Here is a 57671-nt window from a genome sequence, read left to right as displayed (position 1 = left end):
ACGACCGCGCCGAGCGCGCCGAGCGCCAGCTCGTCCCACAGGAACCAGAAGCGGTCCTGTCCCGGGGTACCGAAGAGATAGAGCACGATGTCGTCGTTGATGCTGATCCGGCCGAAGTCCATCGCCACCGTCGTGGTGGTCTTGCCCTCCACGCCGTTGACGTCGTCGATGCCGACGCCCGCGTTGGTGAGCACCTCCTCGGTCTGGAGGGGACGGATCTCACTGACCGCGCTGACGAGCGTGGTCTTGCCGACGCCGAACCCCCCGGCGATGAGGATCTTCACCGCCAGCGGGATGTGCCCGTCAGAGCGATCGGAGACCATTGACAACCGCCTTGAGAATGCGATCGTCGGGCCGCTGCGGCCCGACGGATTGGTCGTACACAGGTTCGTGCATTTCGATGAGGCCCTGCTGGAGCAGGTCGCCCAGCAGCACGCGCACCACGCCGAGCGCGAGATCGAGGTGTGAGGCGAGCTCCGCGACCGTGATCGGCACGCGGGTGCGGGCCAGGATCGCATAATGCTCGGGCTGCAGGTGCCGCGGGCCCGTCCCGCCGTCGGCGTTGACGACGAACGCGACCAGGTCGAAGCCGCCGACGGCGGGCTTGGCCCGCCCGCCGGTCACCGCGTACGGGCGCACCACCGGCCCGGCGTCGGAGTCGAGCCAGTCGTGCTCACCCCGCGACATCGGACGGAGCGCCCGTTCGTGACGGTGCGGTGAGGTACTGCCCGACCCGGGTCACCAGCATCGCCATCTCGTAGGCGATCACGCCGATGTCGGAGTCCGCCGTGCTCAGCACCGCCAGGCAGGCGCCCTGCCCGGCGGCCGTGACGAACAGGAACGCGTCGTCCATCTCCACGATCGTCTGCCGGACGGTGCCGCCGTTGAAGTGCCGGCCGGCGCTGCGGGCCAGGCTCTGAAACCCGGACGCGACCGCCGACAGGTGCTCGGCGTCGTCCCGGCCGAGGTGGCTGGACGCGCCCATGAGCAGCCCGTCGGCGGAGAGCACCACGGCATGCTGCGCCGACTCGACCCGATCGACGAGGTCGTCGAGGAGCCAGTCGAGCTTGCCGGTGCGACTCGTCGATTGTGCCACCTATGCGTCCCTTTCCAGTGTGGGTTGATCGTCGGTGAGCGCCGCCTCCCGGCGCCCCCGGGTGAACCCCGCCTGTAGCGACGTCATCATCGCGCGGGTCTGCTCGGGCGACCTGCCACCGGTCCCGGCGGCCGCGAACTGCGACGCCGGCACGCCGTCGACCGTGTGCTCGTCGTCAGGTCGCTCCCGGAGCTGCGGGGCCAGGCTCGCCTGCCGGCGCCGCTTGGGGAGTCCGTCGTCGGTGAGATCGACGGGTTGCTCTGGTGGTGTCTGCCGCGTCGGTACCGCCTGAGCCGGCACGACCGGCGGCGGCATCTCGGCGTCGGCGTCGCGCCCGCGGACGGGCAGGGGCACGTGCGTGGCGGCCGTGCTCACCTGCGACGGGACGAGCTCCAGGACCTCCGCGGTGAGCCGCTCGTCCGGCCCGACCCGGCGCGTCTCGAACTCGGGCTGCGCCGCCACGTCGCCGGCCAGCTCACCGTCCAGGTCACCGGCCAGCTCGCCCGCCAGCTCCGACGCCGCCTCCGACGGGGTCGACGCGGTCAGCTCCGGGGTGGCGCCCGTGATCAGGTGGGGCGGGATCAGCACGACCGCGGTGACGCCCCCGTACGGCGACGACCGCAGCGTGACCCGGACGCCGTGACGGGCCGCGAGCAGCGCCACCACGAACAGGCCGAGCCGGGCGCTGTTGGCCGGGTCGAAGTCCGGCGGGTGCAGCAGCCGCTGGTTGGCCTCCTCGATGGCCTCCGGCGACATGCCCAGCCCGCGGTCCTCGATCTCGACCGCGAACCCGTTCGGCACGAGCTGCCCGCTGATCTGCACCCGGGTGTGCGGCGGCGAGTACGACGTCGCGTTCTCGATCACCTCGGCGAGCAGGTGAATGACGTCGGCGACGGCCCGCCCGACCAGCGACGCCTCGGGCAGCGTGAGGAAGCCGACCCGCGCGTAGTCCTCGACCTCCGACACCGCGCCGCGGACCACGTCGACCATCGGCACCGGGTTGCGCCAGCCGCGGCCGGGGGTCGCGCCGGCCAGGATGACCAGGTCCTCGGCGTGGCGGCGCATGCGGGTGGCGAGGTGGTCGACCCGGAACAGGTCCTCCAGCTCCTCCGGGTCGCCGGTCCGGCGCTCCATCCGGTCCAGCAGCGCGAGCTGGCGGTGCAGCAGCGTCTGGCTGCGGCGGGCGATGTTCAGGAAGACCTCGTTGAGCCCCCGGCGCAGCTGCGCCTCGTGCGCCGCGGACTCGATCGCGGTGCGCTGCACGGCGCTGAACGCGTTGCCCACCTTGCCGATCTCGTCGGTGCCGTACTCCAGCGGCGGCGCCGCCTCGGCCAGGTTGAACTCCTCGCCCCGGCGCAGCCGGCCGACGAGCTCCGGCAGCCGCTGGTCGGCGAGGATCTGGGCGTCCTGGCGCAGGCCGGTGAGCCGGTTGATCAGCGACCGGCCGATCCGGATCGACAGCACGACCGAGATCGCGATCGCGAGCAGACCCAGCACCGCGGCGAGCACCAGCCGGACGATGATCGCGACACCGACGGGCTCGGCCCGCTCCAGGATCGTGTCGCCGTACTGCAGGTCCAGCTGGCGCAGTTGCTCGGCGAGCTTGTCGTAGGCGTCGCGCCACACGGCGATGTCGACCGGGATGGCGACGTTCGGCCTGGCCTCAGCGATGATCTTGTCCTCGAAAGCGGTCAGCTTCTTGTGCGCGTCGCCCGCGACGATGTCCCGGTAGACCCGCTGCACCGTCTCGGGCAGCTCCGCGGACTGCTCCGCGTATTCGGCGCGCTTCGCGCCGATCGCCGCGATCAGGTCGGCGGCCTCGGTGCGGATGAACTTGCCCGCCGCGGCGGCGCCGTTGACCAGCGAGTCCTCCCGCGCGAGCAGCTCCCGGGCGCGGCTCATCGCGATGTTGGTCCGGGCGTCCTTGCTCAGCTGCGCGTCACTGACGCCGGGCAGTGCGTTGTACCAGCGGTAGATCGCGTCGATCGGCTCGTTGTAGACCTCCATCGCGCCGGTCCGGTCGATCTGCCCCAACGAGATCCCCGAGCGCCCCGACACGATCCCATCGAGCGCCACCATGATCTCCGTGAGGCGCCCTCTGGCGGCCTCCGGCATGGCGTCCTTGGTCTCCCCCTTGCCGGCGAGGGACCGGAAATGGCTGATGGCGGTGTCGGTCTTGCGCCGCTGCTCGGCCAGCAGCGCCGCCTCCGGCTTCCCCTCGGCCCGGCCGGACCCCAGGTACACCTGCGAGAGCTTCCGCTCCCGCTGCAGCTCGACGGTCATCGTCTCGGCCGGCTCGGCGGCCAGCTTGTAGTAGGTCTGCGCATCGAACAGCTCGACCACCGCGCTGGACGTCAGGCTGGTCGCGAAGACCCACAGCACGACGAGCGACAGCAGCGGCGGGAGCAGCAGGGTGACGATCTTGGCGCGGATCGACCACGTGCGGATTCTCCACGTGCGGGTCTTCATGTGGTCCTCGTGGGTCGCGTCGACAAGGGGGGTGGCGCGTCTCGGGCATGATACGGACAGACAGGCGAGGAAGTCACCAACAAGGTCGTCGCCGTCCCAAACCCGGCTCGCTCCGGATCTCCCTCCCCCGCCGGTGTGCATTCCCCGCCCCCGGGCAGGGCGCCCCGCATGCGGCGTGGACGGTGGGTTTTCGCGATCAGTGCCTGGGCCGTGTGCACGACGGCGCTCAGCGTCGTCGGCATCGACAAAGTGGAGGCCGTCCGCTCGTCCATGGTGGCCGCCACCAGCGGCGGCCGCCCTTCCGCCACCCCTTCCCCGTCCCCTTCTCCGTCGCCCGGCTCCACGCAGATCCTGCGCACCCCCGGCGGCACCGTCGCCGCCCACTGCAACGCCGGCCTGACCTGGGCCGACTACCTACGCCCGGCGACCGGCTTCCACGTCGAGGACGCCCAGCAGGGCCCGGCCGCCGAATACCGGGTGACCTTCAAGACGAACGGCCAGGAGGTCCGGGTCGTCGTCCGCTGCGACCCCAAGACCCTCCTCCCCACCACCGAGGTCACCCTCGGCTGAACCACCGCACCCCGCGGAACAGAACCCACGAATTGCGACATTGACCAACGTCTGCGCGGGCGGGCGAGGAGGGCGTACACGGAGCGGGGAAGTCGAGCGGCTCGGTGGTGGGTCAGGCTGGGGTGGGGTCCAGGGAGCCGAGCTGGGCGGCGGCGAAGGGGAGGTCGCGGTCGCGGATGGCGGCGCAGCGCTGGGCGGTGGCGGCGGCCTCCGGCAGGGCGGCGCCGGCGAGCTGGGCGAGGACGAAGCCGGCGACGTACGCGGACCGGTTGCGTGGTGTCGGGGCCGCCGAGGTGTGGACCGTGTCGGCGTCGTGGCTGTGCACGACCGCACCGTCGGCGTCGAGGGTGACGGCCACGACGGCGGCGGCGGTCGAGCGCAGGAGCATGCCGCGGGATGCGATGACGGCGGCGGTGGTCGTCCCGTCGACGACCCCACCGACGGTGTCGAGGGTGGGTGTGACGAGGTCAGGGCCGAGGTGGGCCCACGGCGCGAGGTCCAGCGCGTCGACGGCGAGGAGCGGCACGTCGAGGCGCCGGCTGGCCAGGAGCGCGCGGACGGCGGGGCCGAGGGTGCCGGCGCCGAGGTCGCAGACGACGACCGCCGCGGGGCGCTCGGCGAGGGACTCGCCGAGGCGGTGCAGAAGCGTCTCGGCGGCCCCGCCGGTGAGGGGGCTCGTGTCGCCGTCGTCGAACCGTGCCACCACCTGACCTGCGGCGACGACGCGGCGCTTGGTGAGCGTACGCCGGCCGACCGCGACGACCAGGCGGTCGGTGGCGCCGCCGTCCCACACCCTGGAGCGCAGCGTGGCGCCCGCGTCGTCGTCGCCGGTCACGCCGACGACGGTGGTCCTGGCGCCCAGGCCGGTGAACGCGCCCGCGACGGCCGCGGCACCGCCGGCGACCTCGCGGGTCGTCTCCAGCGTGATGACGGGGACGGGAGCCTCCCGGCTCATGCGGGTCGGGGTCCCGGTCAGCCAGCAGTCGAGCACGGCGTCGCCGACGACGAGCACGGGTCGGTCCTGCCAGCGGGCGGCGAGTTCGGCGAATCTCACGCCTCCATGCCTACCCGACTCGAATCGGAACATTCTGCAACATCACAACATCGCCTGCGACAATTGCAGGATCGAACGCGCAGACGTGGCGATGATCGGTGGGGGCATGGCCGGCCTGTCCCTCGCCGCGGAGCTCGCCGAGCTGGACAGCCGGATGGTCGCACGGGTGGAGGCGGCGGGTGGCCACCGCGAGCCGTTGCGGATCATGGTGCTCGAACGGGAGAACCAGTTCGGTTACCACACGACCGGGCGGTCCGTGGCCGCCTTCCTCGAGAGCTACGGCACGCCGGAGGTGCGGGCGCTGACCCGCGCGTCGCGGACGATCCTCGACGCGCTCGGCGCCGAGTCCGGCACGCCGCTGCTGCGGGCCAGGCCGCTGGTCTGGATCGCCGGCGAGGAGCAGCTCCCGGCGATGAACGCGCTGCTGACCGCCAACCCGGCGCTGCGCGGCACGGACGTCGCCGGGGCGCAGACGCTGTGCCCGGCGCTGCGCCCGTCGGCGGTCGCCAGGGCCGCGGTCGAGCGCACCGCGCAGGACATCGACGTCGACGCGCTGCATCAGCTGTACCGCAAGCGCGCCGCCGCCGCGGGAGTGGTGCTGCGCACCGCGATCGGCCTGGAGGCCGGCGAGTGGACCGGGCGCGGCTGGCGGCTCACCACCGACCGCGGCGAGCTGGAGGCCGAGCGGGTCGTCAACGCGGCCGGTGCCTGGGCGGACGCCGTCGCCGGGCGGCTCGGGGTCGCGGCCGCGGGGTTGAAGCCGCTGCGCCGTACCGTGGCGATCGTCTCCATCGAAGGGGTCGCGCCCGGCTGGCCGCTGGTGCACGACGTGGGCGACGAGTTCTACTTCCGCCCCGAGGGCGGCGGGCTGCTGGTGTCGCCGTGCGACGAGACGCCGTCGCCGCCGGTCGACGCGGTCGCCGCGCCGGAGGATGTCGCCCTCGGGGTCGAGCGGGTCGCCGCGGTCACCACCCTGGACCTGCGGCGGGTGCGGACGAGCTGGGCGGGGCTGCGGACGTTCGCGCCGGACCGCAACCCGGTCGTCGGGCCCGACCCGGTGCAGGACGGGTTCTACTGGTTCGCGGGGCAGGGCGGCTCCGGCATCCAGACCGCGCCGGCGCTGGCGCGGCTGGGCGCGGCGGAGCTGCTGGGCGAGCCGTTCGAGATCCCCGGCCTGCGGCGGGGCGCCCTGCACCCCCGTTAGGCGGGTTGTTGCAGCTGGTCCGGGCCCGTCGGCCGGACGCCCTTCAGCGTGGCGACCGTGGCCGGATCGCTCAGCAGCGCCCGCTCCGCGTCGTCGACGAACGCGAGGTCGGCCTCGACGTGCCGGGTCGCCGCCGACAGCAGCAGCCCGACGACCGGGTCGGCCGCCTTGCGCCGCAGGCCGTCGAGGTTGCGCAGCTCGCGCAGCAGGTACGTGCGCTGCTGGCCCAGCACGGTGCGCACCACCTCCCCGTCGCCGGAGCGGGCCGCGGCGGTCACCTTGAGGAAGAAGTCGTCGCGGAAGCCGCCGCTGCGCGGGCTCGCCTCGTCCAGCCAGCGCCGCAGCTCGCCGCGGCCGGCGTCGGTGATCTCGTAGACGACCCGGTCGGGCTTGACCGCCTGGGCGTGCCGCTCGGAGCTGACCATGCCGTCGCGGGAGAGCCGGTCCAGGATCTGGTACAGGTGCCCGATGTTCAGCGGGCCCCACTGCGGGCCGACCGCGGTCTCGAAGGCGCTCTTCAGCTCGTACCCGTAGCTGGGCCCGTGCGACAGCAGCGACAGCACCGCGTGATGGATCGGCATGTCCAGAGCCTACTCGCCCCTTGCATTGTCGCAATGCATTGCGACAGAGTAGGGCGATGACCGCACCGTCCACCGGCGCCACCCTCTCCACGGGCGCCGCGCTGTCCGTCGCCGGGTTGACCAAGCGCTTCCACACCGGGGAGCAGGACATCGTCGCCGCCGACGAGCTGACCCTGAGCGTGGAGCCCGGCAGCTTCACCGCGGTCGCCGGGCCGAGCGGGTCGGGCAAGTCGACGCTGCTGCACCTGGTCGGCGCGATCGAGAGCGCCGACGCCGGCACGATCGTCGTCGACGGCGTCGAGGTGACCGCGCTGCGGCGGCGCAAGCTCAGCGAATACCGGCGCACGGTCGGGTTCGTGTTCCAGCGGTACCACCTGCTGCCCGCGCTCACCGCGCTCGACAACGTCATCGCGCCGGTGCTGCCGTTCCGCGTCGGGTTCGACAAGCAGCAGCGCGCCCGCGAGCTGCTCGACGCGGTCGGCCTCGCCGGCCGGGAGCGGGCCCTGCCGGCGCAGCTGTCCGGCGGCCAGCAGCAGCGGGTGGCGATCGCCCGTGCCCTGATCGGGTCGCCGAAGCTGCTGCTCGCCGACGAGCCGACCGGCAACCTCGACTCCGCCAACGGCACGCAGATCCTGGACCTGCTGCTCGACCTGCGGGAGGAGCGCGGCATGACGGTGCTGCTCGCCACGCACGAGCAGCAGATCGCGGCGCGGTGCGACCGGCTGCTGCGGCTCGCCGACGGGCGGCTCACCGACGACATCGACCTGACCGCCGGCGAGGACCCGTCGTCGACCCTGGCCCGGGCCACGCAGCTCCGGCTTTAGTCTGATTTAGCCCCTTTGCGCGGGTACCATCGACCTAGCTGCTCGCGGGTTGGGGGTGGACATGCCGCAGCTCGACTTCGGCGTGCTCACGCAGCCCGAACGGCTTGCCGCGCTCCGGCGCGCCCAGACACTGCTGGCGTCGTCGTCCGCGCCGGTCGACGGCCTGGTCCGGCTCGCCGCACGCTCGGTCGTCGCCCCCGTCGGTCTGCTGACCCTCGTCGACGACGAGCGGATGCACATCATCGGCCGGCACGGCCTCCCGCCGGACCTCGACCGCGTCCACGCCGAGCCGGCGACCAGCTCGTTCTGCCAGTACGTGGTGACCGGGAACGCGCCGCTCGTCGTCAGCGACGCCCGGGACCACCCGGTGCTGCGCGACCTCGGCGCGGTGCTCGACCGGGGCGTCACGGCGTACCTCGGCCACCCCATCCACGACCTGCACGGCAACACGCTCGGGGCGATCTGCGTCACCGACTCCGTCCCCCGGCACTGGACCGACGACGACATCGCCGCCGTGTCGGAGTGCGCCGCGATGCTGGAGGTCATGCTCGGCGCCGAGACCAGCCGGCAGGACATCTCCATCGCCGCGGCCGAGACCGACGCGGTGCTGGAGACCGCGCTGGAGGCGTTCATCGCCATCGAGCTCACCGGCGAGATCACCCGCTGGAACAAGGCGGCCGAGCGCACCTTCGGCTGGTCCGCCGCGGAGGCGATCGGCAAGCAGGTGGACGAGCTGATCATCCCCGAGCGGTTCCGGGCGGCGCACCGCGCCGGGCTGACCAGGCTGGCGCGGGGCGGCGCACCGAAGCTGATCGGGCAGCGGCTGCAGCTGTACGCCACCAACCGGGCCGGCGACGAGTTCCCGGTCGAGCTGACCCTGAACGTCGTGGAGGGGCCGGCCGGGCGGCACGCGCACGCGTTCGTGTACGACATCAGCGAACGCGTCACCGCCGAGCGGCAGCTCGCCCGCGAGCGGCACTTCCTCAGCGCCCTGCTCGACAACCTCGACGCCGGCGTGGTCGCCTGCGACGAGCGCGGCCGGCTGATCCTGTTCAACCGCGCCATGCGGGAGATCACCGGCGGCGAGGCCGACCAGTCCACCGCCGCCACCTGGGTCGAGCAGTACCGGTCGCACGGCGTGCCCGGCGTCTCCGAGGACCTGCCCCTGGTCCGCGCGTTCCACGGCGAGCACGTCCGCGAGGCCGAGGTCGTCGTCCACATGCCCGGACGCCCCCGGCGCAGCTTCACCGCCAACGCCCAGCCGATCCGCGACACCGACGGCAACCGGCTCGGCGCCGTCGCCGCCCTGCACGAGGTCACCGACCGGCGCCGGGCGCAGCGGCTCATCGAGTGCGAGCTCGCCGTCTCCCGCATCCTGGAGCAGGCGCCCACGATCGAGGACGCCGGCCCGGAGCTGCTCGGCACCGTCGCGCGCACCCTGCAGTGGCCGCACAGCGAGCTGTGGCTGGTCGACAAGGTCGGCAACGTCCTGCGCAACGCCGCCATGTGGACCGAGCCCGGCTACGTCATCCCCGAACCCGGCCCCCTCGCCCCCGGCGTCGGCGTCTCCGGGGTCGCCTGGGAGACCGGCCAGCCCGCCTGGGTCCCCGACATCTCCGTCGTCGGCAGCCGCCTCAACGTGCCGTCGCTGGCCCGGCACGGCCTGCGGGTCGGCCTGGCCGTGCCGATCCGCGACGGCACCGGGGTCACCGGCACGCTCAGCTTCTTCGGCGACGCCGCCGAGGAGCCCGAGCAGTCCCTCATCGCGCTGCTGTCCGGGATCGCCGCGCACGTCGGGCAGTTCCTGGAGCGCCGCCGCGCCGAGGACCTGGCCCGCCAGCTGGCCCGCACGAAGGACGAGTTCATCTCCCTCGTCGGCCACGAGCTGCGCACCCCGCTCACGTCGATCTCCTCGTACACCGAGCTGCTCCTGCACGACAACGACGACGAGACGACCCGCTCGCAGTTCCTGTCGGTCATCGCCCGCAACGCTGAGAACCTCCGGGCGATCATCGACGACCTGCTGGACCTGGCCGGCCTGGAGAGCGGCTACGTCTCCCTCGTCGAGCGTCCCCTGGACTTCGCGGCCGTGGTCGGCGACTCCGCGCTCGCGGGCACCCGCGCGGCGCAGGAGAAGGACATCGACATGCGGGTCACGCTCCCCGACGGCCCGGCGCCCGTCGCCGGCGACCCGCCGCGGCTGCGCAAGGTCGTCGACCACCTCGTCACCAACGCGGTGAAGTTCACACCCGCGGGCGGCCGGGTCGAGATCGAGCTGACCCGCGACCGGGCCGGCGTCGACCTGCGGGTCACCGACACCGGCGTCGGCATCCCCGAGGAGGAGCGGTCCCGGCTCTTCGAGCGCTTCTTCCGCGGCTCCAACATCCGCAGCCTCGGCCTGCCCGGCACAGGCCTCGGCCTGGCCATCAGCCGCACCGTCATCGAACGCCACGGCGGCACGATCACCGTCACCGACCACGGCGACAAGCCCGGCACCACGTTCCTCGTCCGCCTGCCGTCGCTGTAGCCCGTGGCGGCCGCCCGCTCGCCCTCCCGGCCCGCGACCACCGTCGCGTTGCCGTCCCGGCGGGTGCCAGGTTGCCGTCCTTGCGGACCCGGGCACAATGGTTGCTGATGCAACTACGACGACTGACCTCCGTGTTCGTGGTGAGCGCCCTGCTGCTCGCCGGCTGCAGCGACCCCGCCCCGTCCTGGAAGGGCGGCGGCAGCGGCTCCAGCGCCGCGGCCGCCACCGTCAAGGTGACGGCCCCCACCGACGGCGCCAAGGACGTCTCGACCGCGACGTCCCTCGTGTACGAGGCCTCCTCCGACGCCACGGTCACGCTGCAGGACGCCTCGGGCGCCACCGTGTCCGGCGCCGCCCTGCCCGCTGGTGGCCAGGGTGCGCCCGCCACCGGCGCCTCGGGCTCCACCGGCGCCTCGGGCTCCACCGGCGCCTCGGGCTCCACCGGCGCCTCGGGCTCCACCGGCGCCTCGGGCTCCACCGGCGCCTCGGGCTCCACCGGCGCCTCGGGCTCCACCGGCGCCTCGGGCAAGGGGGTCGAGTGGATGCCGGACAAGCAGCTGAAGTACTCCACCGAGTACACGGCCACGATCACCGCCGGCAGCGCCAAGTCCACGGTGAAGTTCACCACCATGGCCAAGCCGTCCAGCCTCGCCCGCACCAGCAGCCAGATCGGCGACGGCCAGGTCGTCGGCGTCGGCATGATGATGATCCTGTCCTTCGGCGTCGAGATCCCGAAGGACAAGCGGGCCGGCATTGAGCGGCGGCTCCTCATGTCCTCCGACCCGCCGCAGGAGGGCAGCTGGAACTGGTACACCAGCAAGGAGATCCACTACCGCCCCAAAGAGTACTGGCAGGCGGGCACGAAGCTCTCCCTGCGCGCCCGCGTCGGCGGCGTCTCCTTCGGCGGCAAGTCCTACGGTGAGAAGGACATCACCGTCGACGCCACCGTGGGCAAGAAGCTCATCATGGAGGTCGACAACGCCACCAAGCAGATGACGATCACCGAGGACGGCGTCCTGCTCAAGACGATGCCCGTCTCCCTGGGCAAGCCGAGCAACCCCTCCGACAGCGGCAACTTCATCGTCATGGTGAAGAACGAGTGGGAGTGGTTCGACTCCTCCACCTACGGCGTCCCCGTCGACTCCCCCGACGGCTACCGCACGAAGGTCGAGTACCCCCAGCGGATCACCTGGAGCGGCCAGTACATCCACGCCGCCCCCTGGTCCGTCAAGGACCAAGGCAAGCGCAATGTCTCCCACGGCTGCGTCAACATCTCCCTCGACCTGGCAAAATGGCTGTACGGCGTGACCCACATCGGCGACCCCGTCATCGTCAAGGGCACCGAGGAGCGCGTGAAGTACGGCGACGGCTGGACCGACTGGGAACTGTCCTGGGACGAGTACAAGAAGGGCAGCGCCCTGTAAGACCCCACCCCACCGTGGCCGCCCGTTTTGGCTGGCAGGGTGGGGACCTGGTAACCTGATTCATCGCGCACGGTGACGCGTCCCTGTTGCTTGCGCCTAAACTTTTCCAACCCGAGCTAACAAGACGAGGTCTGTCGCGTGGCGAACATCAAGTCCCAGATCAAGCGCAACCGGCAGAACGAGAAGCGCCGCCTGCGCAACAAGTCGGTCAAGTCTTCCCTGAAGACCGCGATCCGCAAGTTCCACGAGGCCACCGCAGCCGGCGACACCGAGGCCGCCACCACCCTGCTCCGCGACGCCTCGCGCAAGCTGGACCAGGCTGCCAGCAAGGGTGTCATCCACAAGAACCAGGCGGCCAACCGCAAGTCGGCCATCACCAAGAAGCTGGGCTCGCTGGCCGCCTGACCGGCCCCAGCACTTCTTCTCAGCTCCGCGAAAGGCGCCGCCCCACCGAGGGCGGCGCTTTCGCTGTTCCCACTCCCCGCCGCGGACACCGGGGGCTGCCGCCGGCCCCGCTCCGCAAACATCCGGGTCCTGGTAGCGCTCCCCACCGCCCCGGGCATCGCTGTGCTGGAGGCGACCAGGGCCAGGCAGGCGTCCGCTTCCGGCACGCCGCCCGAACCCCGCTGGCAGTCCGCCAGGCCCGGTCCCGGTCGAAGCCAACCCTTCCGCCATCGCCAGGCCACGCCCCAGACGCCGCCACCAGGCCAATGCAGCACCCTCAGACGCCAAGAGCCGGAAGCGACCAGGGCGAGTGCCCCGAGCCGCCTCCGGCTCATCGTTCATGGCGTCCAGCGCCCGTCAGGCCCCTGTACTGGCCGGCCTGCTGTTCGGCTCAGGCGAAGCGGCCCTGGTTGAAGCCGCCGGTCCGCTGCCGGGTCAGGTCGTCGTCGGTCCGCCAGGGCCGCTCGGCGTGCCGCCCCGACTGGAACTGCCCGGACGGGAAGTGCCCCGTGTCGTCCGCCCTCCGACGCCCTCCCGGCTGGCGCTGCGCGTGGCGCCCACCGGCGGCATCCCGGTTGGCGGCGGTCCGGCCGTTGTCGACGGGTCGCACCGGCTCGTCGGTGTCGGGCTCGTCGGCCGGCTCGTACCCGTTCCACGCCGCCTGACCCGCCCCCCAACCGGTCTGCCCACCCCGGCTCGGCGCGGCACCCCACTGCGACTGGTCCGCCCAGCCGGTCTCGTCGTCCCACTCCGCCCACGGGTCGACCGGCTCACCGGGCACCACGTTTCCGTGCCCGTCGCCGCGCCCGCCCTGCTCGCCGCCGGTGTACCCCGAGCCCGCCTGCCCGGCATACCCCGCCTGCCCGTCGCCCGCGTAGCCCGCCTCACCGCTGCCCGCGTAGCCTGCCTGACCGGCCGCGTAGCCTGCCTCGGCGCTGCCCGCGTAGCCTGCCTGACCGGCCGCGTAGCCTGCCTCGGCGCTGCCCGCGTAGCCTGCCTGACCGGCCGCGTAGCCTGCCTGACCGGCCGCGTAGCCTGCCTGACCGGCCGCGTAGCCTGCCTCGGCGCTCGCCGCGTAGCCCTGCTGACCGGGCACGTAGCCAGGCCCGCCGTCGCCCGCGTGACCCTGCTGGCCGGTTGTGTAGCCGGCATCGCCGCTGGCCGCGTAGCCCTGCTGACCAGGCACGTAGCCCGCGTCGCCGCTGCCCGCCCGGCCGGACGCGTAGCCCGCTTCGCCGTTGCCCGCGTAACCCTGCTGGCCGGCGCCTGCGTAGTCCGCTTGGCCGTGGCCGCCCGCGTAGCTGGCCGATCCGCCGGCGACGGTGTAGCCGGCCCCCTGCTGCGCGTCGGCGTGACCGTCCGCGTACGCCTCCATCGCCGCCCGCGTGCCCGGGGCAGGCTGGTCGGTGCGTGCGGCGGCGGCGCGGCTGATCCACGCGGCGCGGTCGCCCCAGGCGGTCTCGTCGCCCCAGTTGGCCTGGCCGTCGCGGGCGCCTTGCCGGCCGGCCCACGCCGCCTCGTCGCCCCAGCCGGCCTCGGTGTCCTCGCCCCACGCCTGCTGGCCCTCGCCGGCGCCGCCGTGCCCGGCACGCGTCACCCGATCCTGGCCGGCGTCCTGGGCGACCTGCTCCCAGCCCGCGGGGGTGGCCCGGTCCCAGCGCTGACCCTCGTCGTCGTGCCCCCACTCCGGCGCGCCATGGCCGGTGTAGCCCTTCGGGTCGCCCTGCCAGCCCTGGGGACCGTGCTGCACGCCGCGCCAGCCTCGGCCGTCGGAAGCGTCCTGGCCCCCCTGCGAGCCGTGGCCGTCATTGCCGCTACGCCAGCCGTGGCCGTCGGAGGCGTCCCGGTCGCCCTGCGAGCCGTGACCGTCGTGGCCGTCGTGACCGCTACGCCAGCCGCGGCCGTCGGAAGCGTCCCGGCCGTCCTGCCAGTCGCGGCCGTCCTGACCGGCGCGCCAGCCACGGCCGTCCGAAGCGTCGTGGTCCGCCCGACCGTCGTGCTCCCAGGCGCCGCTGTCGTGGGCTCGGTCCTGGGTGGACCGGCCGGACACGTCCCAGGCCTCGGTCGCCTCGTCGTCGCGGCTGCGGCGCTGGCTGATCTGCGTGGCCTGGCCCCGGTCCTGGCCGGCACGGCCCGCGCGGTCCCAGTCCTGGCCGGTCTCGCCGGAGTGGTCCCAGTCCCGGCCGGTGCCGGAGTAGTCCCAGTGCTGCCCCGCGTGTGCGGGCTCGGCCGACTCGTCCCAGCCGCTGCGGGTCGGCCAGGTGGCGTCGCCGGTGGCCTGGTCCCAGCCCTCGTGCTCGCCGGTCCGGCCATGGCGGCCGTCGGACTCATCGGCGTGCACGCGCGACCGGCGGCCGTCCGAGGTCTGGTACGCCGAGTGGCTACCCGTGTCCGCCTCGTGGATGTCCTCGTGACCGCCCTGGCGGAACGCGGACCGGGCGCCGCCGCCCTCCCCCGTCCGGAACGCCGGGTGAACCCCGGTGTCCCCGTCGCGGACCACGACCTGCTGACCCGGGACGCCTTCGCGGAACGCCCGGCCAGAACCCGTGTCACCCTCCCGGAAGGCCCGACCGGAGCCGGTCGTGTCACCGTCCCGGAAAGCCCGGCCCGAGCCCGTCGTGTCACCGTCCCGGAAAGCCCGGCCCGAACCCGTCGTGTCACCGTCCCGGAAAGCCCGGCCCGAACCCGTCGTGTCCCCATCCCGGAAAGCCCGGCCCGAACCCGTCGTGTCCCCATCCCGGAAAGCCCGGCCCGAACCCGTCGTGTCCCCATCCCGGAACGCCCGGCCCGAACCCGTCGTGTCGGCGTCGTCGAACGCCGCGTGGGAGCCGGTGTCGGCGTCGCGGACGGCCTGACCGGAGGCGGCGTGGTGGCCGGCGGTCTCGGCGGTGGGCTGGGTGGGCGGGGCGTCGCTGGCCGGCGAGATGCCGTATTCGTTGCTCGTCTCCGGCTGGCGGGCGCCGCGCGGGCCGCCGTCGCGGGCCGGGACCGAGATCCGGATGACGCCGACCTTCTTGCGCTGCGCCGGCGGCTCGCCGGATGCCGGCCGGGTCGCGGTGCGCGTGGCACCCGCGCCGCCCTGGCGGACTCCGACCCCGCCGGAGCCGTTGCCCGCGGAAGCGGCCGCGGCGGCACCGGCGGACGAGCCGGCACCCCGGGCCCCGCCGGACGGATCCGAACCATCCGCCGGGCCGAAGCCCGCCGAACCCGAACCACCTGACGAGCCAGAGCCGGCCGAACCCGAACGGGAGCCGTAGACGCCGGAGCCGCCGACGCCTGCCGCGGCGAAGCCGGACCTGGCGACGCTGCCCGCGGCCGCGCGGCCCGAGCCGGCGGTCGAGACCCCGATCCCGGACGAGTCGCGCCCGGCGCCCGCGGCGCGGGCCGCCGCGCCGGAGCCGGTGCCGGTGCCCCGGGCCATCTCGGCGCGGTCCAGCGCGGTCGTGGTCCGCCGGGTGGCGGATGTCGGCTCATCGGTCTCGGTGGCCGGATCCACCCGAGTGGATGACGCCCGTTCGGATGAACCCCGGGCCGCGGAACGCGCCTGCGCCCGGACCCGCTTCGAGCCGCCGATGGCCAAGTCGTTGACCTTCACCATGATGGCGACGACAGCGGGGAGGACGGGGACCGCCCACCAGCTGGCCAGCTCGGCGAGTGCGAGCAGCACACCGCCCGCGATCATGCACTCGAACAGCATGAAACTGACGAATCCGCCGATATGCAGGTGGCGAAGCCGCAGCGCACGCACATACAGCGGCGCCTGTGAGGCGAACCCGTTGCTCGTCGTCATCGTCCTATTCCTCCAGCACGCGCCGCGACCACTGCGAACACAGCCCGCTCGAGCGCATAGGCGCGGTCGTCCGAGCCACCCTTTACGGCGGCATTGCACTCTGCCGCCACTCGCATGGCATCAACGAGCGCCTCGGCCGTCCAGCCACGGGCTTGGCGCTGTGCGCGTTCGACCTTCCACGGAGGCATTCCCAAATTTCCGGCGAGTTGATATGCGCTGCCCTTGCCCGCGGCGGCCACCCGGGCGACGGTGCGGACGCCGTCGGCGATGGCGTCGGCGATCGGCACGGGGTCCACGCCGACGTGCATCGCCCACCGCAGGGCCTCCAGCGCCGCGGCCGTGTCGCCGACCATGACGGCGTCGGCGACGGTGAACCCGGAGACCTCGGCGCGGCCGCGGTAATACTGCGCCACGGTGCTCACGTCGATCCGCCCGCCGGTGTCGGCGACCAGCTGCGAGCAGGCGGCGACCAGCTCGCGCAGATCGTTGCCGACGGCGCTGAGCAGGGCCTCTGCCGCGTCCTCGCCGATCTTGCCGCCCTGCCGGCGGATCTCGTTGCGCACGAAGTCGACCCGCTCGCGGTGCTTGCCGATCTTCGCGGCGGGCACGACGTCGGCGCCGGCGGACTTGAACCCGTCGGCGAGGGCCTTGCCCTTGGCGCCGCCGGCGTGGGTGACGACGAGGACGACGTCGTCCTCGGGGTCGGCGGCATAGGCGAGCAGCGCCGCGACGATGTCCTTCTTGGTGTCCTGGCCGCTGTCGACGACGAGGACCCGCCGCCCGCCGAACAGCGACGGGCTCAGCATTTCGGCCAGCTCACCGGCCGTCAGATCGGCCCCTGGACGGCGGTGGACCTCGGTGTCGGGGTCGTCCGCCCGGGCGGCGGCGATGGTGTCGGTGACGGCGCGGGAGACGAGCAGCTCCTCGTCGCCGATCACCAGGCGGAGGCGGGGCAGACCAGATCCAGACACGCGAGCCATCGTGTCACGACCCCCTGACAAAAGCGGACGAGCCGTGGGCCACGACCGCGAGCCGACCGGCGGCGTCCCGGACCACGGCGATGTCGCCTTCCTCGTCGGTACGGACGACCCGCGCACCCCCGCGGACCAGGCGGCTCAGGACGGCGGGGCTCGGGTGGCCGTAGTCGTTGCCGGCGCCGACGCTGACCAGGGCGACCCTCGGGGCGACCGCGTCGAGGAACGCCGGATCTTGATACGCCGAGCCGTGGTGGGCGACCTTCAACACGTCGGCGTGCAGGGGCGCGTCGAGCAGGCTCAGCTGCTCCTCCGTCTCGGCGTCGCCGGTGAGCAGGATCCGGATCCCGCCGACGGTGACCGCGACGACCAGCGAGTTGTTGTTGACGTCGGACCGGGTGCCGGTCACGGGGCGGGCCGGGCCGAGGACGGTGAGCCGCGCCGTGCCGGCGGTGAGGACGGTGCCGGCGGGCGCGTCGAGGGTGGCGACGCCGCGGGCGAGGACGGCCCGGCGGCCGCTCGCGGGCTCGGCGAAGGGCGGCACGAGCACCCGGTCGACGCGGCGGCGGCGCAGGACGCCGTCGAGGCCGCCGATGTGGTCGACGTGGAAGTGGCTGACGATCAGCAGCGGGACGCGGCGGACCCCGAGGTCGCGCAGGCAGCGGTCGACGGGGTCGGCCTGCGGTCCCGCGTCGACGACGACGGCGTCGCCGCCCCCGGCGGCCACGACGAGCGCGTCGCCCTGGCCGACGTCGCAGGCGACGACGACCCAGCCGGGCGGCGGCCAGCCGCCGGTGAGGATTCTGACGGGGACGGCGCCGAGCACGCCGGCGAGGGTGATGACGACGACGATCCGCCGCACCGCCCGGCGCCGGAACGCGAGGGTCAGCGCCGCGAGCAGCCCGCCGAGCAGGATCCCGCCGAACGCGCCGCCCGGCCACGGGAGCACACCGTCCGGGACGGCGGCGCCGTGGTGGGCGATCGCGACGAGCCAGCGGGCCGGCCAGGCGGCCACCCAGGCGGTGAACGCCGCGACGCCCGGCAGCACCGGCGACGTCACGGCGGTGATGATGCCGAGGATCGTGGCGGGGGCGACGGCGGGCGCGGCGAGCAGGTTGGCCGGCACGGTCGTCAGGCTGACGCCGCCGGAGATGCCGGCGATCACCGGCGCGCACGCCGCCTGCGCCGCGGCGGGCACGCAGACCGCCTCGGCCGCGAACGCCGGCCAGCCCTTGGCGCGCAGGGCCTCCGCCCAGCGCGGCGCGAGCAGGACCAGGCCGCCGGTGGCGAGGACGGACAGCGCGAAGCCGGCGTCGACGGCCAGCTCGGGGTCGACGACCACGAGCACGAGGACGCTGGTCGCGAGGGACGGCAGGACCGCCCGCGGGCGGCCGAGCGCGAGCGCGACCAGGGCGAGGCCGCCCATCGCCGCGGCCCGCAGCACGCTCGGCGACGGCCGGACCAGCACGACGAACCCCGCGAGGGCCAGCACGCAGATCAGCGCGGCAACCTTCGGGCCGGCGCGGCACCATCGGGCGAGCAGCAGCACCAGCCCGACCACGATCGCCAGGTTCGCGCCGGACACGGCGGTCAGGTGGGTCAGGCCGGTGGCGCGGAAGTCGTCGGCGAGCTGCTGGTCGAGCCGGCTGGTGTCGCCGACGACGAGCCCCGGCAGCAGGCCGCCCGGTTCCGCGGGCAGGGGCAGGCAGGCCCGCTGGAGGCCGGACCGCAGCGTGCCGGCGGCCCGCTGGATCGCCGGCGCCGGGGTGACGCGGGCCGGGGCGTCGGTGACGGAGATGATCGCGGCGCGCAGGTCGCCGCCGTCGGCCGGGGACAGCCGGCCGGTCGTCTCGACCCGCTGGCCCGGCAGCAGCCCCAGCCAGCCCTTGTCGGCGGCGAGGACCAGCACCCGTGCGCCCAGGTCCACGTTCGTGCCGTCGGCCGTGCGCAGCCAGGTCAGCCGGGCGGGCACGACGACCGTCGGCGACCGGCCCGCCGTGGAACGGCCGAGCCGCGGGTCGTCGGAGATCCGCAGGCCGAGCCGCACCGTCGTGTGCGCGGCCGCGAGGCCGGCGAGGGGCTCGGCGTCGCGCTCGCCGACCCGGGCGGCGGTGGTGACCGCGCCGCAGGCGACGCCGAGCAGCGCCGCGACGACCACCCACCGGGTCGGGCGCAGCGCCCGCACGGGAAGCCGCCCCCACAGCGCGGCGAGGGCCACCGCGCCGAGACCGACCGCCCAGCCGGCCCGCGCGGGGCAGAACAGGCAGCCCAGCGCGGTCAGCCAGCAACCGACCGCGGCGCCGGCCAGGCGCAGGTCGGTGCTCACACCGTCACCCGGTCCTTGAGCTGCGCGAACTTGGCGTCGCCGATGCCTTCGACCTGGCGCAGGTCGGTGACGGCGCGGAAGCCGCCGTGACGGTCGCGGTAGTCGATGATGCGCTGCGCGAGGACCTGGCCGATGCCGGGCAGCGTCTGGAGCTCCGCGACGGTGGCGGTGTTGAGGTTGACGGGGCCACCGCCGCCGGAGCCGCCGCCCGCACCGGGTGGCGCGGCACCGGGCGGCGCAGGGATCCCGACCGCGATCATCTCGCCGTCGACGACCTTGCGGGCGAGGTTGAGGCCGGTCGGCTCGGCGCCGGGCAGCAGGCCGCCGGCGGCGGTGATGGCGTCGGCGACGCGGGCCCCGGGTAGCAGGTCGACGAGGCCGGGGCGCTGCACCTTGCCGACGACCGAGACGACCAGCCGGGGCGGGGCGCTGGAGGCCGCGGCGGGCGGGGCGGCGGAGACGGAGGCGACCGGCGGCGCCGGGGTGACCTGCGGCCGGGAACGCCAGGCCAGGAACGCGGCCACGCAGACGACCAGCACGGCGACCACGACGAGGGCCCGCACTCCGCGCCGACCGGGGTCGACCGCCGACAGCCACGACCGCCCACCGGAGGCGTCCGGACCGGGACCGGGGTCCAGGCCAAGGTCAGGGCGAGGGTCCGGAGACCCGGCGGACCGAAACGACTCATCCCACGGATACGGATCGGGATCCGGCGGGAGGCCGACCACCCTCGCCAGCCGCCCCGCCGTCTCGCTGTCACCGTCTGCAGTACTGCGCCTCATGCCCGGTCACGCTAAGACCGGTCACGACCGCGCCACCCCCGCGAACGCACCGCCCTGTGGACAACCACGCCCTTGTGGACAACCGACACGAAGGGACAACCGACAGCGGCGGCTACACCGTGTGCACCACCACGGCCACCATCCCCGGCCCGACGTGGGCGCCGACTACCGCGCCCACCTCCGTCAGGTACACCCCCCGCAGCCGCTCCCCGAGCCGCTCCTTCAACGTCGTGAGCAGCGCATCGGCGCGCTCCGGCGCGGCCAGGTGGTGCACCGCCACGTCGACGACCGACGACCCCGCCGCCTCGTCGGCCATGTCGACCAGCCGGGCCAGCGCGCGGCTCGCCGTGCGGACCTTCTCCCGCACGACGACGCCTTGGTCGGTGGTGTGCAGGATCGGCTTCACCGACAGCGCGGTGCCGAGCAGCGCCGCCGCCGCCCCGATCCGCCCGCCCCGGCGCAGGAACTCCAGGGTGTCGACGTAGAAGAGCGTCGAGGTGCGGCCGACCGCGTCAAGGGCGGCCTGCCTCGCCTCCGACAGCGCGGCACCCGAAGAGGCCGCGGCCGCCGCGGCGAGGGCGGGAAAGCCCAGCCCCATCCCGGTGGACTGGGTGTCGACCACGGAGACGGCATCGCCGAACTCGGCCGCCGCGAGGCTGGCCGCGTCGTAGGTGCCGGAGAGCTTCGCCGACAGGTGCACGGACAGGACCGCGGTCGCCCCGGCGGCGAGCAGCCCCCGGTAGACGTCGGCGAACGCCTCCGGCGAGGGCCTGGAGGTGGTGACGGCGACCCGCCGGGCGTTGAGCGCCTCGGCGACGGTGGCGGAGTCGACATCGACGGTGTCGAGGCCGGGGACGCCGTTGACGACGACGGCCAGCGGCACGACGGTGAGCCGCCGCGCCGGGTCGGTGGCCAGCTCGGCCGGCAGGCAGGCGGTCGAGTCGGTGACAACGGCGACGGCGGAGGGTGCGCCGGTCATGCCGCCACCTCCGCTGCGCTCCGGCATCGGCCTGGCCGACGGACTGCGCTCATGATGCCGACGCTCCGCTCCGGTCCGGTCATGACGGCACGGTACCCGACCGTCCGCTCCGCTCCGGTCATGACGGCACGGTAGCCGATCAGCCGCCCTGGACCGAGCTCACCTGGAACGGGGTGCCCTGCTGGCACGTGCTCATCAGGTCCGGAGTGGGCCGCCCGGTGACGGTGACCTGCTTGCCGACCTGCAGCACGGCCCGGTCACCACCGATCAGCAGGTACGTCTTGTCGGGCGCGCGAAGCAGCAGGCAGCCCGACTCGACACCCTCGACGACCTGACCGGAGACGGTGATGGCGGCGGGAGCGGAGCCGGGGGCGGCCGACGACGGCGCGACCGACATGGACGACGGAGCGGGAGCGGAGACCGACGGAGGCTCCCCGGGAGAGGAGGTCGGAGACGCGGCACAGCCGCCGAGCGCGAGAGCTACGGCGGCCACCAGAAGCACAGAACGCACTGCCATGATCCCTTCGACGCTACCGGCGCCCGCCCGGTTCCGCGACAATCATGGCAGGTTGTGGCCAGCCAGCTGCCACCCCCGGGTCGCGTCGAACCGCAGGTCGGTCGAGTGGCAGTTGTGCAGCGCGCCCAGCGTCGCCGCCAACGCGTGCGGCCAGCCCAGCAGCGCGCACGTGCCGTGCCTGGCCACGGCGCCGTGCGTCGCGACCACGATCGTCGACCCGTCCGGCGCCGCCGCGACGATCTCCTGCAGCGCCTCGGTCATGCGCTTGCTGAGCGCGTCGACCTCCTCGACGCCGGCGTCGTCGACGGGCTCGCCCCGCCGCCACCGCTCGAACGCCTCCGGCCAGGTCGCGCCGATCTCGGCGTGCGTCAGCCCCTCCCACTCGCCGAAGCTGCGCTCGCGCAGGCGCGGGTCACGGGTGACCGGCACGTCCACGAGCGCGGTCAGGGCGTCCATGGTGGTGCTGGCGCGGCGCAGATCGCTGGAGACGAGCACGGCGGGCTCGAGCGCGGCCAGCCGCGGCGCGGCCGCGGCCGCCTGCGCCAGACCGGTCTCGGACAGCGGCGTGTCGATCTGCCCCTGCACCCGCCCACCGGCATTCCAGGAGGTCTGTCCGTGCCTCCAGAGAATCAGCCTGGTCACGCCGGCGCGGGCAGGTCGCGGTCGACGAACTCGATGACCGGGCAGTCCTTCCACAGCTTGTCGAGCTGGTAGAACTCGCGCTCCTCGCTGTGCTGCACGTGCACGACGATGTCGACATAGTCCAGCAGGACCCAGCGCCCGCCCCGGTTGCCCTCGCGACGCACCGGCTTCGCCTTCTCGGGCAGCTGCACCAGCTGCTCCTCGATGGCATCGACGATCGAGAGGACCTGCCGCTCGTTGGGCGCCGACGCGATCACGAACGCGTCGGTGATGGCCAACTGGTCGGCGACATCCAGGATGACGATGTCTTCAGCCTTCTTGTCGGCGGCCGCCTGTGCAGCGGTGAGCGCCAGCTCGATGGCACGCTCAGTCGCGGGCACCGGGCTCCCTTCGTCGGTCTCCCCCGGCCTGCTGTGCCGGGCTCGTTCTAGCCTCTCACGCCCGTACGACACTCTGCCCCTCAGATGTTGTCGACTTTTCGGTACAAACCGCGCTTAGCGATGTATTGCACCACTCCGTCGGGGACGAGATACCAGACCGGCTTGCCGGACGCGACCCGCCGCCGGCAGTCGGTGGACGAGATCGCCATCGCCGGCACCTGGACCAGGCTCACCGAGTCCGCCGGCAGGTGGGAGGCGTCGAGCTCGAACCCGGGCCGCGTGACGCCGACGAAGTGCGCGAGGTCGAAGAGGTCCCGCGCATCCTTCCACGACAGGATCTTCTTGAGCGCGTCGGCGCCGGTGATGAAGAACAGCTCCGCCGACGCGCCGTACTGCTCGCGCAGGTCACGCAGCGTGTCGACGGTGTACGTCGGCCCGCCGCGGTCCACGTCGACGCGGCTGACGGTGAACCGCGGGTTGGAGGCGGTCGCGATGACCGTCATCAGGTAGCGGTCCTCCGGCGAGCTGACCACCGACCCCGTTTTCTGCCAGGGGTCGCCGGTCGGCACGAACACCACCTGGTCCAGCCCGAACCGATCGGCCACCTCGCTCGCCGCGACCAGGTGGCCGTGGTGGATCGGGTCGAACGTCCCACCCATGATGCCCACGCGCATCCTGGCATCGTAGTGATCACCACGTCGCCCGGACGAGTGCTCCGTTTCCGTCGTCCCATGTTGTACGTGTAGCCTCAAGTTCCATGACGTTGTCGCACCCGAAGGGTGCCTTTGACAGCTCCCGCGCCGTGTGGCGCTCGGCCCCGGGCGAGAGCCACGGCAGCCGCGTGGAGGTCGCGTTCGTGGACGACCTGATCGGCCTGCGCAACGGCGCCGACCCGCACAGCCCGGTGCTCGTCTTCACCCAGGACGAGTGGGACGCCTTCGTGGCCGGCGCCAAAGACGGCGAGTTCGACGTCTGAAAAGCCGCACAGCGGCGACAGACGCAAAGCCGTAACGCCGCAGCCGCCGCAACAGCGACGGCCGCGGCGACGACCGACCGTCACGGATACAGCAGCGACCGGATCGGCGGCATCCGCTCCAGCTGCGGTGCCAGCGCCCGCAGCCGGAGCGCCAGCGTGACCGCCTCCAGCGTCACGTCGGCGTTCCCGGCGGACGGCACCGGCGCGCGGTGCAGGTCGAGCCAGGCGGACACGTCCGGCCAGTGGTAGACCGGCCGCCGCGGGTGCTCCCGGACCGGCGCCGGAAACCCGGCGTGCGTCCACCCCCGCACGACCTCGACCGGCCGCCGCACCCGGGCCGCGATCACCTCCAGGGTCACCAGCGGGTCGTCGGCGACCGCCCGCACGATGCCGACCCCCGCCGCGTCCAGGTCGCGGACCCCGGACACGACCGCGTCGACCAGCGTCGGCGCGACCCGGTCGAACGCCACCCAGGCGACCCCCTCGCCGGGCACCACCTCCACGCTCAGGTCGTCCGCCCTGTCGAACAACAGGTCGGCCCGCTCGTCGTCCAGCGGCCCGCTGGCGGTCAGGCGAAACTGGCGCAGCATGGTCACCGCCCGCACCGCGCGTGCCGCTGCACGAACGCGTCGATGCGCCGCGCCACCAGCTGCGCCGCCATCCCCGGCGGCACCTCACCGGGCACCCCCAGCCACCCCCGGCAGCCGGGACAGCTGAGCCGCAGCCAGTGCCGCTCCCCCGCCACGTCGATGTCCGCCCCTGTCATCTCGTGCATGTCGCGCCTCCCCGATCGAACCTCCGCTCCAGCCAACACCTGGATCCGCCGCTTGGGAGGGGCCAGAGAGGGGGCCACTGTGACCACGGCAAGTGCCATCGCGGGCTGCTATCGTGGTGACGTGCTGCACCGTGATTCGAGCTGGCGCGCCCGCTAGGGGCGGCCGCTGTTTCCTGCACACATCCCCATCGAGGCCGTCCGTTTCCGGGCGGCCTTTTGCGTGTCCCGGTGGCGGCGGGCCTCCAGACCCAGACCGAGGAGCCCCCCATGTCCCGCCGCATCTCAGGCTTCAAGCCCACCGGCCCGCTGCAGCTCGGCAACTACGTCGGCGCCATCAGACCCGTCGTCCGGGGCCAGCACGAGCAGGACACGGTGGCGTTCATCGCCGACCTGCACGCCCTGACCGTCCAGCACGACCCCGTCCTGCTGCAGAGCCGGTCCCGCGAGGTGGCCGGCCTGATGCTCGCCGCGGGCGTCGATCCCGATCGGACGCTGCTCTACCGCCAGTCCGACGTCGCCGCCCACCTGGAGCTGCACTACCTGCTCGAATGCGTCGCCAGCTACGGTGAGGCGCACCGGATGATCCAGTTCAAGGAGAAGGGCGGTGGTGGCGGCTCACGGCTGTCGCTGCTGACGTACCCGGTCCTGATGGCCGCCGACATCCTGGTGCACGACATCGACGAGGTACCGGTGGGCCGCGACCAGCGCCAGCACGTCGAGCTGACCCGCGACCTGGCGGAGCGGTTCAACGAGCGGTACGGCCGCACGTTCACCGTGCCGCGGGCGGTCCACCCGGCATTCGCCGCCCGGATCGCGGACCTCGCCGACCCGGCCCGCAAGATGGGCAAGACCAACGCCTCCACGGCGGGCGTGCTGTTCCTGCTCGACCCGCCGGACGTGCTGCGCCGCAAGGTGATGCGGGCGGTCACCGACGCCGGCACGGAGGTGGTGTACGACCCGGAGGGCAGTCCCGGCGTCGCCAACCTCCTCGACATCCTGGGCGCGCTGACCGACCGCGCGCCGGAGACCATCGACTTCCGGGGCAGCGGGTACGGCCGGCTCAAGACCCAGGTCGCCGACGCGGTGATCGCCACCCTGGAGCCGCTCCAGCGCCGCTACCAGGAGCTGACCGACGAGGAGATCGAGGCCGTCCTCGCCAAGGGCGCCGAGCAGGCCGCCCAGACCGCCGACGCGACCGTGCGCCGCGCCAAGGCGGCGATCGGCCTCACAGGTGGACGGCGCGCTCCCGCAGGTAGCCCAGCGACGCCGGTGACGGCCGGTCGACCGCGGTGAAGCGCGCCGGCCGGAAGTCGATCTCCTCGATCAGCAGGTCGGCCTCGATCATCAGCGCCCACGGCACGTAGAACACCCGCTCCCCCGGCAGCGCCACCCCGACGAAGTCGACGACCGGCAGCAGCGTCGGCGTGCCGACCGCCCAGACGGCGGTGGTGAACGTGGAGCCGTCGGGCCGGGCGGTCAGGGTGCAGTCGGACAGGCGCGGGTCGGCGAGGGTCCGCCGCTGGTGCTCGGCCACGTCGGTGGCCAGGCGGCGGCGGGCCTTCGCCGCGGCGTGGAACGCCGGGTGGCCCGGCGACGGGTCGAAGGGCACGACCCGTCCGTCGTCGTCGGTGGTGTACGCCATGGGCGACAGCGGCACCGGCGTGCGCGCGTACTCGTCGGCGGCCAGGTCGAACAGCTGCTCCACCAGGCGCGGCTCGTCGGCGCAGACCAGCAGCATCAGCGTGCTCGGCAGGAACGCGACGGCCCGCCCGCCGACCTGCTCGTCCAGGTCGGCCAGCCAGCCCTCCAGGAGCACCCAGGAGACCAGGTGGTCGCCGGAGTGGTCGGGCACGTGCAGCACCGACGGGCCGAAGAGCGCGGCGCTGGCCGGCAGTTCGGCGCGGGCGAGGGTGTGCTCGTGCGCGGCCGCGAAGATCTGCTCGGCGCTGACCCCCCAGCGGGCCGGGCTGTCCAGGTCGACCGGGATGTCCTCGACGAGCACGACCTCGTCGAGGTGCGGCAGCGCGGGCCGGCGCAGCGTGCGGGTGCCACGGGCGGCGTGCCGCAGGGCGAGGCGCAGCCGCGGCAGCGCCTCTTCGAACGTCGAAGGCTGGGCCGGCGGCGCGAGGCTGCTGGCCACGAAGTCCCGCACGAAGCGCTTCCGGTCGCCGGGTCTGCGTTGGTACTGGCTGAATGCCTTGGCCAGGAAGAGCCAGCTATACGCGTCCTGACCGCACTCGCACACGATCGCGAACTGGGTCGGGCGGAACTCGGCGTCCCGGACACCGAGCCTGCGCAACTCTGCCAGCACCTGGTCGGCGAAGCGCTCACGTGGCGATCGCGCAGGTCGGGTCAGCCGCTCGAGGATGCCCACCGACCGAACATTAGCCTCACGCGAGCCCCCGCGCGATGGCCTCGGCGGCCATTGCCGGTTTTTCGTAGCAGAGGCTGAGCGGACAGTAGACGGACGTAACCCGCAGATTCGTACAAACGGGTCGGCGGGTCAGAAGTCGTCCTGGTCGTCCTCGTCCGAGGGGGCGAGCTCCAGCGTCTCGTACGGCTGGCGGCGGGCACCCCGCATCGCCTTGCGCTCCGCGGCGCGGACCCGCTTGTTGGGCTCCTCCAGGCGGTAGTCGGTGCCCCGGTTGCCCGGCACGAAGTCGTCGGCGGTGTACGTGTTGGGCTGCCAGTCGAACTCGCGGGCGCCGATGCGGACCGGCGACCCGGGCTCCGCGCCGGCCTTCTTGAGCGCGTCCTCGACGCCGAGGCGGGCGAGCCGGTCGGCGAGGTAGCCGACGGCCTCGTCGTTGTCGAAGTTGGTCTGCCGGACCCAGCGCTCGGGCGCGCCGCCCCGGACCACGAAGACGCCCTCGTCGTCCTGGACGATGGTGAAGCCGCTGTCGTCGACGGCGGCGGGACGGATGACGATGCGGGTGCGCTCCGGCGGCGGGGCCAGCTTGCGCTGCTGCCCGACCAGCTCCGACATCGCGAAGATGAGCTCCTTGAGCCCCTCGTGGGTGACGGCGCTCACCGCATACACGGCGTAGCCGCGCTCCTCCAGGTCGGCGCGCATGATGTCGGCGAGGTCGCGCCCGTCCGGCACGTCGATCTTGTTCAGCGCGACGATCCGCGGCCGGTCCTCCAGGCCGCCATACGCCGCCAGCTCAGCCTCGATCGCGTCGATGTCGGACACCGGGTCGCGCTCGGTCTCCAGGGCGGCGGTGTCGACCACGTGGACCAGCACCGCGGTGCGCTCGATGTGCCGCAGGAACTGCATGCCGAGGCCCTTGCCGGTGGCGGCGCCGGGGATCAGGCCGGGCACGTCGGCGACGGTGAACGTGTTGTCGCCGGCCTGCACGACGCCCAGGTTGGGCACCAGGGTGGTGAACGGGTAGTCGGCGATCTTGGGCCGGGCCGCGGAGATGACCGAGATCAGCGACGACTTTCCGGCCGACGGGAAGCCGACCAGGCCGATGTCGGCGACGCTCTTGAGCTCCAGGACGACGTCGATCTCTTCGCCGGGCTCGCCGAGCTCCGCGAAGCCGGGCGCCTTGCGGCGGGTGTTGGCGAGGGCCGCGTTGCCGCGGCCGCCCCGCCCGCCGCGGGCCAGCTCGAACTCGGTGCCCTCGCCGATCAGGTCGGCGATGACCTCGCCGTCCATGCTGTGCACGACGGTGCCGTCGGGCACCCGCAGCACGAGCGTCTGCCCGTTGGCGCCGTCGCGATCGTTGCCCGCGCCGCCGGCGCCGTTGCCACCCTTCTGGTGCGGGTGGAAGTGGAAGTCGAGCAGCGTGTGCACGGCCGGGTCGACGACGAGCTTGACGCTGCCGCCGTGGCCACCGTCACCGCCGTCGGGGCCGCCGAACGGCTTGAACTTCTCGCGGTGGATGGACACGCAGCCGTGGCCACCGTCGCCCGCCCTCACGTGCAGCACGACGCGGTCAACGAACGTGGTCACGACCCGATCCCCTCAACCTCACAGATCGCCGGCGGCACGGCACTGCCGCACCCCGAGGACCTCACGAACACAAGAACGGCGGGCCGGGAGCGAATATGCCCCCGGCCCGCCGTCCGGAAAGAAACTTCAGCCTGCGGCTGGGGTGATGCTGACCGTCTTGCGGCCCCGCTTGGTGCCGAAGAGCACGTGGCCCGCGGCGAGCGCGAACAGCGTGTCGTCGCCACCGCGGCCCACCAGGTCACCCGGGTGGAACTTGGTGCCGCGCTGCCGGATGATGATCTCGCCGGCGTTGACCAGCTGACCGCCGAAACGCTTCACGCCGAGCCGCTGGGCAGCGGAGTCGCGCCCGTTCCGCGAGCTGGACGCACCTTTTTTATGTGCCATCGCGCTGCCCCTACTTCCCGGTGGAGATGCCGGTGACCTTCACCTGGGTCAGCGGCTGGCGGTGACCCTGGCGCTTGTGGTAGCCGGTCTTGTTCTTGAACTTGTGGATCCGGATCTTCGGACCCTTGGTGTGCGCGACGACCTCAGCGGTCACCGCAGCGCTGGCAAGCTTCGCCGCGTCGGTGATGAGATCTTCGCCGTCGACAAGCAGCACCGCCGCGAGCGACAGGGAGTCGCCAGGCTGGCCCGCGAGCTTCTCGACCTCGATCACATCGCCCTCGGCGACCTTGTACTGCTTGCCGCCGGTCTTGACGATCGCGTACATCGGACGCGGACTCCTGTCGTAGCTACTGGCGGTTGGTCATCCGCGTGACCCATACAAAGCACGCAAAGACCCGACGCACGAAAGTGCGCCTTAAGAAGAGTACGCCATCGGTGGCGTACCCCCCAAATCAGGGGCGGGTCCGCCTGCGCAGACCACCCCGGCGGGTCCGGCGGCGGGCACCGTTGCCGGCCGACTCGTCCTCGTCGTCGTCGATGTTGTCCGGGTCGTCCTCGGAGGCGATCGGCGTGAACTCCGCCTCCTCCTCGACGTCCTCCACCGTGTGCGGCACGTCCACCGAGTCGGTCTCTTCCTCGACGGACTCGGCGACCTCGGCCACCTCCGCGACCGCGGCGCCGCCCCGGCGGCCACGCCGGCGACCGGTGCGGGCCGGCTGGACGTCGGCCTCTTCCACGCCGCTGGTGACGGTCGCCGCGGCCACCTTCGTCGCACCGTGACCGTTGCTGCCGGCGCTGCCGCCGCCACCGCGCTTCTCGGGGATCGGCTCGGTGTGGATGATCAGGCCGCGGCCCTTGCACACCTCGCAGGTCTCGCTGAACGCCTCGAGCAGGCCCTGACCGACCCGCTTGCGGGTCATCTGCACCAGGCCGAGCGAGGTGATCTCGGTGACCTGGTGCTTGGTCCGGTCCCGGCCCAGGCACTCGGTCAGCCGGCGCAGCACCAGGTCGCGGTTGGACTCCAGGACCATGTCGATGAAGTCGATGACGATGATGCCGCCGAGGTCCCGCAGCCGCAGCTGGTGGACGATCTCCTCGGCCGCCTCGAGGTTGTTGCGGGTGACCGTCTCCTCGAGGTTGCCGCCGGCGCCCGTGTACTTGCCGGTGTTGACGTCGATGACGGTCATCGCCTCGGTGCGGTCGATGACGAGGCTGCCGCCGGAGGGCAGGAACACCCGCCGGTCGAGGGCCTTGATCAGCTGCTCGTCGATGCGGAGGTCCGCGAAGACGTCGTTGACGCCGGTGTACCGCTTGACCCGGTCGACCAGGTCCGGCGACACGTGCGACAGGTACGGCTCGACCGACTCGTAGGCGTCGTTGCCCTGGATGACCAGCTCGCCGAAGTCCTCGTTGAACAGGTCGCGGACGACCCGCACGACCAGCTCGGGCTCCTCGTAGAGCAGGGCCGGCGCGCTGCTGCTGCCGGACTTCTCCTGGATGGCCTCCCACTGCGCCTGCAGCCGCTTCACGTCGCGGGCCAGGTCGTCCTCGCTGGCGCCCTCGGCCGCGGTGCGCACGATGACCCCGGCGCCGTCGGGCACCAGGTTCTTCAGCACGTCGCGGAGGCGCTTGCGCTCGATGTCCGACAGCTTGCGGCTGATGCCGGACGCGTTGCCGTGCGGCACGTAGACGAGGTGCCGGCCGGACAGCGCGATGTGGCTGGTCAGCCGGGCGCCCTTGGTGCCGATCGGGTCCTTGGTCACCTGGACCAGCACCGAGTCACCCGACTTGAGGGCCTGCTCGATCGAGCGGGTGCGGCCCTCAAGGCCGGTCGCGTCCCAGTTGACCTCGCCGGCGTACAGCACCGCGTTGCGGCCCCGGCCGATGTCGACGAACGCCGCCTCCATGCTGGGCAGCACGTTCTGCACGCGGCCGAGGTAGACGTTGCCCACCATCGAGCTGGACGAGGCCCGGGTGACGTAGTGCTCGACGAGCACCTTGTCCTCCAGGACCGCGATCTGCGTGCGGTCGTTCTTCTGCCGGATGACCATCGTGCGGTCGACCGCCTCGCGGCGGGCCAGGAACTCCGACTCCGACAGGATCGGCGGGCGGGTCCGGCGCTGCTCGCGGCCGTCGCGGCGACGCTGGCGCTTCGCCTCCAGGCGGGTCGAGCCGGAGATCCCCTGCACCTCGTCGCGCTCGCGCTCGCGGGCGGCCGGGCGGGGCTCGCGGATCTTCACGACCACGTGCGGGTCGTCGGCGGGCTCGGTGTCGGCGGAGCCCTTGCGCCGGCGGCGGCGCCGGCGGCGGGTCATGCCCTCGCCGTCCTCGTCGCCCTCGTCGGACGCCTCGGCGTCCTCGTCGGCGGCCGCCTCCTCCTCGCCCTCGGCGTCGGTCTCGGCCTCGCCCTCGACCTCGTCCACGTCGTCGCCGAGCGTGCCACGGCCACGGCCACGGCCACGGCGGCCACGCCGCCGCCGGCGGCGGGTGCCGGGCTCGAACTCGTCCTCGTCCTCATCCTCGTCGACCTCGGCGTCGACCTCGTCGGTCTCCACCGGAGCCTCGACGGCGGCGGGCGCCTCCTCGGCGCCGCGGCGGCCCCGGCGCCGGCGGCTGCGGCCGACGGGCTCCTCGGGAGCCTCCTCGCCCAGGTCCTCGTAGTCGACGGCGGCGACGGCCGGCGCGGCGAACGGGTCGATGCCGGACGTGGCGCCGGACGCGGCACCGAACGCCGGGGCGGCCGGGCGGACCGGCTCCACCTCCTCGCTCGGCGGCATGAACAGCACCTGGATCGGCGCGGCCCGGCGCCCCCGGCGGGCGGGCGGCTCCTCGACCGGCGCGACGACCTCCTCGGCGGCGGTCTCCTCGACCGCCTCCTCGTCCTCGGTCTCGGCCGGAGCGGTCTCCTCCGGAGCCTCGGCGACCGGTGCCTCGGCGACCTCGGGGGTGACGGCCTCGGGCACCGGCAGCGGCTCGGGCTCCTCCACCGGCGCGGCCTTGACCGCCCGGCGGCGGGTGCGCTTGACCGGCGCGGCGACGGCCGGCTCACCAGCCTCAGGGGCCTGGTCGCCGGCGGCCGCTGGGCTGTCCGCAGCGGCGGCGGCCGGGGTGCCGGCGTCCAGCGGCAGCGCCTGCTGTCCAGACTCGCCCAAATCGTCCGATTCGGCGCTCGCTGTCGCCTTCACCGCTCTGCGGCGCGTCCGGCGGACCGGCGCGGCCTCCTCCGCCGGTGCCGCTTCCGGGGTCACCTCCGGAGTCGCCTCGGCAGCGGCCGCGTCTGGCTCAGCGGCGGGGGTGGCGGCCGCCTTGGTGGTCCGGCGCCGCGTGCGGCGGACGGGAGTGGTCTCTTCGGTGGTAGCGGCGTCTGCAACCGGCGCGTCGCCGGTTGCCTCGCCGCTTGCCGACTCGTTGTCGAACATGCGGACGTTCTCCAGTTCTGGCGCTCCCGGGCGCGTAGCAACGCAGCCACACGGGGGCACCGCATATATGTTGTGCCGGCGGAGGTATCCGCTCACACGGACGATCCGCCGAAAGTCTGCCAACCTCGCCGACTACTCCAGTGACGAAGCCCCGACGACGACCGCCGGCCGATCCGCGGCGAGCGGATCGACAAGCTCTCCCTGCGCGGTCAGCACTCCCTGAGCCAGTCGGGTCGCACGAGGCGGGACCGGAGGCTCCAGGTCGGCTACTACACGCAGACCGGACAGCACATCATCGGGTCGCACGGTCGGGGTTCCCTGCCGCACGACAAGGTCGAGTATCGCACACGGTGCCTCGGCGACCTCGGAAGGTACGTCACCGGGGGTCGAAGGGACGGAAAGTACGGCGAGCCGGACAACCGCGGCACGCGTGTCGAAGACCCGCTTGCCCTGCTTGGTGAGCCGCTCCACGAGCACCTCGGTGGCGCCCAGGAAGGCCTGGACCGCCGCCTCGGCCTCGGCCGGCGTGACGCCGGGCAGCTCGAGGTGCCAGGCCGACGCGTCGATGCGGTCGGCCAGGCTGCCGCCGCCGTTGAGCGGCGACTGGACGGCCTCGATCACGTCGAGGCCGGGCGAGAGGGCCGCGTCGAGGGCGGCCCGCAGGTCGCCCGGGTCCACGACGGCCCGCAGGCCGATCTCCAGGTATTCGGCCTCGCTGGCCACGCCGGTCGGAGCGGCGGAGGCGTAGGAGACCTTCGGGTGCGGGGTGAAGCCCTGCGAGTACGCGATCGGCACGTTGGCGCGCAGCAGCGCCCGCTCGAACGCCCGGGCGAAGTCGCGGTGCGAGGTGAAGCGCATCGGGCCCCGCTTCGAGTACCGCAGCCGGATCCGCTGCACGACGGGGTCCTGGCCGCCCTCAGGCTGTCGCTTAGCCATGACGGTGCACCGCCTCAGGCATCCGCAGTCCCGCGCCGACCGGGGTCAGCGGCAACAGCTTCTTGCCCGTGGGGCCGATCTGGATCTCGGTGTCCTGGCTCGGGCACACGCCGCAGTCGAAGCACGGCGTCCACCGGCAGTCGTCCTGCTCGAACCCGGTGAGCGAGTCCTGCCAGTCCTGCCAGAGCCAGTCCTTGTCCAGGCCGGAGTCGAGGTGGTCCCACGGCAGGACCTCGTGCTGGTCGCGCTCGCGGGTGGTGTACCAGTCCAGGTCCACACCGCGCTCGGGCAGCACCGCCGCGGCGGCGTCGACCCAGCGCTGGTAGGAGAAGTGCTCGGACCAGCCGTCGAAGCGGCCGCCGGACTCCCAGACCCGCCGGATGACCGCGCCGACCCGCCGGTCACCCCGGCTGAGCAGGCCCTCGATCAGGGAGGGCTGACCGTCGTGGTACCGGTAGCCGATCGCCTTGCCGAGGTTGCGGTCGGCGTTGATCGCGGTCTTCAGCGCCCGGAGCCGGTGGTCGATGACCTCCGGCGGCTCCATGCGCGCCCACTGGAACGGCGTGTGCGGCTTGGGGACGAACCCGCCGATCGACACCGTGCAGCGGATGTCCCGGGAGCCGGTGGCCTCCCGGCCGGCCCGGATGACGTCGTGCGCCAGCTTGGCGATCTGCAGCACGTCGTCGTCGGTCTCGGTCGGCAGCCCGCACATGAAGTACAGCTTCACCTGCCGCCAGCCGTTGCTGTACGCCGTGACGACGGTCCGGATCAGGTCCTCCTCGGTGACCATCTTGTTGATCACCTTGCGGATCCGCTCCGAGCCACCCTCGGGCGCGAAGGTCAGGCCGGTGCGCCGGCCGTTGCGGGCCAGCTCCTGGGCGAGCGTCACGTTGAACGCGTCGACCCGGGTCGAGGGCAGCGACAGGGAGACGTTGGTCCCCTCGTACTGCTGGGCGAGGCCGGAGCACATGTCGCCGATCTCGGAGTGGTCGGCGGAGGAGAGCGAGAGCAGGCCGACCTCGTGGAAGCCGGAGAACTCGAGCCCCTCCTTGACCATCTGCCCGACGGTCGTGATCGAGCGCTCGCGCACCGGGCGGGTGATCATCCCGGCCTGGCAGAAGCGGCAGCCCCGCGTGCACCCGCGGAAGATCTCGACGGCGTAGCGCTCGTGCACCGTCTCCGCGAGGGGCACCAGCGGGCGCTTGGGGTAGGGCCACGCGTCCAGGTCCATCGTGGTGCGCTTGTGCACCCGGAAGGGCACGTCGGCGCGGTTGGGCACGACCCGCTGGATGCGCCCGTCGGGCAGGTAGTCGACGTCGTAGAAGCGCGGCACGTAGACCGACTCGGTCCGCGCCAGGCGCAGCAGCAGCTCGTCGCGGCCGCCGGGCGAGCCGTCGGCCTTCCACTGCCGCACGATGGCGGTGATCTCCAGGACCGCCTCCTCGCCGTCGCCGAGCACGGCGGCGTCGATGAAGTCGGCGATCGGCTCGGGGTTGAACGCGGCGTGCCCGCCGGCGACGACCACCGGGTGCCGGTCGTCGCGCTCGCGCGAGTCGAGGGGGATGCCGGCCAGGTCCAGCATGGTGAGCATGTTGGTGTAGCCGAGCTCGGTGGCGAACGAGATGCCGAACACGTCGAACGCGGTCACCGGGCGGTGCGCCTCCACGGTGAACTGCGGCACACCTTCGGCGCGCATGAGCGCCTCCAGGTCGGGCCACACCGCATAGGTGCGCTCGGCGAGCACGTCCGGCTGCTCGTTGAGCACCTCGTAGAGGATCTGGACGCCCTGGTTGGGCAGGCCGACCTCATAGGCGTCCGGGTAGGACAGGGCCCACCGCACGGTGGCGGAGTCCCAGTCCTTGACGACCGCACCGAGCTCACCTCCCACATATTGGATCGGCTTGCTGATCCTGGGCAGGAGACGCTCGAGTTGCGGGAAGACGCTTGCGACGCTCACGAGCTACCAGGGTACCCGCAGCCTCAGAACGCCCCCGGCCGCCGCCTCAGGAGTTCCGGTGCCGCCGCCTCGGCTCCCGCCTGGCGGGCGGCTTGGGCGCCGGCGTGGCCGGCCGCGGCGGCGGGACCCGCAGCGTGACCGGTTTGTCCGCCGTGACGGTGAACTGCTCGCCGTGGTGGCGCAGTGTCATCTCCCCGGAGTCCAGCTGGTACGTCGCCTCCTCGTGGTCGACGGTGACCCGCAGGATGGCGCCGTGGCAGGTGATCGCGAACGACAGCCGGTCCAGGCGGTCCGGCAGCCGCGGCATGAACGACAGCTCCCCGCCGTGGTCCCGCATCCCGCCGAAGCCTGCGACGAGCGCCAGCCACGTCCCGGCGAGCGAGGCCATGTGCAGTCCGTCACCGGAGTTGTGCTGCAGGTTGTACAGGTCGACGAAGGCCGCCTCGCCGAGGTAGTCGTAGGCCAGCTCGGTGTGCCCGACCTCGGCGGCCATCACCGCCTGCGTGCAGGCCGACAGCGAGGAGTCGCGGACCGTGCGCTCGTCGTAGTAGGCGAAGTTGCGGGCCTTCTCCTCCGCGGTGAAGGCGTCGCCCCGCCAGTGCATGGCCAGGACCAGGTCCGCCTGCTTGACGACCTGCCGGCGGTACAGGTCGAAGTATGGGTAGTGCAGCAGCAGCGGGTAGTGGTCGTCAGGCGTGTGCTCGAAGTCCCACTCCTGGTGCCGGGTGAAGCCGGCGGACTGCTCGTGGACCCGCAGCTCGTTGCTGTAGGGCAGGTGGATCCTGGCGGCCGCGTCGCGCCACGACGCGATCTCCTCGTCGTCGACGCCGATCGCCCGCGCCTCGTCCGGGTGGCGTTCGGCGGCGCCGGCCGCGGCGACGAGGTTCTGCTGGGCCATGAGATTGGTGTAGATGTTGTCGTCGGCGATCGCGCTGTACTCGTCGGGGCCGGTCACCCCGTCGATGTGGAAGACGCCGTGCCGGTCGTGGTGGCCCAGGGAGCGCCACAGCCGGGCCGTCTCGACCAGCAGCTCCAGGCCGAAGTCGGCCTCGAAGGCGGTGTCGCCGGTCGCCTGGACGTAGCGGACCGCGGCGGCCGCGATGGCGGCGTTGACGTGGAACCCGGCGGTGCCGGCGGGCCAGTACGCGGAGCACTCCTGCCCGCGGATCGTCCGCCACGGGAAGGCCGCCCCGGACAGGCCCAGCTGCGCGGCGCGGTCGCGGGCCAGCTGCAGCGTGTCGTGCCGCCAGCGCAGCCCGTCGCGGGCCGCCCGCGGGTGCGTGTAGGTCAGCACCGGCAGCACGAAGCCCTCCGTGTCCCAGAACACGTGCCCGTCGTAGCCGCGGCCGGTCAGGCCCTTCGCCGCGATCGGCCTGGCCTCGGCCCGCGCGCCGGCCTGCATCAGGTGGAACAGGGCGAACCGCACGGCCTGCTGGATCTCCGCGTCGCCCTCGACCTCGACGTCGGCCTGCGCCCAGAAGCCGTCGAGGAACCGCCGCTGCGCCGCTACGAGGCCGTCCCAGCCGCCGAGCCGGGCGCCGGCGATCGCGCCGTGCACCTGGTCGCGGATCGCCTGCCGGGACCGCTGGCTGGACCAGCCGTACGCGAGGTACTTGACGATCCGCAGCCGCTGGCCGGGCTGCAGCTCGCACGCGAACGTGGTGCGCGCCCAGTCCTCTCTGGCCTCGGTGTGCGAGCGGACCGGCACCGGCGCGTCGACCTCGTGGTCCATCTCCGCGCCGAGCCGCAGCCAGCTCGCCTTCGTGCGGTGCAGCAGCTGGCCGTTGAGCCCGCTGGCCGTGTGCTCCTCGGGCTCGAGGGCATGACCGAGCGCCGCGGCGACCCGCGGATCCTTGCTCGTCTGCGGGATGTCCTCGTTGGCGACCAGCTCCGACTGCACGATCACCCGCGCCGGGCCGTCGACGGGCTCGACCTCGTACAGGAACGCGGCGATCGACCGCTGCTCCAGCGACACCAGGCGGGTGGTGCTGACCTTGACCCGCTGCTGGGCCGGCGACATCCAGTCGACGTCGCGCCGCAGCGTGCCGGCCCGCAGGTCGAGCACCCGCTCGTGGCTCAGGAGGTTGCCGTACCGCACGTCGAACGGCTCGTCGTCGACCAGCAGGCGGAACACCTTGCCGTTGGTGACGTTCAGGATCGACTGGCCCTCTTCCGGGAAGCCGTAGCCCGCCTCCGCGTAGGGCAGCGGGCGCTCCTCGTAGAAGGAGTTGAGGTACGTGCCGGGCAGCCCGAACGGCTCGCCCTCGTCGAGGTTGCCGCGCAGCCCGACGTGCCCGTTGGACAGCGCGAACAGCGACTCGGTCTGCCCCAGGTCGTCGAGGTCGAGCTCGGTCTCGCGGACCGCCCAAGGCTCGACCGGGAATGTCGCCATCAGCGGTCCCGCCCTTCCGGCTGGTCCTGACTTTCCAGAAGCGCGTCGAGGTCCGGCACGACGATGTCGGCGCCGGCGGCCCGCAGGTCGTCGGCGTGCCCGCCGCCGATCCGGTCGATCCCGACGACGTAGCCGAACCCGCCGGCCTTCCCCGCCGCGACCCCCGAGAGCGCGTCCTCGAACACGGCGGCATGCTCCGGCGCGACGCCGAGGTCCCGCGCCGCCGCCAGGAACGTGTCCGGGGCGGGCTTGCCGCGCAGCCCCTGCTCGCGGACCGTGACGCCGTCGACCCTGGCCTCCAGGTAGGCGTCGAGGCCGGTCGACGTGATCACCTGCAGCGTGTTGGCGCTGGAGCTGACCACCGCCCGGCGCAGCCCTTCCGCGGCGGCCGCCTTCAGGTAGCGCACGCTGCCCGGGTACGGCTCGAGCCCCTCCTTGATGAGGGTGAGCAGCAGCTCGTTCTTGCGGTTGCCGAGCCCGTAGACGGTCTGGGCGTCCGGAGGGTCGTCGGGGGTGCCTTCGGGCAGCGTGATGCCGCGGGAGGCGAGGAAGTCGCGGACGCCGGCCTCGCGCGGCTTGCCGTCGACGTGGTCGTTGTAGTCGGCGACCGGGTCGAACGGCCGCTGGCCGTCGCGTCCGGCGAGGAAGTCGTCGAACGTCCTGGTCCATGCCTTGTTGTGGATGATCGCGGTCGGGGTGAGCACCCCGTCGAGGTCGAACAGGCAGGCGGTCACGCGTTCCGGTAGACCCAGCACACCGCAACCGTATCCGCGCGAGGTGTCCGTCAAACCTGCCGCCGCTGAACGGCGGGCCGTGCATGGGGTCGCTAGCCTTCAGGGTGTGACACATCCGGATGAATCGCCGACCGACCGCCAGCCGGCCACGCCGACGTGGGTGGGCTCGGCGTCGGTGCCTCCGGGCGGGTCACGCCGGCGACGGCAGTGGGAGGACACCCTCGATCTGCCCGCCGCGCCGCGGACGGTCCCCCTGCCCGCTGATCCTTCACCGCCGCCGCCGGAGATCCGGTACGTGCCGGTGCCGCAGTACGGTCCGCCGCCGCCCGGGTACCGTCCCCCGCCCGGTTACCGCCCGCCGCCCGGCTACGGTCCGCCGCCCCCGGCCTACCGGCGGCGCAAGCGGCGCTGGCCGTGGGTGATGCTGCTGCTCTTCGCCCTGTGCGCGGGCTGCTGCGGCGGCTCGTACGCCTGGGCCCGGCCCTACTGGGTGCAGTACCCGGCCTCGGTGCAGGTGGACGCGACGGTGCCGGGGCTCACCCGTTCCAGCGACGCGAACGCCAAGAAGGCGGCCACGGACCTGCAGAAGGCCCTGACCTCCGACCACCTCGACGAGTCCGGCTTCACGGTCACGTACACCGACGCCTCGAACAAGCAGCTGCGGGTCCTCGTCGCGGGCGCCACCCGCTTCATCACCGACCCCACCCGCGACCTGGAGGCCTCGATCCGCAAGCTCCCGGCCGCGATGCAGGTCGGCACGGTGCGCGACATCGACCCCGGCCCCTTCGGCGGCGAGCAGCGCTGCGCCGCGGCCCGGTTCGACGGCCGCTCGGCGACCGTCTGCGGCTGGGCCGACCACGGCGTCATCGCCCTGGCCGTCTTCCCCGGCAAGTCCGTCGAGCAGGCCGGCACCCTGACCCACAACATCCGCGGCTCCATCGTCCGCCGCGGCTGACTCAGTCCTTCTCTACCGAACCGTTCGCGGCGGCGATCTGGTCGGGGCGCTTCGGGGCGTACCGGGTGACGTACTCCTGGCCGGTGAGCTGCTGGATCGCGTTCATGAGCTTGAGGGTCAGCTCGCGCAGGCCACGGCTGTCGATCTCGCCGCCCTGCCACTGGCTCAGGTCGAGCGGCTCGCCGACGCGGACCTCGACCGTCGGGCCGATGCGCGGCACGGAGGCGCCGATCGGCTGGATCTTCTCGGTGTTGAGCAGGCCGATCGGGATGATCGGGGCGGGCGCGTCGAGGGCGAGCTTCGCCACGCCCGGGCGGCCGCGGTACAGGCGGCCGTCGGGTGAGCGGGTGCCCTCGGGGAAGATGCCGAGGACGTGGCCGTCGCGCAGGACGGGCAGCGCGGCGTCGAGGGCCATCAGGCTGGCCCGGCCGCCGGAGCGGTCGACGGGGATCTGGTTCAGCCCGTACATGACGTTGCGCATGACGGTGCCCTTGACCCCGGAGGCGATGAAGTACTCGTCCTTGGCGAGGAAGTAGACGTTGCGCGGCATGAGCGCGCCCATCAGCACCGAGTCGATGACGGACTGGTGGTTGCTGGCGAGGATGGCCGGGCCGGTGGCCGGCACGTTGTCCAGTCCGCTGACCTTGGGCCGCCACAGCAGGCGGGACACTGGAGAGATCGCGAACTTGCCGACCGCATACAGCGCGGACAAATGCCCTCCACCAGGCTCAACAGACGATGCCGCCCACTGTAGACGGCGCGGGTCGTCAGGTCAGCCGCTGAGCTCACACCGTGGGCAACACCACCCGCGGCTCATGCCGCCACCTCCGCTCCGCTCCGGCGTCGGCCTGAGCAAAAACCTGCAATGCCGATTCGCAGCCCTCCGCTCCGCTCCAGCCCGCTCATGCCGCCACCTCCGCTCCGCTCCGGCGTCGGCCTGAGCAAAACCTGCAATGCCGATTCGCAGCCCTCCGCTCCGGCCCGCTCATGAGGCGACGAGCACCAGCGCGGTCGCGGCCAGCCCGAGCCCGGCGAGCTGCACCGGGCGTAGCCGCTCGCGGTCGACGAGCATCGCGAGCAGGACGGTGCTCACCGGGTACAGCGACGCGACCGGCGCGATGATGCTCAGGTCCCCGCGCTGGACGGCCAGGACATAGAGGGCGTTGGCGCTCATGTCGAGCATCCCGGCGGCGAGCAGCCAGCGCAGCGGCGTCCCGGACGGACGTGCCGCGCCCCGGCCGCGCAGCAGCAGCGGCGCGCCGAGCACGACGGCGGTGACCTGCGCGCCGAGGACCGGCCACATCCCGGCGGCACCGCCGGCGGCGTCGCTCGCGGCGGACAGGCAGATGAAGAACAGACCGAACGCGACGCCGGCGCCGAGTGCCATGCCGAGGAGCCGGGCGGAGATCCTGCCGGCACCGTCGCCGTCGCTGTCGCCGCCGGGCGCCAGGCTGACGAGCGCGATGGCGACGATCGCGCAGCCGGCGCCGGTCAGGGCGAGCGCACCGGGGCGCTCGCCGGAGAGCAGGCCGGCGGCGACGGGCAGCAGGGCGGTGGTGACGGCGCTGACGGGAGCGACGATCGTCATGGCGCCACCGGCCATCGCCCGGTAGAACACCATCATCCCGACCATGCCGAGCGCGCCGGCGGCGGCGCCCCAGCCGAGGGCGCCGGCGTGCGGCGCGGCGGGCATGAGCACCAGGAAGAGCAGCAGCAGTGGGATGCTGGCGGCCTTCGACAGCACGACCACGGTCTTCGAGTCGACGCGCTGGCTGGCCTTGCCGCCCGCGAAGTCGCCGACGCCCCACACCAGCCCCGACAGCGCGGCGAGCACGATCCCGATCACGCAAGCCTCCGTACGGTGATCGTGTCTGCGTCGAGCAGGTCGGCGAGCATCTCCGCGGCCGGCGTGAGGTCGGTGTCGAGGCCTTCCAGGAGGAAGACGGCCGAGGTGGTGGCGGCGGTGACGGCGGTGCGGCGGCCCTGGCGCCAGTTCCACCGCCGGCAGGTCACCCCGAGGTCGTCGCGCCAGATCACCTCGCCGGGCTCCGGCGTCTCCACGACCGGCGCGCCCTCCTTCACCGTGTCGAACGGCTCGTCGCCGGCGGCGAGCACGAGCCGCTCGGTGCCGGCGAGCGCGGCGCGGTCCTCGCCGCCGATCGGCACGGCGAAGCGGATGCTGACGGCGTTGTACGCGTCGACGATCCGGTCGATCACGGGCACGTCCCCGCGGGCGGCCCGCTTGCGCAGCGCCTCCGCCGAGCACGGGGTGCGCTGCGGCTTCGCCCCGAAGGCCCGGTAGACGTCGCGCCATGCCTGCAACGGAGCGTCGAGCGGCAGGCCGGGACCACCGGCGTCCTTGATCGCCTGGTGCAGCACGGCGCCGTCGCTGGGACCGTTGCGGAGTCCGTCGGCGAGCACCGCGAGGACGGTAGCCTCATGGCCCACGGACCGGCACAGGTCGAGCACCTCATCGGCGATGGCGAACATGCCGCAGTCGTATCACGATATTGACTGTGAAGGAAAATATTTTGACCGACGATGTGGCGCAGGTCGCCCAGGCGGCGATCGCCAGGCACGTGAAGGCGCTGCGGCAGGGCCGGCGCTGGTCCCTCGACGAGCTGGCCAGCCGGTCCGGCGTCAGCAAGGGCATGCTGGTGCAGATCGAGGGCGCGAAGACCAACCCGAGCATCGGCACGCTGTGCAGGATCGCGGAGTCGTTCGGGGTGAGCATCGGCCGGCTGCTGGAGTCGGAGCCGGAGCCGGTGGTGCGGATCGTCGGCGCGGACGAGCCGCCCGTGCTGTGGCGGGGCGGCGCCGGCGGGACCGGCAGGCTGCTGCGCGGCGTGAACGACCCGGCGTTCGTCGAGGTCTGGGAGTGGCGGATGCCGCCCGGCGAGACGCACGACTCCGGCGACCACTCCTCCGGCACGCGGGAGCTGATCCACCTGCGGGAGGGCTCGCTCGTGGTGACGGTCGACGGCTCGCAGTACACCGTGCGGACCGGCGAGACGATCGACTTCCGGGCCGACCGCCCCCACACCTACCGCAACGCGGCAGACGTGGAGGCGGTCCTCACGATGGTGGTCGTGATGCCCGAGGGCGAGTTCGACCGGCGGGCGCCTAGGCCTTCGTCACCTTGACGACGACGGCCTGACCGTCGCCGACCTCTCCGGCGAAGCCCTGGGGCACCGCCCCCAGCGACACCGTGTCGGCGAGGACCTCGCCGGCCACGAACGCGCCGTGCGCGGCGAGCACCGCGTCCAGCCCGTCGCCCTGCACGAGGACCGTGACGCGGTCCGAGACGTTCAGGTCCGCGTCCCGCCGGGCCTGCTGCACGACCCTGACCAGGTCGCGGGCGAGCCCCTCGGCCGCCAGCTCCGGGGTGACCGTGCTGTCGAGCACGACCACGCCCTCGCCGCCGGGCAGCGGCGCCGACTGGGTCGGGTCCGCCGCGACGAGCTTCAGGTCGTACTCGCCGTCCTGCAGGGTCACGCCGCCGGCCACGACCTCGTCGCCGGCGTGCTGCCAGTCGCCGGCCTTGACCGCCTTGATCACCTGCTGGACGTCCTTGCCGAGGCGTGGGCCGAGCACCCGCGGCACCAGCGTCAGCACCGGCGTGCAGTGCGCGGCGACGTCGCCGGTGAAGACGACCTCCTTCACGTTGACCTCGTCGGCGACGAGCGCGGCGAAGGGTCGCAGCGCCTCCGCCCGCGGCGTGGCCACCGTCAGGGTCTGCAGCGGCAGCCGTACCCGCAGCCCGCGGGCCTTGCGCAGGGAGAGCGCCGCCGAGCAGACGTCCCGCACCGCGTCCATGTCCGCGACCAGCGCGTGGTCGGCGGGGAACTCCGCCGCCGACGGCCAGTCGGTCAGGTGCACCGACCGCTCGCCGGTCAGGCCGCGGAAGATCTCCTCCGCGGTCAGCGGCGCGAGCGGCGCGACGACCTGCGTCAGCGTCGACAGCACGGTGTAGAGCGTGTCGAACGCGTCGTGGTCGCCGGACCAGAACCGGTCGCGGGAGCGGCGCACGTACCAGTTGGTCAGCGCGTCGAGGTAGGACCGGACCGTCCCGCAGGCGCCGGACAGGTCGTAGGCGTCCAGCTGCGCGGTCACGGTCGCGACCAGCTCGCCGGTCTTGGCCAGCACGTACCGGTCGAGCAGGTGCGCGCTGTCGGCGCGCCGCCGGGCGGTGTAGCCGTCCGCGTTGGCGTACAGCGAGAAGAAGTACCAGACGTTCCACAGCGGCAGGAGCACCTGCCGGACCGCGTCGCGGATGCCGACCTCGGTGACCGGCATGTCACCGCCGCGCAGCACCGGCGACGCCACGAGGAACCACCGCATCGCGTCGGAGCCGTACTCGTCGAACACCCGGTAGACGTCGGGGTAGTTGCGCAGGCTCTTGGACATCTTGCGGCCGTCCTCGCCGAGGAGGATGCCGTGGCTGACGCAGTTGTTGAATGCCGGGCGGTCGAAGAGCGCGGTGGCCAGCACGTGCATGGTGTAGAACCAGCCGCGGGTCTGGCCGATGTACTCGACGATGAAGTCGCCCGGGTAGTGGTGCTCGAACCAGTCCCGGTTCTCGAACGGGTAGTGGACCTGCGCGAACGGCATCGAGCCCGACTCGAACCAGCAGTCGAGGACCTCCGGCACGCGGCGCATGACGGACTGCCCGGTCGGGTCGTCCGGGTTGGGCCGGGTCAGGTTGTCGATCTCGGGCCGGTGCAGGTCGCCGGGGCGCACGCCGAAGTCGCGCTCGAGCTCGTCGAGCGAGCCGTACACGTCGACGCGCGGGTACTGCGGGTCGTCGGACTTCCACACCGGGATCGGCGAGCCCCAGAACCGGTTGCGGCTGATCGACCAGTCGCGGGCGTTGGCCAGCCACTTGCCGAACGAGCCCTCCTTGATGTGCTCCGGCGTCCAGGTGATCTGCTGGTTGAGCTCCACCATCCGGTCGCGGAACGTGGACACGGCCACGAACCACGACGAGACCGCCTTGTAGACCAGCGGCGTGTCGCAGCGCCAGCAGTGCGGGTAGGAGTGCGTGTAGGAGTCGTGGCGCACGACGACGCCCGCGGCCTTCAGGTCGCGGATGACCGGCTTGTTGGCCTCGAAGACCTGCAGCCCCTGGTACGCGGGGACGACCGAGGTGAAGCGGGTGTGCTCGTCGACGGTGACGACGGTGGGGATGCCGACGGACGCGCAGGCTGCCTGGTCGTCCTCGCCGAAGGCGGGCGCCATGTGCACGACGCCGGTGCCGTCCTCGGTGGTGACGAAGTCCGCGCCGATCACCTGGAACGCGTTGGGGGTGTCGGCGAGGAAGTCGAACAGCGGCGTGTACCGGCGACCGACCAGGGTGGCACCCTTGACGGTTTCGACCTGGACCGCGCTCGCGAGTTCCTTCTCGTAGGCGGCGACGCGGGACGATGCCAGGATGAACCGCTGCCCGTCCTCCTCGAACACCGCGTAGTCGATGTCCGGGCCGACGGCCAGGGCCAGGTTGGACGGCAGCGTCCACGGGGTCGTCGTCCAGGCGAGGATCTTCTCGCCGCTCTCCAGCTGGAAGGCCACGGTCAGCGCCGGGTCCTGCCGGTCGCGGTAGACGTCGTCGTCCATGCGCAGCTCGGTGTTGGACAGCGGGGTCTCGCAGCGCCAGCAGTACGCGAGGACCCGGAACCCCTCGTAGACGAGACCCTTGTCGTGCAGGGTCTTGAAGGCCCACATGACGCTTTCCATGTAGTCAAGGTCGAGCGTCTTGTAGTCGTTGGTGAAGTCGACCCAGCGCGCCTGGCGCGTCACGTACCGCTCCCACTCGGCGGTGTAACGCAGCACGGACTCCCGGGTGGCGGCGTTGAACTTGTCGACGCCGAGCTGGAGGATCTCCGCCTTCGTGCTGATGCCGAGCTGCTTCTCCGCCTCGACCTCGGCCGGCAGGCCGTGGCAGTCCCACCCGAAGCGGCGCTCGACCCGGAAGCCGCGCATCGACTTGTACCGCGGGACGACGTCCTTCGCGTAGCCGGTCAGCAGGTGGCCGTAGTGCGGCAGGCCGTTGGCGAACGGAGGGCCGTCGTAGAACACGAACTCGTTGGCGCCGTCGACGCCCGCGTCACGCTGCTCGACGGAGGCCTCGAAGGTCTTGTCGGCGGCCCAGTAGTCCAGGACGCCCCGCTCGACCTCGGGCAGGTCGGGGCTGGCCGGCACACCCTGCGCGGCATTGTGCATCGGATAGGCCATCGGCGGTCGCACTCCTCGCGTGACGTCAGCTGTCTCGACTCCACGCGGGGACGAACCTTCACAGGTCCGCGGTACCACCCCGCTTGCCACCTGACGGTGGCCGCTCGTTGGCCGGCTGTAACGGACCGGTGCCCGTCCGGTTCTACTGAGGCCGCCGATGACCGGCGGCCCGTTCTTCCGGAGGCTCGCCGGTGATGGCCGGGTCGACGCCTGTGCATCCAGGGTACCGCGTCGCGCATCCAGGTTTCCCCGGCTGCCATAAAGAATAGTAAAGAAACCTTGACATTAATTCCCCGCTGGAGTTTCGTGACACCAAACGTCGACGCCCATCGACGTCACCCCCACCTGGAGCCACGATGCGTCCACGCACTATCGCCCTGCTCGCGGGCACCGGAGCGGCCGCGCTGACCCTCGCCGGGGTCGTGATCGCGCTGCCCGCCTCGGCCGCCGAGCTGCTCACCAACCCAGGCTTCGAGACCGGCAACGCCAACAGCTGGAGCTGCGAGCCGTCGGCCGCGGTCACCTCCGGCGGCGCCCGGTCCGGCAGCTACAAGCTCACCGGCACGCCCGGCGGCACCACCGCCCGGTGCCAGCAGACGGTGTCCGTGCAGCCGAACACGAAGTACACCTTCTCCGGCTACGTCAACGGCTCCTACGTGTTCATCGGCGTCACCGGCGGCGTCGACGCCAGCACCTGGACGCCCGGCACCGGCGGCGCCTACTCGCAGCTCTCGGTGTCGTTCACCACCGCCGCGACGCAGAAGACGGCGGTCGTCTACGTCAACGGTTGGTACGGGCAGCCCGCCTACACCGCGGACGACTTCTCGCTGAACGGCCCCGGCGGCACCCCGCCGACGACGCTCGAGCCGACCACCCCGTCCGCGTCCCCGTCGCGGTCGACCTCGCCCTCGCCGTCGGTGTCGCCGTCGGTCTCGAAGTCCCCGTCGACCTCGCCGTCACCGTCGACCTCGACGCCGCCCAGCCCGCTGCCGAAGCACTTCCTGACCGGCTACTGGCAGGACTTCGTCAACAGCGCGGCGAAGCTGAAGCTGCGTGACGTCCCCAGCGAGTACGACCTGATCGACGTCGCGTTCGCCGAGACCGGCTCGCAGCCGGGCCAGCTGACCTTCGCGGTCGACCCGCAGCTCGCCTCGGCGCTCGGCGGCTACACCGACGCGGAGTTCAAGTCCGACATCGCCACCCTGCACGCCCGCGGCAAGAAGGTCATCCTCTCCGTCGGCGGCGAGGCCGGACGGGTCAGCGTCGGCGACGCGACCGCCGCGACGAACTTCGCCAACAGCGCGTGGGCGCTGATGCAGCAGTACGGCTTCGACGGCATCGACATCGACCTGGAGAACGGGCTCAACCCGACCTACATGGCGCAGGCGCTGCGCTCGCTGCGGGCCAAGGCCGGCGCGAACCTCATCATCACGATGGCGCCGCAGACGATCGACATGCAGTCCACCGGCGCCGGCTACTTCGCGCTGGCACTGTCCATCAAGGACATCCTCACGGTGGTCTACACCCAGTACTACAACTCCGGCGCGATGCTCGGCTGCGACCAGATGGCCGCGTACTCGCAGGGCACCGTCAACTTCATGACCGCGCTCGCCTGCATCCAGCTGGAGAACGGGCTGCGCCCCGACCAGGTCGCCCTCGGCCTGCCGGCCGGCCCCGGCGCCGCCGGCGGTGGCGTGGTCGCCCCGGCGCTGGTCAACCAGGCGCTGTCGTGCCTGGCGTCCGGCACCAACTGCGGCACGTTCAAGCCGCCGCACACCTACCCCGGCATCCGGGGCGCGATGACCTGGTCGATCAACTGGGACGTCACGAACGGCAACAACTTCGCCAAGACCGTCAAGCCGCACCTGGCGACGCTGCCCTAAGGCTTTCTTCCCCAACACAGTGAGGAGGGCGGGTGTCCCAGCACCCGCCCTCCTCGCCATTCAGGTCTCGCCCATTCAGGGTGATTTTTATTCCGCGAGCTCCGGGAACCACAGGGCGATCTCACGCTTCGCGCTGTCCACCGAGTCGGACGCGTGCACGAGATTCTCCCGGTTGGACAGCGAGAAATCGCCGCGGATGCTGCCCGGCGCGGCCTTCCTGCCGTCGGTCGAACCGATCAGGGTGCGGATGACGGCGATCGCCTCGTCGCCCGAGACGACCAGCGCGACGAGGTCGCCGCTGGTCATGAAGTCACGCAGCGGCGGGTAGAAATCGCGCTCCACGTGCTCGGCGTAGTGCTGGTCGGCGAGGGTCCGATCCATGGTGCGCAGCCGCATCGCGTCGATGGCGAGGCCCTTGTGCTCCAGGCGCCCGATGATCTCGCCGACGAGTCCACGGCGCACGGCATCAGGCTTGATCAAAACGAGCGAACGCTCGGCCACGAGGTGCCTCCAAGATGGGTCCGGTTCGCCCCCGAGCCTACCCAGCGTCACTGAACCCGACCCGCCCGGGTGCCGAAGACTTCCGTTCCGGCGATGATCAGGCATAGCCTGATGTCAGTCGTCTGGGGAGGTCGACTTTGCCGTCCAGCAATCGTGCGCAGGACACCGGCACCAGGAAACTCGTGATCGCACTGCTCGTCGTGGTCGGTAGTTTCCTGGCATTCTGCGGACTGGGGATGACCAACGCGTTGGTGGTCGCGTTGGGCATCATCCTGGCCGCGGCCGGTCCGGTGCTGATCCTTGTCCTCAACTCGCGCAACAAGGTGCGGCAATACGTCTACGGCACAGCGAGGGTCGCCGATATCTCGCCCCGCCCGACGACCGACGGACGCACCGCCCGCGGGCGGCTCAAGCTCGTCGTCAGGGCGACGGGCATCAACGGCGTCACCGTCTCCACCGTCGACCCGGCCATCCCGCTGGACAAGTGGCCCGACGCCGGCGCGACCCTGCCGGTCCAGGTCCTCAAGGGCAACCCGCGCAAGCTCGCCGTCGTCTGGGACAAGGTCCAGTCGCACCAGGACGCCCAGGCGTCGGAGCGGCGCCCCTCCGGCGGCGGCGGCGGCCCGCGCTACTCCGTCGACGGCGACGAGTTCGACGTCGTCGACTCCCCCACCGACGACTACGAGCGCGAGCGCGAACGCGCCAGGGTCGCCGCCGGCGGCGCTGTGGGTGGTCCGGCCGGTGGCCCAGTCGGGAGCTCAGTCAGGGGGCCAGGCGGTGGCTCGGTCACGCCCTTCGAGCGGCCCGCCGAAGACCTCCCGCCGGACAACCGGCCCACGCTCACCGACCTCCCCCCGATCGCGGCGCCGGTCATCGAGCCGGTCCGGCTGTCGGGGCGCGGTGACCGCACCGGCCAGACCCGGCCCGCCCAGCGGCCGACCTCCCCCGCGCCCAGCGGCACCGGCACCGGCGACCCCGCCGGCACGTCGGGATTCGCGGCACCGGCGGCGGTCGCCTTCACCAAGACGGGCTCGCAGGCCACCGGCTCGCCCACGGCGAGCGCTTCGCCCACGGCAACCGGCTCGCCCACGGCGGCCGCCTCACCGGCATCGGCCGGCGGGCAGGCGGCAACCGGCGGGCAGGCGGCGACCGGGGAGCACGCGCTGGCCGGGGAGCACGCCGGGGTCGGGACCGTCACCGCCGCGCCCGTCAGCGGGGCCGGGATCGCGGATCCCGCCGCCGATGCCCAGGCCGCGCACGCGGGTGTCGTGACCGAGGACACCCCGCCGATGGTGGTGCGCCTGCCGTCCAACCCGGTGCGGGGCGGCGCCCGGCGCCGGCCGAGCCCGCGTCCCCGCCCCGACACCCACGACCGCGCACCGGCGAGGACCGTGGAGCCGGCGGTCGCGCCCACCCCTGAGGAGACCCCGGCCGCGGTCACGGAGGCCGCGCCGTCGTACACGATCCCGGAGGCGGGCTCCACCCTCTCGCCACCGCCGGACCTGCCGTTCTCGGACCTGCCCGAGCCCCTCGCCGCCGACCAGCCCTCTGACCAGCCCTCTGAGCAGGCCGCCTCGGAACAGGCCTCAGTGCAGGCCTCTCAGCAAGCCTCGGACCAGGCTCCGGAGCTGACGCCCGCGGTGCAGGACGTCGAAACCGCCGTCGAGGGGGGTGTCGAGCAGCCCGCCGACGAGCCCACGGGCGCCGCCGCCCTTCCGCCGGGGATCACCTGGTGGCCCGACCGCGAGACCGAGCAGCTGCCGACCCGGCTCCCGCACCTGGAGCACATCCAGGTCCACGACGCCGAGCCGCCCGCCGACCCGGCACCCGCAGACACCGCTCCCACCGACCCGAGGCCCACAGACACCACTCCCTCGGACTCGGCCCCGGCGGACAGCGACCCCGCCGATACCGCCGACACCGCGCCCGTGGGCGGCACTGACGAGTCGGCCCCCGTCGTGGGGCCGGCACCGGTCGTCGGGCCGTCGCCGGTCCTCGGGCCGTCGCCGGCCGGGCCGCCGACGCCGCTGCGGTCGGCGAACGAGGCCGCCGCCGGCGACCCGGCGAGCAACGGCAACGCCACCGTCCGCCCGTGGGGTACAGGCGACGCCGGCGGGCGCACGACGTCGGCGTGGTCGAGCAACGGCCACTCGCGCGACGCCACCCCGCCCGGCACCGGCGTGTTCGGCGCCGCGCCCGCGTGGCCGACGCCCGGCACGGCGCTGCCCGGCGGGAGCGGCGACGACGATGACGAGGAGCCGGTCGCCCCGAACCCTTACGCCACGGAGCACTACGTCGGCGACTCGCCCGAGGACCAGCTGGAGGAGCAGCCGCCGTCCGAGGGCGCGGTCGGGCAGTTCCTGGCGACCGAGCAGCGGCAGCAGCCCAACCCCCTCGACGGCGTCAACGGGGTGAGCATCACGCTGATCGTGTCGGACCTGGAGCGGTCCCGGCGGTTCTACCGCGACACCCTCGGCCTCACCGAGCTCGACAGCGGCGACACCGCCGCGGTCCTCGCCACCGGCGACGCCAGGGTCGTGCTGCGCCGGGTCGCGGACATGCCGCCGGTCGACCGCCGGGTCGTGCACCTCAACCTCGAGGTCCCCGACGTGTACGAGGCGTACGAGCGGCTCCGCGAGCAGGGCGTCGACTTCGTCCACCGGCCGCGGGTCGTGCCGCAGGGCGAGCAGCTGGAGCTGTGCTCGGCGACGTTCCGCGACCCCGACGGCCACGCGATCGCGCTGACCAGGTGGGAGCTGCGGCGCTAGCCGGAGTAGCGGCGGAGGGTCTCCTCGGCGGTGCGGCGCATCAGCTCGCGCAGCTCCGCCGGGGCGAGCACCTCGACGTCGGGGCCGAAGCGGCCCAGGTCGACCCGCACGTGCTCGAAGGTCTCGATCGGCAGGACGATCTCCACCCAGCCGTCGGCGTCGGGCGGGCCGGCGGTCTCGCGCAGGGCCCGTTCGGCGACCGGGCCCAGCATCCACCACATGCTCACCGCGCGGGGCCCGACGCGGACGGTGGCGTCGCCCCCGCGGTACAGGGTGCGCTGCAGCCGATCCGACCAGCCGGTCCAGTAGTCGCGCAGGTCGAAGCCCTCGGGCCGCTCGAACCGCTCCGGCAGCACGTCGACGGCGTCGACGCGGGAGATCCGGTAGGCGTTGACGCGCTCCCGTCCGCGGGCGACGACGTACCAGGCCGTGCCCTTCAGCACCAGGCCGAGCGGCTCCAGGCTCCGTTCGACCTGGGTGCCGTCCCACTTGCGGTACGACACCCGCAGCCGCCGCTGGTCCCACACCGCGCCGGCGACGGCGTCGAGATGCGGCGGCGCCTCCGGGTCGCGGAACCAACCGGGCGCGTCGACGTGGACGCGCTCCTGGATGCGCGCCGCCATGGTGCGCTGCTCCAGGGGCATCGCCGCGAGGAGCTTCAGCTGCGCCGCGTCGAGCGTCGGCCCGAGGCCCAGGTGCCCGGCGGTGGCGCCGCTGCCGGCGAGGAAGAGCGCGGCCGCCTCGTCGGTGGTCAGCCCCGTCAGCGTCGTGCGGTAGCCGTCGACGAGCTGGTAGCCGCCGGCGGGCCCGCGGTCCGCGTACACGGGAACCCCTGACGCGGAGAGCGCCTCGATGTCGCGGTAGACGGTGCGGATCGAGACCTCGAGCTCGTCGGCGATCTGCTGCGCGGTGAGCCGGCCCCTGGTCTGCAACAGCAGCAGCGTCGAGAGCAGCCGGCTCGCCCGCATGCGTCAGGGTTTGTTCGCGTAGACGGCTCGCCGCACATACAACACGTAAGCCCACGTCAGGCCGAAGACGATGCCGAGGGCGAGCAGGGACCAGTGCAGGACGCCGCCGGCGAGCAGCGCGACCGGCACGACCAGCGCCGCGTGCCACGCCCATCCGTGCCGCAGCAGCCCGCAGAGGGCGAAGCTGAGCACGGCGAGCCCGCCGCAGAGCCACAGCGCGCCGGCCGACTGGCCGAGCTTCGCCAGGGGCAGCAGCGCGAGCAGCAGGACCAGGCCGAACACGACGAGCGCGGACGCGCCGACGCCGCGGACGGCGCCGCCGGGGTTCTTCAGGCCGGTGGTGCTCATCGCTTCAACAGCCCGCGGGCGTCGGCGACGGTGACGACCGAGCCGGTGACGAGGATGCCGATCGAGCCGGGGATCGCGTTGTCGGACTCGGCGAGCGTGACGGCCGTGTCGATCGCGTCGGCGAAGTCGGGCACGACGTGGACCCGTTCGGGCCCGTACAGCTCCTCGGCGATCGCGCCGAGCTGCGCGGCCGACATGGCCCGGGGCGAGCTGTTGCGGGTGCAGACGATGCTCTCGGTGATCGGCTCGAGCAGCTCCAGCATGCCTTCGACGTCCTTGTCGGCGAGGGCCGCGACGACGGCGACGAGGCCGCTGAACGCGAACTCCTCGTTGAGCGCGCGGACGGTGGCCTGCATGCCGACCGGGTTGTGCGCGGCGTCGACGAGGATCGGCGGTGACTTGCGGACCCGTTCGAGCCGGCCCGGCGAGGTGGCGCCGCCGAACCCCTCACGGACGGCGTCGGCGCTCAGCGCCCGCTCGTTGCCGGCGCCGAGGAACGACTCGACGGCCGCCAAGGCGATCGCCGCGTTCTGCGCCTGGTGCTCGCCGTGCAGCGGCAGGAAGACGCCCTCGTAGGTGCCGGACAGGCCCTGCAGGGTGAGGACCTGCCCGCCGACGGCGAGGTCGCGCCGGACGACGCCGAACTCGCGGCCCTCCCGGGCGATGGTCGCGCCGACCTCGGCGCAGCGCTCCAGGATCGGGCGCATCGCCTCGTCCGGCTGCGCCGCGCAGATCAGGGTCGACCCCTTGTGCACGATGCCGGCCTTGGCGAGCGCGATGTCCTCGATGGTGTCGCCGAGCCACTCGGTGTGGTCGAGGCCGATCGGGGTGATCACGGTCGTCTGCGCCTGCAGCACGTTGGTGGAGTCGTCGGCGCCGCCGAGGCCGACCTCGACGACGGCGACGTCGACGGGCGCGTCGGCGAACGCGGCGAACGCCATCGCCGTGGTCATGTCGAAGTACGTCAGCGGCGCGTCGCTGCGCGCGTCCAGGTACTCGGCGAGGGGCTGGACCTCGTCGTACACCTCGACGAACCGCTCCTCGGTGATCGGCTCGCCCTCGATGCTGATGCGCTCACGGATCGTCTGCAGGTGGGGGCTGGTGTAACGCCCCGTCCGCAGGCCGTGCGCGCGCAGCAGCGAGTCGATCATCCGGGCCGTCGAGGTCTTGCCGTTGGTGCCCGTCAGGTGGATCGCCGGGTACGCCCGCTGCGGGCTGCCCAGCGAGTCGAGCAGGGCCTCGATCCGGCCGAGGTCGAACACCATCCTGGTGAAGCCCCGGCCGTTGAGCTCCTGCTCGACCTCGTTGAAGCGACCCGGCCCGCTCACGCCGCCCCCTCCGCTGCGCTCCGGCGACGGCGCGAGCCCCACCCTGTAATCCTGGCTCGCAGCCCTCCGCTACGCTCCGGCCCGCTCACAGCGCGTCCAGCTGCCCGTTGATCCGGGCCAGGTCGGTCTCGGCGGCGGCGAGCCGCTGGCGGATCTTCTCCACGACCGCGTCGGGTGCCTTGTCGGTGAACGCCGGGTTCTCCAGCTTGGCCCGGCACTGCGCGGCCTCCTTCTCCGCGGCGGCCTTGTCCTTGCCGAGCCGGGCCCGCTCCGCGGCGACGTCGATCGTGCCGCGGGTGTCGAGCTCGACGGTGACCCCGACGCCGACGCTGAGCTTCGCGGTGGCCGCGAACTCCGCGCCGGGCGCCTCGAGCCGCGCCAGGGACCGGATGAGGCCCTCGTGCGCGGACAGGCCGGCGGCGTCGAGGCCTTCGAGCCGGGCGACGACCCGCTGGGCCGGCTTGACGCCCTGGTCGGCGCGGAACCGGCGGACCTCGGTGACGACCCGCTGCAGGTCGGCGACCTCCCGCTCGGCGGCGTCGTCCACCAGCGCCTGGTCGGCGACCGGCCAGGCGGCCCGCACGAGCGTCGGCGCGCCGGTCAGCGTCGTCCACAGCTCCTCGGTCACGAACGGCGTGATCGGGTGCAGCAGCCGCAGCAGCTGGTCGAGCACGTGGCCCAGCACCCGCTGCCGCTGCGGCGTCATGGCGCCCTTCGACAGCTCCAGGTACCAGTCGCAGACGTCGTCCCACGCGAAGTGGTAGAGCGTGTCGCACACCTTCGCCAGCTCGAACGCCTCGAACTGCTCGTCGACCTCGGCGATGACGTGCTGGAGCCGGGACAGGATCCACCGGTCGACGGTCGACAGGTCCTCGGTGGGCAGGTCACCCTCGACGGTCGCGCCGTTGGACAGGCCGAACCGGGTGGCATTCCACAGCTTGTTGCAGAAGTTGCGGGCGCCCTGCACCCACTCCTCGCTGACCGGCACGTCGGCGCCGGGGTTGGCGCCGCGGGCGAGGGTGAAGCGGGTCGCGTCGGCGCCGAACCGGTCGATCCAGTCGAGCGGGTCAACGACGTTGCCGAACGACTTCGACATCTTCTTGCCGTGCTGGTCGCGGACCATGCCGTGCAGCATGACGACGTCGAACGGCTGGCGGCCGTCCATCGCGTACAGGCCGAACATCATCATCCGGGCGACCCAGAAGAACAGGATGTCGTAGCCGGTCACCAGGACGCTGGTCGGGTAGAACTTCGCCAGGTCGGGGGTCTCGTCGGGCCAGCCGAGCGTGGAGAACGGCCACAGCGCCGAGGAGAACCACGTGTCGAGGACGTCCTGGTCCTGCGTCCAGCCCTCGCCCGTGGGCACCTGCTCGTCGGGGCCGACGCACACGACCTCGCCCTGTGGCCCGTACCACACCGGGATGCGGTGACCCCACCACAGCTGCCGGGAGATGCACCAGTCGTGCATGTTGTCGACCCAGCCGAAGTAGCGCTTGGTGAGCTCCGGCGGCTCCACCCGGACCCGGCCGTCGCGGACGGCGTCGCCGGCGGCCCGCGCCAGGGGCTCGGTGCGCACGAACCACTGCAGCGACAGACGCGGCTCCACGGTGGTGCCGCACCGCTGGCAGTGGCCGACGGCGTGGACATACGGCCGCTTCTCCGCGACGATGCGCCCCTCGGCGCGCAGCGCGGCGACGACGGCGGGCCGCGCCTCGAAGCGGTCCAGGCCGAGGAACGGGCCGTGGACGGTGATGACGCCGTGCTCGTCCATGATGGTGAGGCTCGGCAGGTCGTGCCGCTGGCCGATCTCGAAGTCGTTGGGGTCGTGCGCGGGGGTCACCTTGACCGCGCCGGTGCCGAACGCCGGGTCGACGTGCGCGTCGGCGACGATCGGGATCCGGCGGCCGGTGAGCGGCAGCTCGACCTCGGTGCCGACGAGGTGCTTGTAGCGCTCGTCGTCGGGGTGCACGGCCACCGCGGTGTCACCGAGCATCGTCTCGGCCCGCGTGGTGGCCACGACGATCGCGTCGGCACCCTCGCCGTAACGGATCGAGACCAGCTCACCGTCGTCGTCGGAGTGCTCGACCTCGATGTCGGACAGCGCGGTCAGGCACCGGGGGCACCAGTTGATGATGCGCTCGGCCCGGTAGATGAGGCCGTCGTCGAAGAGCCGCTTGAAGATGGTGAGGACGGCGCGGGACAGCCCCTCGTCCATGGTGAACCGCTCGCGGCTCCAGTCCACGGAGTCGCCGAGGCGGGTCATCTGGCCGAGGATCTTGCCGCCGGACTCGGCCTTCCACTGCCAGACCTTCTCCACGAACGCCTCGCGGCCCAGGTCGTGCCGGGACTGCCCGGACGTGGCGAGCTGCCGCTCCACGACGTTCTGCGTGGCGATGCCGGCGTGGTCCATGCCGGGCAGCCACAGCGCCTCGAAGCCCTGCATCCGCTTCCGGCGGATGATCGCGTCCTGGACCGTGTGGTCGAGGGCGTGACCGATGTGCAGCGAGCCCGTCACGTTGGGTGGGGGCAGCACGATCGTGAACGGTGGCTTGTCGCTGGCCGTGTCGGCCTTGAACAGACCGTCGGCCACCCATCGCTCATACCGCCGCTGCTCCACCTCGCCGGGCGCATACTGGGCCGAGAGCACCGAGGCAGTGGGGGCGGTCGGCTCGGCGCTGCCGGGCGTCCGTTGAGTCTCCGTCACAACAGCGAGTCTAGAACTTCGCGCGTGGGGTCTACGCTCGCCATTGCCCCCTCACTCAGGAGACTGATCGACGGTGACTTACCCGCCCCGCCCGTCCGACGACGAGCCCCACTCGCAGCCGTTCCAGCCCCAGTCGTACGACCTGGCGCCGGAGTTCGGCACGCAACAGGCTCCGAGCGGCGGGTCCTACCCCCAGCAGCCCGGCCCGTACGGCCCGCCGCAGTCGTATGCGCAGCCTCAGCAGCCGTACCAGCAGCCGGCGTACCAGGACCCGTACCAGGCGTCGGCACCGCCGTTCCAGCCGTCTGCACCGCCGTTCCAGCCCGCGGCGCCGTTCCCGGGGCAGGGCCCGGCCTTCCCGCCGCCCCCGCCGCCGCGCCGGGGCAAGGGGCTGAAGATCACACTCGGGATCCTGGGCGCGCTGTTCCTGATCTGCGCGGTCGGCTGCGGCGTGTTCCTGTACCCGATCATCGACGCGTCCGGCACCACGGTGACGGCGCCGGAGACGCTGCCGGGCGGGCTGAAGAAGGAAACCTCCGACGAGATGCAGACGATCGTCGACCAGATGGAGCGTGATCTGCGCAACGACGTCGGCGACGTGGACGAGGTCGCGGCGGGCATCTACAGCACCGGCGACCCGCAGAAGCTGGTCGTGATCGTCGCGGCGACGTCCACGGTCGTCTTCCCCGACGACGAGATCGAGGACGCGTTCAAGGGCTTCAACTCCACCGGCGGCAGCCTCGGCGGGCAGACCAGCTACCCGGCCGGCGACCTGGGCGGCACGGTGAAGTGCGCGAGCGGCACCGAGGACGAGCTGCCGATGACCCTGTGCGCCTGGGCCGACCACGGCAGTGTCGGCATCGGGGTGTTCATCGGCCGGGACCTCGGGGAGGCCTCGGACCTGTTCCTGCAGATCCGCCCGGCGGTGGAGTCCCGCTGATCGCGTTTTCCGCTGATGTACCGGTGGGGTCGGGCCGCTGCGGTCCGGCCCCACTGTGCGTGCGGGGCCTTGCTAGGCTGCGCCGATGGTCGATCTTCCGGGCATCTCCGACGCGGATGAGCCTGATGACGAGCCGCGTTCTTCCGTCAATGTGAAGAAGGTGGCCATCGTCTGCGGGGCCCTCGCCGGCGTGGCCCTGCTGGGCTCCGCGGTCGTCTACGGCCCGACGGTCTGGCGGGTGACCCAGCAGAGCGACACCAAGGTGTCCACACCGACGCAGATCGGCTCCTACACGCTGTTCTCCACCGACGAGGCCGCTCAGGCCTCCGAGTACGTCCGGGACGCGATCGTGACCGAGGTCAGTCTCGACGACAGCCTCGGCGCCATCTACCGGGAGCCGAACGGCTCCGAGACCCGCACCGTCATCCTCGTGGCCGGGACCGGCCGCATCTGGAAGCCGGAGCGGTCCCTGGACGGCGCCTTCAAGGCCGTCGCCGGCGCGGACACCGCGATCCGCGGGGTTCATGACGTCGACGCCGGCGACCTGGGCGGGGTGGCCCGGTGCGGCGAGATCGACGACAAGGACGGCGTGATCGCCGTGTGCGGCTGGGCGGACAACGGTTCGCTCGGCGTCGTGGTGCTTCCCGGCAGCAAGACGGCGGACGCGGAGAAGGCCCTGTCGACGATCCGGCCGGCCGTCGAGAAGCGCTGATCCGCGGCTTTCGCTTTCAGCGCCTTCTGGCGCTATTTCCTGGTCTGGAAATGCGAGTAGCCCCAGCCGGATGGCTGGGGCTACTGCGAAATTTTGTCCGGCGGCGTCCTACTCTCCCACACTCTCTCGGGTGCAGTACCATCGGCGCTGGAGGGCTTAGCTTCCGGGTTCGGAATGGGACCGGGCGTTTCCCCTCCGCTATGGCCGCCGTAACTCTAT

49 protein-coding genes and 1 rRNA gene (1 of these 50 running past the window's edge) are annotated in these 57671 nt (G+C 72.7%); 14 read left to right on the top strand and 36 right to left on the bottom strand.

Annotated elements, in window-relative coordinates:
* The 4 genes in view from ABD332_RS49840 to ABD332_RS49825 are tightly spaced (each overlapping or abutting the next) and all read right to left on the bottom strand, a layout consistent with a single transcriptional unit that may run on beyond the window.
* Nucleotides 1–323: the 5' portion of a GTP-binding protein gene (locus tag ABD332_RS49840; protein WP_344512360.1), read on the bottom strand. It extends 283 nt beyond the left edge of the window; only the first 323 of its 606 coding nucleotides appear in the window; the start codon lies at nt 321–323; its stop codon lies beyond the left edge, outside the window.
* Complete coding sequence (locus ABD332_RS49835; RefSeq protein ID WP_344512358.1) at nt 304–687, bottom strand: DUF742 domain-containing protein; 384 nt, start codon at nt 685–687, stop codon at nt 304–306. Before ABD332_RS49835 ends, ABD332_RS49840 begins: the two co-directional genes overlap by 20 nt.
* Nucleotides 674–1096, bottom strand: coding sequence for a roadblock/LC7 domain-containing protein (locus ABD332_RS49830; RefSeq protein WP_344512356.1), 423 nt, complete (start codon nt 1094–1096; stop codon nt 674–676). Before ABD332_RS49830 ends, ABD332_RS49835 begins: the two co-directional genes overlap by 14 nt.
* The gene (locus ABD332_RS49825) at nt 1097–3565 is read right to left on the bottom strand and encodes a sensor histidine kinase (protein WP_344512354.1); all 2469 of its coding nucleotides are present in this window, start codon (nt 3563–3565) and stop codon (nt 1097–1099) included.
* A gap of 168 nt (nt 3566–3733) precedes the next feature.
* Between ABD332_RS49825 and ABD332_RS49820 the strand changes: the two genes are divergently transcribed.
* Nucleotides 3734–4135, top strand: a complete 402-nt coding sequence (locus tag ABD332_RS49820; protein WP_344512352.1) for a hypothetical protein — start codon at nt 3734–3736, stop codon at nt 4133–4135.
* A gap of 112 nt (nt 4136–4247) precedes the next feature.
* Here ABD332_RS49820 and ABD332_RS49815 read toward each other — a convergent pair whose 3' ends face one another.
* Complete coding sequence (locus ABD332_RS49815) at nt 4248–5189, bottom strand: PfkB family carbohydrate kinase (protein ID WP_344512350.1); 942 nt, start codon at nt 5187–5189, stop codon at nt 4248–4250.
* Here ABD332_RS49815 and ABD332_RS49810 point away from each other — a divergent pair.
* On the top strand, nt 5089–6393 hold the full coding sequence (locus ABD332_RS49810; protein ID WP_344512348.1) for an NAD(P)/FAD-dependent oxidoreductase: 1305 nt from the start codon (nt 5089–5091) through the stop codon (nt 6391–6393). The genes ABD332_RS49815 and ABD332_RS49810 overlap by 101 nt on opposite strands.
* Here the strand turns inward: ABD332_RS49810 and ABD332_RS49805 are convergent.
* Complete coding sequence (locus tag ABD332_RS49805; RefSeq protein WP_344512346.1) at nt 6390–6974, bottom strand: helix-turn-helix transcriptional regulator; 585 nt, start codon at nt 6972–6974, stop codon at nt 6390–6392. The genes ABD332_RS49810 and ABD332_RS49805 overlap by 4 nt on opposite strands.
* A gap of 56 nt (nt 6975–7030) precedes the next feature.
* Between ABD332_RS49805 and ABD332_RS49800 the strand changes: the two genes are divergently transcribed.
* The 4 genes from ABD332_RS49800 to rpsT all read left to right on the top strand — a co-directional run bounded on the left by ABD332_RS49800 (nt 7031) and on the right by rpsT (nt 12154).
* The gene (locus tag ABD332_RS49800; protein WP_344512344.1) at nt 7031–7798 is read left to right on the top strand and encodes an ABC transporter ATP-binding protein; all 768 of its coding nucleotides are present in this window, start codon (nt 7031–7033) and stop codon (nt 7796–7798) included.
* 61 nt (nt 7799–7859) lie between these two features.
* Nucleotides 7860–10325, top strand: coding sequence for a PAS domain S-box protein (locus tag ABD332_RS49795; RefSeq protein WP_344512342.1), 2466 nt, complete (start codon nt 7860–7862; stop codon nt 10323–10325).
* A 107-nt stretch (nt 10326–10432) separates the two neighbouring features.
* Nucleotides 10433–11749, top strand: coding sequence for a L,D-transpeptidase (locus ABD332_RS49790; RefSeq protein WP_344512340.1), 1317 nt, complete (start codon nt 10433–10435; stop codon nt 11747–11749).
* Nucleotides 11750–11887: 138 nt separating this feature from the next.
* Nucleotides 11888–12154: a 30S ribosomal protein S20 gene (rpsT, locus tag ABD332_RS49785; protein ID WP_344512338.1), complete on the top strand. Its 267-nt coding sequence runs from the start codon at nt 11888–11890 to the stop codon at nt 12152–12154.
* A gap of 430 nt (nt 12155–12584) precedes the next feature.
* On the opposite strand, the gene ABD332_RS49780 is transcribed toward rpsT, so the two are convergent.
* From ABD332_RS49780 to nadD, 9 genes are all read right to left on the bottom strand, one after another.
* Nucleotides 12585–15983 carry a hypothetical protein gene (locus tag ABD332_RS49780; protein WP_344512336.1) on the bottom strand — a complete coding sequence of 1133 codons (3399 nt, stop codon included), beginning with the start codon at nt 15981–15983 and terminating at the stop codon, nt 12585–12587.
* The gene (gene holA, locus ABD332_RS49775) at nt 15980–16963 is read right to left on the bottom strand and encodes a DNA polymerase III subunit delta (RefSeq protein WP_344512334.1); all 984 of its coding nucleotides are present in this window, start codon (nt 16961–16963) and stop codon (nt 15980–15982) included. The genes ABD332_RS49780 and holA overlap by 4 nt, the downstream gene beginning before the upstream one ends.
* Before the next feature lie 4 nt (nt 16964–16967).
* Nucleotides 16968–19283, bottom strand: coding sequence for a ComEC/Rec2 family competence protein (locus ABD332_RS49770; RefSeq protein ID WP_344512332.1), 2316 nt, complete (start codon nt 19281–19283; stop codon nt 16968–16970).
* A complete protein-coding gene (locus ABD332_RS49765; RefSeq protein ID WP_344512330.1) occupies nt 19280–20065 on the bottom strand; it encodes a ComEA family DNA-binding protein in 786 nt (261 codons plus the stop codon). The genes ABD332_RS49770 and ABD332_RS49765 overlap by 4 nt, the downstream gene beginning before the upstream one ends.
* 112 nt (nt 20066–20177) lie before the next feature.
* The gene (locus ABD332_RS49760) at nt 20178–21044 is read right to left on the bottom strand and encodes a DegV family protein (RefSeq protein WP_344512328.1); all 867 of its coding nucleotides are present in this window, start codon (nt 21042–21044) and stop codon (nt 20178–20180) included.
* A 139-nt stretch (nt 21045–21183) separates the two neighbouring features.
* Entirely contained in the window at nt 21184–21441 is a 258-nt protein-coding gene (locus ABD332_RS49755) for a hypothetical protein (RefSeq protein ID WP_344512326.1), read from the bottom strand.
* Nucleotides 21442–21603: 162 nt separating this feature from the next.
* On the bottom strand, nt 21604–22203 hold the full coding sequence (locus tag ABD332_RS49750) for a histidine phosphatase family protein (RefSeq protein ID WP_344512324.1): 600 nt from the start codon (nt 22201–22203) through the stop codon (nt 21604–21606).
* Complete coding sequence (rsfS, locus tag ABD332_RS49745) at nt 22200–22583, bottom strand: ribosome silencing factor (protein WP_344512322.1); 384 nt, start codon at nt 22581–22583, stop codon at nt 22200–22202. Before rsfS ends, ABD332_RS49750 begins: the two co-directional genes overlap by 4 nt.
* A gap of 80 nt (nt 22584–22663) precedes the next feature.
* Nucleotides 22664–23257: a nicotinate-nucleotide adenylyltransferase gene (gene nadD, locus ABD332_RS49740; RefSeq protein ID WP_344512320.1), complete on the bottom strand. Its 594-nt coding sequence runs from the start codon at nt 23255–23257 to the stop codon at nt 22664–22666.
* An 83-nt stretch (nt 23258–23340) separates the two neighbouring features.
* On the opposite strand from nadD, the gene ABD332_RS49735 reads away from it, so the two are divergent.
* Nucleotides 23341–23559, top strand: coding sequence for a DUF397 domain-containing protein (locus ABD332_RS49735; protein WP_033365485.1), 219 nt, complete (start codon nt 23341–23343; stop codon nt 23557–23559).
* 80 nt (nt 23560–23639) lie between these two features.
* Here the strand turns inward: ABD332_RS49735 and ABD332_RS49730 are convergent, their stop codons facing one another.
* Both ABD332_RS49730 and ABD332_RS49725 read right to left on the bottom strand, forming a co-directional pair.
* Nucleotides 23640–24155, bottom strand: coding sequence for a hypothetical protein (locus ABD332_RS49730; protein WP_344512318.1), 516 nt, complete (start codon nt 24153–24155; stop codon nt 23640–23642).
* The gene (locus ABD332_RS49725) at nt 24152–24334 is read right to left on the bottom strand and encodes a hypothetical protein (RefSeq protein WP_344512316.1); all 183 of its coding nucleotides are present in this window, start codon (nt 24332–24334) and stop codon (nt 24152–24154) included. The genes ABD332_RS49730 and ABD332_RS49725 overlap by 4 nt, the downstream gene beginning before the upstream one ends.
* Nucleotides 24335–24601: 267 nt before the next feature.
* Here ABD332_RS49725 and trpS point away from each other — a divergent pair, with 267 nt between their 5' ends.
* Nucleotides 24602–25627: a tryptophan--tRNA ligase gene (gene trpS / locus ABD332_RS49720; protein WP_344512314.1), complete on the top strand. Its 1026-nt coding sequence runs from the start codon at nt 24602–24604 to the stop codon at nt 25625–25627.
* Here the strand turns inward: trpS and ABD332_RS49715 are convergent.
* The 9 genes from ABD332_RS49715 to ABD332_RS49675 all read right to left on the bottom strand — a co-directional run bounded on the left by ABD332_RS49715 (nt 25560) and on the right by ABD332_RS49675 (nt 38135).
* On the bottom strand, nt 25560–26708 hold the full coding sequence (locus ABD332_RS49715) for a hypothetical protein (protein ID WP_344512312.1): 1149 nt from the start codon (nt 26706–26708) through the stop codon (nt 25560–25562). The genes trpS and ABD332_RS49715 overlap by 68 nt on opposite strands.
* Before the next feature lie 129 nt (nt 26709–26837).
* Entirely contained in the window at nt 26838–28292 is a 1455-nt protein-coding gene (gene obgE, locus ABD332_RS49710; protein ID WP_344512311.1) for a GTPase ObgE, read from the bottom strand.
* A gap of 126 nt (nt 28293–28418) precedes the next feature.
* Complete coding sequence (gene rpmA, locus ABD332_RS49705; protein WP_033365480.1) at nt 28419–28676, bottom strand: 50S ribosomal protein L27; 258 nt, start codon at nt 28674–28676, stop codon at nt 28419–28421.
* 10 nt (nt 28677–28686) lie between these two features.
* Nucleotides 28687–29001, bottom strand: a complete 315-nt coding sequence (rplU, locus tag ABD332_RS49700) for a 50S ribosomal protein L21 (protein ID WP_033365478.1) — start codon at nt 28999–29001, stop codon at nt 28687–28689.
* Between the two features lie 127 nt (nt 29002–29128).
* Nucleotides 29129–32095, bottom strand: a complete 2967-nt coding sequence (locus ABD332_RS49695) for an Rne/Rng family ribonuclease (protein ID WP_344512305.1) — start codon at nt 32093–32095, stop codon at nt 29129–29131.
* A gap of 132 nt (nt 32096–32227) precedes the next feature.
* Entirely contained in the window at nt 32228–33031 is an 804-nt protein-coding gene (locus tag ABD332_RS49690) for a TIGR03936 family radical SAM-associated protein (protein ID WP_344512303.1), read from the bottom strand.
* A complete protein-coding gene (locus tag ABD332_RS49685; protein WP_344512301.1) occupies nt 33024–34988 on the bottom strand; it encodes a TIGR03960 family B12-binding radical SAM protein in 1965 nt (654 codons plus the stop codon). Before ABD332_RS49685 ends, ABD332_RS49690 begins: the two co-directional genes overlap by 8 nt.
* A gap of 46 nt (nt 34989–35034) precedes the next feature.
* Complete coding sequence (locus ABD332_RS49680) at nt 35035–37380, bottom strand: glycoside hydrolase family 65 protein (protein ID WP_344512299.1); 2346 nt, start codon at nt 37378–37380, stop codon at nt 35035–35037.
* Nucleotides 37380–38135 (bottom strand): HAD family hydrolase, encoded by a 756-nt coding sequence (locus ABD332_RS49675; RefSeq protein ID WP_344512297.1) that lies wholly within the window; start codon nt 38133–38135, stop codon nt 37380–37382. Before ABD332_RS49675 ends, ABD332_RS49680 begins: the two co-directional genes overlap by 1 nt.
* A gap of 85 nt (nt 38136–38220) precedes the next feature.
* On the opposite strand from ABD332_RS49675, the gene ABD332_RS49670 reads away from it, so the two are divergent.
* Nucleotides 38221–39069 carry a hypothetical protein gene (locus ABD332_RS49670; protein WP_344512295.1) on the top strand — a complete coding sequence of 283 codons (849 nt, stop codon included), beginning with the start codon at nt 38221–38223 and terminating at the stop codon, nt 39067–39069.
* Nucleotide 39070: 1 nt separating this feature from the next.
* On the opposite strand, the gene ABD332_RS49665 is transcribed toward ABD332_RS49670, so the two are convergent.
* From ABD332_RS49665 to ABD332_RS49655, 3 genes are all read right to left on the bottom strand, one after another.
* A complete protein-coding gene (locus ABD332_RS49665; protein ID WP_344512294.1) occupies nt 39071–39781 on the bottom strand; it encodes a lysophospholipid acyltransferase family protein in 711 nt (236 codons plus the stop codon).
* 273 nt (nt 39782–40054) lie between these two features.
* Nucleotides 40055–40915: an EamA family transporter gene (locus ABD332_RS49660; protein WP_344512292.1), complete on the bottom strand. Its 861-nt coding sequence runs from the start codon at nt 40913–40915 to the stop codon at nt 40055–40057.
* Complete coding sequence (locus tag ABD332_RS49655; protein ID WP_344512290.1) at nt 40912–41559, bottom strand: B3/B4 domain-containing protein; 648 nt, start codon at nt 41557–41559, stop codon at nt 40912–40914. Before ABD332_RS49655 ends, ABD332_RS49660 begins: the two co-directional genes overlap by 4 nt.
* Before the next feature lie 41 nt (nt 41560–41600).
* Between ABD332_RS49655 and ABD332_RS49650 the strand changes: the two genes are divergently transcribed.
* Nucleotides 41601–42212 (top strand): helix-turn-helix domain-containing protein, encoded by a 612-nt coding sequence (locus tag ABD332_RS49650; protein WP_344512288.1) that lies wholly within the window; start codon nt 41601–41603, stop codon nt 42210–42212.
* On the opposite strand, the gene ileS is transcribed toward ABD332_RS49650, so the two are convergent.
* Nucleotides 42193–45300 (bottom strand): isoleucine--tRNA ligase, encoded by a 3108-nt coding sequence (gene ileS, locus ABD332_RS49645; protein WP_344512286.1) that lies wholly within the window; start codon nt 45298–45300, stop codon nt 42193–42195. The two genes, ABD332_RS49650 and ileS, sit on opposite strands and share 20 nt — an antisense overlap.
* 356 nt (nt 45301–45656) lie before the next feature.
* On the opposite strand from ileS, the gene ABD332_RS49640 reads away from it, so the two are divergent.
* Complete coding sequence (locus ABD332_RS49640) at nt 45657–47183, top strand: chitinase (RefSeq protein WP_344512284.1); 1527 nt, start codon at nt 45657–45659, stop codon at nt 47181–47183.
* An 87-nt stretch (nt 47184–47270) separates the two neighbouring features.
* Here ABD332_RS49640 and ndk read toward each other — a convergent pair whose 3' ends face one another.
* Entirely contained in the window at nt 47271–47684 is a 414-nt protein-coding gene (gene ndk, locus ABD332_RS49635) for a nucleoside-diphosphate kinase (protein WP_344512282.1), read from the bottom strand.
* Nucleotides 47685–47920: 236 nt separating this feature from the next.
* On the opposite strand from ndk, the gene ABD332_RS49630 reads away from it, so the two are divergent.
* Nucleotides 47921–50452 carry a VOC family protein gene (locus tag ABD332_RS49630; RefSeq protein WP_344512280.1) on the top strand — a complete coding sequence of 844 codons (2532 nt, stop codon included), beginning with the start codon at nt 47921–47923 and terminating at the stop codon, nt 50450–50452.
* Here the strand turns inward: ABD332_RS49630 and ABD332_RS49625 are convergent.
* From ABD332_RS49625 to ABD332_RS49610, 4 genes are all read right to left on the bottom strand, one after another.
* Nucleotides 50449–51420: a helix-turn-helix transcriptional regulator gene (locus ABD332_RS49625; protein WP_344512278.1), complete on the bottom strand. Its 972-nt coding sequence runs from the start codon at nt 51418–51420 to the stop codon at nt 50449–50451. The genes ABD332_RS49630 and ABD332_RS49625 overlap by 4 nt on opposite strands.
* Nucleotides 51421–51423: 3 nt before the next feature.
* Nucleotides 51424–51768 carry a DUF4233 domain-containing protein gene (locus tag ABD332_RS49620; RefSeq protein ID WP_344512276.1) on the bottom strand — a complete coding sequence of 115 codons (345 nt, stop codon included), beginning with the start codon at nt 51766–51768 and terminating at the stop codon, nt 51424–51426.
* Nucleotides 51765–53033: a bifunctional folylpolyglutamate synthase/dihydrofolate synthase gene (locus tag ABD332_RS49615; protein ID WP_344512439.1), complete on the bottom strand. Its 1269-nt coding sequence runs from the start codon at nt 53031–53033 to the stop codon at nt 51765–51767. The genes ABD332_RS49620 and ABD332_RS49615 overlap by 4 nt, the downstream gene beginning before the upstream one ends.
* Nucleotides 53034–53181: 148 nt before the next feature.
* Nucleotides 53182–55800 carry a valine--tRNA ligase gene (locus tag ABD332_RS49610; RefSeq protein WP_344512275.1) on the bottom strand — a complete coding sequence of 873 codons (2619 nt, stop codon included), beginning with the start codon at nt 55798–55800 and terminating at the stop codon, nt 53182–53184.
* 73 nt (nt 55801–55873) lie between these two features.
* Here ABD332_RS49610 and ABD332_RS49605 point away from each other — a divergent pair, with 73 nt between their 5' ends.
* Entirely contained in the window at nt 55874–56740 is an 867-nt protein-coding gene (locus ABD332_RS49605) for a hypothetical protein (protein WP_344512273.1), read from the top strand.
* An 85-nt stretch (nt 56741–56825) separates the two neighbouring features.
* Nucleotides 56826–57452, top strand: coding sequence for a hypothetical protein (locus tag ABD332_RS49600; RefSeq protein WP_344512271.1), 627 nt, complete (start codon nt 56826–56828; stop codon nt 57450–57452).
* A gap of 95 nt (nt 57453–57547) precedes the next feature.
* On the opposite strand, the gene rrf is transcribed toward ABD332_RS49600, so the two are convergent.
* Nucleotides 57548–57664: ribosomal RNA gene (gene rrf / locus ABD332_RS49595) — 5S ribosomal RNA — on the bottom strand.
* Nucleotides 57665–57671: the final 7 nt, after the last annotated feature.

Origin of the sequence: Dactylosporangium maewongense (assembly GCF_039531485.1) — a bacterium.
GTDB lineage: Bacteria > Actinomycetota > Actinomycetes > Mycobacteriales > Micromonosporaceae > Dactylosporangium > Dactylosporangium maewongense.
This window is presented reverse-complemented; position numbering and strand designations above follow the sequence as displayed.

Excerpts from the sequence above, each read along its gene's own strand:
- ABD332_RS49835 (WP_344512358.1), bottom strand. The coding sequence starts at position 687 with ATGTCGCGGGGTGAGCACGACTGGCTCGACTCCGACGCCGGGCCGGTG.
- ABD332_RS49825 (WP_344512354.1), bottom strand. The coding sequence starts at position 3,565 with ATGAAGACCCGCACGTGGAGAATCCGCACGTGGTCGATCCGCGCCAAG.
- ABD332_RS49820 (WP_344512352.1), top strand. The coding sequence starts at position 3,734 with ATGCGGCGTGGACGGTGGGTTTTCGCGATCAGTGCCTGGGCCGTGTGC.
- ABD332_RS49810 (WP_344512348.1), top strand. The coding sequence starts at position 5,089 with ATGCGGGTCGGGGTCCCGGTCAGCCAGCAGTCGAGCACGGCGTCGCCG.
- ABD332_RS49805 (WP_344512346.1), bottom strand. The coding sequence starts at position 6,974 with ATGCCGATCCATCACGCGGTGCTGTCGCTGCTGTCGCACGGGCCCAGC.
- ABD332_RS49800 (WP_344512344.1), top strand. The coding sequence starts at position 7,031 with ATGACCGCACCGTCCACCGGCGCCACCCTCTCCACGGGCGCCGCGCTG.
- ABD332_RS49795 (WP_344512342.1), top strand. The coding sequence starts at position 7,860 with ATGCCGCAGCTCGACTTCGGCGTGCTCACGCAGCCCGAACGGCTTGCC.
- ABD332_RS49790 (WP_344512340.1), top strand. The coding sequence starts at position 10,433 with ATGCAACTACGACGACTGACCTCCGTGTTCGTGGTGAGCGCCCTGCTG.
- ABD332_RS49780 (WP_344512336.1), bottom strand. The coding sequence starts at position 15,983 with ATGACGACGAGCAACGGGTTCGCCTCACAGGCGCCGCTGTATGTGCGT.
- holA (WP_344512334.1), bottom strand. The coding sequence starts at position 16,963 with ATGGCTCGCGTGTCTGGATCTGGTCTGCCCCGCCTCCGCCTGGTGATC.
- ABD332_RS49765 (WP_344512330.1), bottom strand. The coding sequence starts at position 20,065 with ATGAGGCGCAGTACTGCAGACGGTGACAGCGAGACGGCGGGGCGGCTG.
- ABD332_RS49760 (WP_344512328.1), bottom strand. The coding sequence starts at position 21,044 with ATGACCGGCGCACCCTCCGCCGTCGCCGTTGTCACCGACTCGACCGCC.
- ABD332_RS49755 (WP_344512326.1), bottom strand. The coding sequence starts at position 21,441 with ATGTCGGTCGCGCCGTCGTCGGCCGCCCCCGGCTCCGCTCCCGCCGCC.
- nadD (WP_344512320.1), bottom strand. The coding sequence starts at position 23,257 with ATGCGCGTGGGCATCATGGGTGGGACGTTCGACCCGATCCACCACGGC.
- ABD332_RS49735 (WP_033365485.1), top strand. The coding sequence starts at position 23,341 with ATGACGTTGTCGCACCCGAAGGGTGCCTTTGACAGCTCCCGCGCCGTG.
- ABD332_RS49725 (WP_344512316.1), bottom strand. The coding sequence starts at position 24,334 with ATGCACGAGATGACAGGGGCGGACATCGACGTGGCGGGGGAGCGGCAC.
- trpS (WP_344512314.1), top strand. The coding sequence starts at position 24,602 with ATGTCCCGCCGCATCTCAGGCTTCAAGCCCACCGGCCCGCTGCAGCTC.
- rpmA (WP_033365480.1), bottom strand. The coding sequence starts at position 28,676 with ATGGCACATAAAAAAGGTGCGTCCAGCTCGCGGAACGGGCGCGACTCC.
- rplU (WP_033365478.1), bottom strand. The coding sequence starts at position 29,001 with ATGTACGCGATCGTCAAGACCGGCGGCAAGCAGTACAAGGTCGCCGAG.
- ABD332_RS49695 (WP_344512305.1), bottom strand. The coding sequence starts at position 32,095 with ATGTTCGACAACGAGTCGGCAAGCGGCGAGGCAACCGGCGACGCGCCG.
- ABD332_RS49690 (WP_344512303.1), bottom strand. The coding sequence starts at position 33,031 with ATGGCTAAGCGACAGCCTGAGGGCGGCCAGGACCCCGTCGTGCAGCGG.
- ABD332_RS49680 (WP_344512299.1), bottom strand. The coding sequence starts at position 37,380 with ATGGCGACATTCCCGGTCGAGCCTTGGGCGGTCCGCGAGACCGAGCTC.
- ABD332_RS49655 (WP_344512290.1), bottom strand. The coding sequence starts at position 41,559 with ATGTTCGCCATCGCCGATGAGGTGCTCGACCTGTGCCGGTCCGTGGGC.
- ileS (WP_344512286.1), bottom strand. The coding sequence starts at position 45,300 with ATGGCCTATCCGATGCACAATGCCGCGCAGGGTGTGCCGGCCAGCCCC.
- ABD332_RS49640 (WP_344512284.1), top strand. The coding sequence starts at position 45,657 with ATGCGTCCACGCACTATCGCCCTGCTCGCGGGCACCGGAGCGGCCGCG.
- ABD332_RS49630 (WP_344512280.1), top strand. The coding sequence starts at position 47,921 with ATGACCAACGCGTTGGTGGTCGCGTTGGGCATCATCCTGGCCGCGGCC.
- ABD332_RS49625 (WP_344512278.1), bottom strand. The coding sequence starts at position 51,420 with ATGCGGGCGAGCCGGCTGCTCTCGACGCTGCTGCTGTTGCAGACCAGG.
- ABD332_RS49620 (WP_344512276.1), bottom strand. The coding sequence starts at position 51,768 with ATGAGCACCACCGGCCTGAAGAACCCCGGCGGCGCCGTCCGCGGCGTC.
- ABD332_RS49615 (WP_344512439.1), bottom strand. The coding sequence starts at position 53,033 with ATGGTGTTCGACCTCGGCCGGATCGAGGCCCTGCTCGACTCGCTGGGC.
- ABD332_RS49600 (WP_344512271.1), top strand. The coding sequence starts at position 56,826 with ATGGTCGATCTTCCGGGCATCTCCGACGCGGATGAGCCTGATGACGAG.